This is a genomic window from Amycolatopsis sp. cmx-4-54 (assembly GCF_046548895.1).
Lineage (GTDB): Bacteria > Actinomycetota > Actinomycetes > Mycobacteriales > Pseudonocardiaceae > Amycolatopsis.
On record NZ_JAEBEJ010000019.1, the window covers coordinates 56,042 to 112,811 of the forward strand.

The 56,770-nt window shown below is 69.4% G+C and carries 50 protein-coding genes (2 of these 50 cut by a window edge); 30 read left to right on the plus strand and 20 right to left on the minus strand.

What is annotated here, in order from left to right; translation table 11 throughout:
- Positions 1-2,380, plus strand: the 3' portion of a protein-coding gene (locus tag ACLJQ7_RS39975; protein WP_410653397.1) for a helix-turn-helix transcriptional regulator. 644 nt of this gene lie to the left of the window's left edge; the window shows 2,380 of its 3,024 coding nt (coding positions 645-3,024); its start codon lies off the left edge, out of view; it ends in the stop codon at positions 2,378-2,380.
- Positions 2,381-2,670: 290 nt separating this feature from the next.
- On the opposite strand, the gene ACLJQ7_RS39980 is transcribed toward ACLJQ7_RS39975, so the two are convergent.
- From ACLJQ7_RS39980 to ACLJQ7_RS39990, 3 genes are all read right to left on the minus strand, one after another.
- Positions 2,671-4,284, minus strand: a complete 1,614-nt coding sequence (locus ACLJQ7_RS39980) for a succinic semialdehyde dehydrogenase (RefSeq protein ID WP_410653398.1) — start codon at positions 4,282-4,284, stop codon at positions 2,671-2,673.
- 116 nt (positions 4,285-4,400) lie between these two features.
- Positions 4,401-5,198, minus strand: coding sequence for a hypothetical protein (locus ACLJQ7_RS39985; protein ID WP_410653399.1), 798 nt, complete (start codon positions 5,196-5,198; stop codon positions 4,401-4,403).
- A 104-nt stretch (positions 5,199-5,302) separates the two neighbouring features.
- On the minus strand, positions 5,303-5,917 hold the full coding sequence (locus ACLJQ7_RS39990; RefSeq protein ID WP_410653400.1) for a TetR/AcrR family transcriptional regulator: 615 nt from the start codon (positions 5,915-5,917) through the stop codon (positions 5,303-5,305).
- 104 nt (positions 5,918-6,021) lie between these two features.
- Between ACLJQ7_RS39990 and ACLJQ7_RS39995 the strand changes: the two genes are divergently transcribed.
- Both ACLJQ7_RS39995 and ACLJQ7_RS40000 read left to right on the plus strand, forming a co-directional pair.
- The gene (locus tag ACLJQ7_RS39995; protein ID WP_410653455.1) at positions 6,022-7,173 is read left to right on the plus strand and encodes an acyl-CoA dehydrogenase family protein; all 1,152 of its coding nucleotides are present in this window, start codon (positions 6,022-6,024) and stop codon (positions 7,171-7,173) included.
- A 28-nt stretch (positions 7,174-7,201) separates the two neighbouring features.
- A complete protein-coding gene (locus ACLJQ7_RS40000; protein WP_410653401.1) occupies positions 7,202-8,350 on the plus strand; it encodes a CaiB/BaiF CoA transferase family protein in 1,149 nt (382 codons plus the stop codon).
- On the opposite strand, the gene ACLJQ7_RS40005 is transcribed toward ACLJQ7_RS40000, so the two are convergent.
- Positions 8,347-8,883 carry a GNAT family N-acetyltransferase gene (locus tag ACLJQ7_RS40005; protein WP_410653402.1) on the minus strand — a complete coding sequence of 179 codons (537 nt, stop codon included), beginning with the start codon at positions 8,881-8,883 and terminating at the stop codon, positions 8,347-8,349. The genes ACLJQ7_RS40000 and ACLJQ7_RS40005 overlap by 4 nt on opposite strands.
- A 64-nt stretch (positions 8,884-8,947) precedes the next feature.
- Positions 8,948-9,733, minus strand: coding sequence for a crotonase/enoyl-CoA hydratase family protein (locus ACLJQ7_RS40010; RefSeq protein ID WP_410653403.1), 786 nt, complete (start codon positions 9,731-9,733; stop codon positions 8,948-8,950).
- 133 nt (positions 9,734-9,866) lie between these two features.
- On the opposite strand from ACLJQ7_RS40010, the gene ACLJQ7_RS40015 reads away from it, so the two are divergent.
- The 5 genes from ACLJQ7_RS40015 to ACLJQ7_RS40035 all read left to right on the plus strand — a co-directional run bounded on the left by ACLJQ7_RS40015 (position 9,867) and on the right by ACLJQ7_RS40035 (position 12,873).
- The gene (locus ACLJQ7_RS40015; RefSeq protein WP_162182762.1) at positions 9,867-10,022 is read left to right on the plus strand and encodes a hypothetical protein; all 156 of its coding nucleotides are present in this window, start codon (positions 9,867-9,869) and stop codon (positions 10,020-10,022) included.
- A 349-nt stretch (positions 10,023-10,371) separates the two neighbouring features.
- Positions 10,372-10,854 carry a hypothetical protein gene (locus ACLJQ7_RS40020; protein WP_007033703.1) on the plus strand — a complete coding sequence of 161 codons (483 nt, stop codon included), beginning with the start codon at positions 10,372-10,374 and terminating at the stop codon, positions 10,852-10,854.
- A 131-nt stretch (positions 10,855-10,985) separates the two neighbouring features.
- A complete protein-coding gene (locus ACLJQ7_RS40025; RefSeq protein WP_410653404.1) occupies positions 10,986-11,870 on the plus strand; it encodes a lytic transglycosylase domain-containing protein in 885 nt (294 codons plus the stop codon).
- A 254-nt stretch (positions 11,871-12,124) separates the two neighbouring features.
- Positions 12,125-12,496: a hypothetical protein gene (locus ACLJQ7_RS40030; protein WP_410653405.1), complete on the plus strand. Its 372-nt coding sequence runs from the start codon at positions 12,125-12,127 to the stop codon at positions 12,494-12,496.
- 23 nt (positions 12,497-12,519) lie between these two features.
- Complete coding sequence (locus tag ACLJQ7_RS40035; protein WP_125675490.1) at positions 12,520-12,873, plus strand: DUF3817 domain-containing protein; 354 nt, start codon at positions 12,520-12,522, stop codon at positions 12,871-12,873.
- Here ACLJQ7_RS40035 and ACLJQ7_RS40040 read toward each other — a convergent pair.
- Positions 12,870-14,291: an MFS transporter gene (locus tag ACLJQ7_RS40040; protein WP_410653406.1), complete on the minus strand. Its 1,422-nt coding sequence runs from the start codon at positions 14,289-14,291 to the stop codon at positions 12,870-12,872. The genes ACLJQ7_RS40035 and ACLJQ7_RS40040 overlap by 4 nt on opposite strands.
- Before the next feature lie 137 nt (positions 14,292-14,428).
- Here ACLJQ7_RS40040 and ACLJQ7_RS40045 point away from each other — a divergent pair, with 137 nt between their 5' ends.
- A complete protein-coding gene (locus tag ACLJQ7_RS40045) occupies positions 14,429-14,998 on the plus strand; it encodes a TetR/AcrR family transcriptional regulator (protein WP_410653407.1) in 570 nt (189 codons plus the stop codon).
- A gap of 174 nt (positions 14,999-15,172) precedes the next feature.
- Here ACLJQ7_RS40045 and ACLJQ7_RS40050 read toward each other — a convergent pair whose 3' ends face one another.
- Complete coding sequence (locus tag ACLJQ7_RS40050; protein ID WP_410653408.1) at positions 15,173-16,747, minus strand: cation acetate symporter; 1,575 nt, start codon at positions 16,745-16,747, stop codon at positions 15,173-15,175.
- Positions 16,744-17,166, minus strand: a complete 423-nt coding sequence (locus ACLJQ7_RS40055; protein ID WP_410653409.1) for a DUF485 domain-containing protein — start codon at positions 17,164-17,166, stop codon at positions 16,744-16,746. The genes ACLJQ7_RS40050 and ACLJQ7_RS40055 overlap by 4 nt, the downstream gene beginning before the upstream one ends.
- Before the next feature lie 979 nt (positions 17,167-18,145).
- Between ACLJQ7_RS40055 and ACLJQ7_RS40060 the strand changes: the two genes are divergently transcribed.
- The 4 genes from ACLJQ7_RS40060 to ACLJQ7_RS40075 are packed head-to-tail and all read left to right on the plus strand — an operon-like array spanning position 18,146 to position 23,372.
- Complete coding sequence (locus tag ACLJQ7_RS40060) at positions 18,146-21,577, plus strand: nitrate- and nitrite sensing domain-containing protein (RefSeq protein ID WP_410653410.1); 3,432 nt, start codon at positions 18,146-18,148, stop codon at positions 21,575-21,577.
- Positions 21,574-22,026, plus strand: a complete 453-nt coding sequence (locus tag ACLJQ7_RS40065; RefSeq protein WP_005166055.1) for a roadblock/LC7 domain-containing protein — start codon at positions 21,574-21,576, stop codon at positions 22,024-22,026. The genes ACLJQ7_RS40060 and ACLJQ7_RS40065 overlap by 4 nt, the downstream gene beginning before the upstream one ends.
- A 7-nt stretch (positions 22,027-22,033) precedes the next feature.
- On the plus strand, positions 22,034-22,780 hold the full coding sequence (locus ACLJQ7_RS40070) for a DUF742 domain-containing protein (RefSeq protein WP_410653411.1): 747 nt from the start codon (positions 22,034-22,036) through the stop codon (positions 22,778-22,780).
- Between the two features lie 28 nt (positions 22,781-22,808).
- Entirely contained in the window at positions 22,809-23,372 is a 564-nt protein-coding gene (locus tag ACLJQ7_RS40075) for a GTP-binding protein (RefSeq protein WP_125785469.1), read from the plus strand.
- A gap of 41 nt (positions 23,373-23,413) precedes the next feature.
- Here the strand turns inward: ACLJQ7_RS40075 and ACLJQ7_RS40080 are convergent, their stop codons facing one another.
- From ACLJQ7_RS40080 to ACLJQ7_RS40090, 3 genes are all read right to left on the minus strand, one after another.
- Positions 23,414-23,971: a dihydrofolate reductase family protein gene (locus tag ACLJQ7_RS40080; protein WP_410653412.1), complete on the minus strand. Its 558-nt coding sequence runs from the start codon at positions 23,969-23,971 to the stop codon at positions 23,414-23,416.
- A gap of 144 nt (positions 23,972-24,115) precedes the next feature.
- Complete coding sequence (locus tag ACLJQ7_RS40085; protein ID WP_410653413.1) at positions 24,116-24,769, minus strand: DUF899 domain-containing protein; 654 nt, start codon at positions 24,767-24,769, stop codon at positions 24,116-24,118.
- Positions 24,762-25,100, minus strand: coding sequence for an ArsR/SmtB family transcription factor (locus tag ACLJQ7_RS40090; protein ID WP_410653414.1), 339 nt, complete (start codon positions 25,098-25,100; stop codon positions 24,762-24,764). Before ACLJQ7_RS40090 ends, ACLJQ7_RS40085 begins: the two co-directional genes overlap by 8 nt.
- Positions 25,101-25,235: 135 nt before the next feature.
- Here ACLJQ7_RS40090 and icmF point away from each other — a divergent pair, with 135 nt between their 5' ends.
- From icmF to ACLJQ7_RS40105, 3 genes are read left to right on the plus strand one after another with little or no spacing between them, the layout of a single operon-like run.
- Positions 25,236-28,472, plus strand: a complete 3,237-nt coding sequence (gene icmF, locus ACLJQ7_RS40095; protein WP_410653415.1) for a fused isobutyryl-CoA mutase/GTPase IcmF — start codon at positions 25,236-25,238, stop codon at positions 28,470-28,472.
- Positions 28,473-28,514: 42 nt separating this feature from the next.
- Complete coding sequence (locus ACLJQ7_RS40100) at positions 28,515-29,360, plus strand: LLM class F420-dependent oxidoreductase (RefSeq protein WP_410653416.1); 846 nt, start codon at positions 28,515-28,517, stop codon at positions 29,358-29,360.
- Positions 29,357-30,346: a TIGR03557 family F420-dependent LLM class oxidoreductase gene (locus tag ACLJQ7_RS40105; protein WP_007033688.1), complete on the plus strand. Its 990-nt coding sequence runs from the start codon at positions 29,357-29,359 to the stop codon at positions 30,344-30,346. Before ACLJQ7_RS40100 ends, ACLJQ7_RS40105 begins: the two co-directional genes overlap by 4 nt.
- 307 nt (positions 30,347-30,653) lie before the next feature.
- Here the strand turns inward: ACLJQ7_RS40105 and kstR are convergent, their stop codons facing one another.
- Positions 30,654-31,301, minus strand: coding sequence for a cholesterol catabolism transcriptional regulator KstR (gene kstR, locus ACLJQ7_RS40110; protein ID WP_038523880.1), 648 nt, complete (start codon positions 31,299-31,301; stop codon positions 30,654-30,656).
- A gap of 145 nt (positions 31,302-31,446) precedes the next feature.
- Between kstR and ACLJQ7_RS40115 the strand changes: the two genes are divergently transcribed.
- The 3 genes from ACLJQ7_RS40115 (at position 31,447) to ACLJQ7_RS40125 (ending at position 37,596) form a co-directional block, all read left to right on the plus strand.
- Complete coding sequence (locus ACLJQ7_RS40115; protein ID WP_410653417.1) at positions 31,447-33,522, plus strand: acyl-CoA dehydrogenase family protein; 2,076 nt, start codon at positions 31,447-31,449, stop codon at positions 33,520-33,522.
- 115 nt (positions 33,523-33,637) lie between these two features.
- Positions 33,638-36,412 (plus strand): DEAD/DEAH box helicase, encoded by a 2,775-nt coding sequence (locus tag ACLJQ7_RS40120; protein WP_410653418.1) that lies wholly within the window; start codon positions 33,638-33,640, stop codon positions 36,410-36,412.
- Positions 36,412-37,596: an SWIM zinc finger family protein gene (locus ACLJQ7_RS40125; RefSeq protein ID WP_410653419.1), complete on the plus strand. Its 1,185-nt coding sequence runs from the start codon at positions 36,412-36,414 to the stop codon at positions 37,594-37,596. The genes ACLJQ7_RS40120 and ACLJQ7_RS40125 overlap by 1 nt, the downstream gene beginning before the upstream one ends.
- A 201-nt stretch (positions 37,597-37,797) precedes the next feature.
- Here ACLJQ7_RS40125 and ACLJQ7_RS40130 read toward each other — a convergent pair whose 3' ends face one another.
- Positions 37,798-39,045, minus strand: coding sequence for an alpha/beta hydrolase fold domain-containing protein (locus tag ACLJQ7_RS40130; protein WP_410653420.1), 1,248 nt, complete (start codon positions 39,043-39,045; stop codon positions 37,798-37,800).
- Between the two features lie 66 nt (positions 39,046-39,111).
- Here ACLJQ7_RS40130 and ACLJQ7_RS40135 point away from each other — a divergent pair, with 66 nt between their 5' ends.
- The 7 genes from ACLJQ7_RS40135 to ACLJQ7_RS40165 all read left to right on the plus strand — a co-directional run bounded on the left by ACLJQ7_RS40135 (position 39,112) and on the right by ACLJQ7_RS40165 (position 45,956).
- Positions 39,112-40,503, plus strand: coding sequence for a WS/DGAT/MGAT family O-acyltransferase (locus ACLJQ7_RS40135; protein WP_410653421.1), 1,392 nt, complete (start codon positions 39,112-39,114; stop codon positions 40,501-40,503).
- Positions 40,504-40,591: 88 nt separating this feature from the next.
- Entirely contained in the window at positions 40,592-41,656 is a 1,065-nt protein-coding gene (locus ACLJQ7_RS40140; RefSeq protein ID WP_410653422.1) for an acyl-CoA dehydrogenase family protein, read from the plus strand.
- Between the two features lie 3 nt (positions 41,657-41,659).
- The gene (locus ACLJQ7_RS40145) at positions 41,660-42,841 is read left to right on the plus strand and encodes an acyl-CoA dehydrogenase family protein (RefSeq protein WP_410653423.1); all 1,182 of its coding nucleotides are present in this window, start codon (positions 41,660-41,662) and stop codon (positions 42,839-42,841) included.
- Positions 42,838-43,752, plus strand: a complete 915-nt coding sequence (locus ACLJQ7_RS40150) for a bifunctional MaoC family dehydratase N-terminal/OB-fold nucleic acid binding domain-containing protein (protein ID WP_410653424.1) — start codon at positions 42,838-42,840, stop codon at positions 43,750-43,752. The genes ACLJQ7_RS40145 and ACLJQ7_RS40150 overlap by 4 nt, the downstream gene beginning before the upstream one ends.
- Positions 43,749-44,144, plus strand: a complete 396-nt coding sequence (locus ACLJQ7_RS40155; protein ID WP_410653425.1) for a MaoC family dehydratase — start codon at positions 43,749-43,751, stop codon at positions 44,142-44,144. The genes ACLJQ7_RS40150 and ACLJQ7_RS40155 overlap by 4 nt, the downstream gene beginning before the upstream one ends.
- Positions 44,144-45,313: a lipid-transfer protein gene (locus tag ACLJQ7_RS40160; protein WP_410653426.1), complete on the plus strand. Its 1,170-nt coding sequence runs from the start codon at positions 44,144-44,146 to the stop codon at positions 45,311-45,313. Before ACLJQ7_RS40155 ends, ACLJQ7_RS40160 begins: the two co-directional genes overlap by 1 nt.
- Positions 45,314-45,386: 73 nt before the next feature.
- Positions 45,387-45,956, plus strand: coding sequence for a DUF5134 domain-containing protein (locus tag ACLJQ7_RS40165; RefSeq protein WP_410653427.1), 570 nt, complete (start codon positions 45,387-45,389; stop codon positions 45,954-45,956).
- An 89-nt stretch (positions 45,957-46,045) separates the two neighbouring features.
- Here ACLJQ7_RS40165 and ACLJQ7_RS40170 read toward each other — a convergent pair whose 3' ends face one another.
- From ACLJQ7_RS40170 to kstD, 7 genes are all read right to left on the minus strand, one after another.
- Entirely contained in the window at positions 46,046-46,504 is a 459-nt protein-coding gene (locus tag ACLJQ7_RS40170; protein WP_410653456.1) for a riboflavin kinase, read from the minus strand.
- Between the two features lie 102 nt (positions 46,505-46,606).
- A complete protein-coding gene (locus tag ACLJQ7_RS40175; RefSeq protein WP_410653457.1) occupies positions 46,607-47,356 on the minus strand; it encodes a class I SAM-dependent methyltransferase in 750 nt (249 codons plus the stop codon).
- 52 nt (positions 47,357-47,408) lie between these two features.
- Complete coding sequence (locus ACLJQ7_RS40180; protein WP_410653428.1) at positions 47,409-48,272, minus strand: MaoC/PaaZ C-terminal domain-containing protein; 864 nt, start codon at positions 48,270-48,272, stop codon at positions 47,409-47,411.
- A gap of 9 nt (positions 48,273-48,281) precedes the next feature.
- Complete coding sequence (locus ACLJQ7_RS40185) at positions 48,282-49,307, minus strand: 2Fe-2S iron-sulfur cluster-binding protein (RefSeq protein WP_410653429.1); 1,026 nt, start codon at positions 49,305-49,307, stop codon at positions 48,282-48,284.
- The gene (locus tag ACLJQ7_RS40190) at positions 49,304-49,564 is read right to left on the minus strand and encodes a hypothetical protein (RefSeq protein ID WP_410653430.1); all 261 of its coding nucleotides are present in this window, start codon (positions 49,562-49,564) and stop codon (positions 49,304-49,306) included. The genes ACLJQ7_RS40185 and ACLJQ7_RS40190 overlap by 4 nt, the downstream gene beginning before the upstream one ends.
- Positions 49,561-50,700 (minus strand): Rieske 2Fe-2S domain-containing protein, encoded by a 1,140-nt coding sequence (locus tag ACLJQ7_RS40195; RefSeq protein ID WP_410653431.1) that lies wholly within the window; start codon positions 50,698-50,700, stop codon positions 49,561-49,563. The genes ACLJQ7_RS40190 and ACLJQ7_RS40195 overlap by 4 nt, the downstream gene beginning before the upstream one ends.
- A gap of 184 nt (positions 50,701-50,884) precedes the next feature.
- The gene (gene kstD, locus ACLJQ7_RS40200; protein WP_410653432.1) at positions 50,885-52,546 is read right to left on the minus strand and encodes a 3-oxosteroid 1-dehydrogenase; all 1,662 of its coding nucleotides are present in this window, start codon (positions 52,544-52,546) and stop codon (positions 50,885-50,887) included.
- A gap of 99 nt (positions 52,547-52,645) precedes the next feature.
- Between kstD and ACLJQ7_RS40205 the strand changes: the two genes are divergently transcribed.
- The 4 genes in view from ACLJQ7_RS40205 to hsaC are tightly spaced (at most 43 nt apart) and all read left to right on the plus strand, a layout consistent with a single transcriptional unit that may run on beyond the window.
- The gene (locus ACLJQ7_RS40205) at positions 52,646-54,244 is read left to right on the plus strand and encodes an FAD-binding protein (protein WP_410653433.1); all 1,599 of its coding nucleotides are present in this window, start codon (positions 52,646-52,648) and stop codon (positions 54,242-54,244) included.
- 43 nt (positions 54,245-54,287) lie between these two features.
- Entirely contained in the window at positions 54,288-55,463 is a 1,176-nt protein-coding gene (gene hsaA, locus ACLJQ7_RS40210; RefSeq protein WP_410653434.1) for a 3-hydroxy-9,10-secoandrosta-1,3,5(10)-triene-9,17-dione monooxygenase oxygenase subunit, read from the plus strand.
- The gene (hsaD, locus tag ACLJQ7_RS40215) at positions 55,463-56,311 is read left to right on the plus strand and encodes a 4,5:9,10-diseco-3-hydroxy-5,9,17-trioxoandrosta-1(10),2-diene-4-oate hydrolase (RefSeq protein ID WP_410653435.1); all 849 of its coding nucleotides are present in this window, start codon (positions 55,463-55,465) and stop codon (positions 56,309-56,311) included. The genes hsaA and hsaD overlap by 1 nt, the downstream gene beginning before the upstream one ends.
- Positions 56,311-56,770: the 5' portion of an iron-dependent extradiol dioxygenase HsaC gene (gene hsaC / locus ACLJQ7_RS40220; protein ID WP_410653436.1), read on the plus strand. 458 nt of this gene lie beyond the right edge of the window; only the first 460 of its 918 coding nucleotides appear in the window; its start codon is at positions 56,311-56,313; its stop codon lies off the right edge, out of view. Before hsaD ends, hsaC begins: the two co-directional genes overlap by 1 nt.

Consider the following 56,770-nt stretch of genomic DNA (forward strand, 5'->3'; position numbering starts at 1 on the left):
GCTCCGGGCGCTGTTGTCCGAGGTGGTGCGGCTGGGCGCGGTCGAACGCGTCGAGGTCAAGCCGTTCGGCGCCGAGGACGCGCGCGCGTTCGTCGAGGCGCTGGCCGACGAGCCGATCGGCCAGGACCTGATCGCCGACATCGTCTCCCGGTCCGAGGGCAATCCGTTCTTCGTCGAGGAGCTGCTCGCGTCCGCGAAGGACTGCCGCGACCTCCCCGCCGGGCTGGCCGAAGTGCTCCTCGCCAGGGTGGAGCAGCTTTCCCAGATCACGCGCCGGGTGCTGCGGGTGGTCTCGGTCGCGAAGGACGCGGTGGCGCACGCCGCGCTCGCCGAGATCTCCGGAGTGGACGAACTCGAACTCGACGAGGCGCTGCGCGAGGCCGTGCAACACCACGTACTGGTGATCGAGAACGGGTTCTACACCTTCCGTCACGCGCTGCTGCAGGAAGCGGTCTACGGCGACCTGCTGCCGGGGGAGCGGGTGCGCATGCACGCGGCGTACGCGGCACGCATCCGCAACCGGTCGCAGGGCCGCGGCCAGGACGCGCGGCTCGCGCACCACAGCATGGAGAGCAAGGACTTCGTCACCGCGCTGGCCGCGTTGCTGCGCGCGATGGACGAGGCGGAGAAGCTGGGCGCGCCCGGTTCCGCGCTGCGGCACGTCGAGCAGGCACTGTCCATTTGGGACGCCGTGCCCGCGGCGGACCGGCCGTCGGACGTCGACGAGCTCCGCCTCCTGCACGAGGCGTCGTATTTCGCGAGCACGTCGGGGGAGCCGGAGCGCGCGGTCGCCTATTCGCGGTCCGCGACCGAGGCACTCGGCCCGGACACCGGCAACGAGCGGGCCGCCAAGGTCTGGCGACGGCACGCCGAGGCGCTGCTTTCGGTCGACGGCACGCTGGACGAGGTCCTCGAGGCGATCGACAAGGCCTGGAAGCTGGTCGAACACACCGAGGCGAGTTCCGCGCGCGCCTGGGTGCTCGCCACCCGCGCCGGGATCCTGCGGCTGATCGACAGGCACGACGAGGCGCTGCAGTGTGCGCTGGCCGCGGTGGCCGACGCCAGGGCCGTCGGTGCGGGCGGGGCGGAGGCGGCGGCGCTGGTCTCGCTGGGGACGCTGGCCGATTCGGCGGGCGACGTCGAGGAAGCGCGGGAGCGCCTGCGTGAGGCCGAGCGGAAGGCCAGGGATTCCGGCGCGCTCAACGGCGAGCTACGGGCTCTGCACTTCCTCGGGCTGAGCTACGACGACAGGGCCGAGATCCATTCCGCGCTGAAGTACTACGCCAAGGGCATCAAGCGGGCCAAGGAGACCGGCCTGACCTGGAGCTCGTTCGGCATCGAGCTGCGGACCAAACACCTCACGCTGCGGTACGTCAGCGGGGATTGGCCGGAAGACGACGACGCCGGCCGCGCGGGCCGCGGTGTTTCGAGTGTCGTCGCCGGGCGGTTCCTGGGGATCTGGGCACAGTTCGTCGTCGGGAGGGGCCGGTTCGCCGACGCGGACAAAATCCTCCCCAGCCTCCGTCAGCACTGGAGCGCGGACTACTCGATCGCGCTCGCGTCGGGCGACGCCGCGATCCAGCTCGCGTCGTGGCGGGGCGATCACGCCGGGGCGGTGCGTCAGGCGCGTGAGCTGATCGACTGGCTCGAAGAGGTCGAGCCCGCGGTGCTCGGCGGGATCCGGATCAGCGTGCACGGCCTCACGGCGGCCGTCGCCCAGGTCGCCGAAGCACGGATTCGCGGTGATCTGGCGACGGCCGAGGCCGCGGTGGAATCGGGCGAGAAGCTGCTCGCGCACGGCCGCCACTGCGCCGAACACGGCATCCCGCGTTCGGTGTCGCTGGGTCCGGAGGCGCTGGCGTGGCTCGCCCGGCTGGAGGCCCTCGGCGCCTGCCTGCGCGGCGCGGGAGACCCGGCGTCGTGGGCGAAGGCGGTCGAGGCCTTCGGGTACGGCGCGGTGTACGAGCAGGCCATGTGCCGGCTCCAGCACGCGAAATCGCTGCTGGCGTCCGATGGCGACGCCGCGCTCGCCGCGTCGGAGCTGCTGGCCGCGCACGCGGTGGCCGATCGGCTGGGCGCCTGCCCGCTGCGCGAAGCCGTCCGGGAGCTCAGCCACCGGGCGCGTGTCGAGCTGCCCGGGGAGGCCGTGGCTCCGCGTCGCGACGTCGTCGATCCGCTCACCGACCGCGAGCGCGACGTGCTGGAGCGCGTCGCGCTGGGCCGGACCAACCGGCAGGTCGGGGAAGAGCTGTACATCAGCGAGAAGACGGTGAGCGTCCACCTTTCGCGCGTGATGGCGAAACTCGGCGCGAGCCGCCGGGCCGAAGCGGTCGCGATCGCCTACGACCGAGGTCTCCTGGCCGCCCCCACCTCTTCCTAGCCGCGTTTAGTCCTCTGAATGTGGCGGCATGGGTCGCAGGTCCGTGAAGGCCTCCTTGCCTACCCTGAAGGTAGGGAAGGAGGCCTTCACGGACTTACGCGACCGCCCTCCGTGGCCCCACCAACACCACCAGCCCCACAAGTCACAGCGGCGGCGCGTGAAGGACCCCTTCCCTCGGCTCAGCCGAGGAAACTCGACCTTCACACCTTCCCCAAGTACATGAAGCCCCCTTACTTGCGCCTGGCGCAAGTAAGGGGCCTTCATGTACTGCGGCGGCGGTGGCGAGGCGGTCAGCGGCGCGGGAGGCGGCGGAGCACCTTGAGACCGGCGCTCAGTCCTCGCGCCCAGAGCTTCGGCGGGATTCCGCGGCCGGGGCGCAGCGGCATCCCGCGCTGCACCGCGATCGCCTGGGCCTCGGTGTACTTGAGCAGGCCCTCGGAGCCGTTGCGCCGCCCGACGCCGGACTCCTTCATCCCGCCCATCGGCAGCCCGACGGTCCCGAAGGTCGCCGCGAAACCTTCGTTGACGTTGACGGTCCCGGCCCTCAGCCGCGCCGCGACCTCCCAGCCCGCCCGGCCGTTGCGCGACCACACGCTCGCGTTCAGCCCGAACTTCGTGTCGTTGGCGCGCTCGATCGCGTCGGTGACGTCGGTGTAGCCGTAGATCGACACGACCGGCCCGAAGGTCTCCTCGGCGAACAGCTTCACGTCTTCGGTGACGTCGGTGAGCACGGTCGGCTCGTAGAACAGCGGGCCGAGGTCGGGCCGGGCCTTGCCGCCGGTGAGCACCTTCGCGCCCTTGGACCGGGCGTCCTCGACGTGCGCCGACACCGTCGCCAGCTGGGCTTCGGAGGTGAGGGATCCCATCTGCGCCTGGTAGTCCAGGGCGCCGCCGAGCCGCAGCGCGGCGGTCTTGGCGACGAAGGCGCGAGTGAACTCCTCGCGGATCGACTCGTGGACGTAGATGCGCTCGACCGAGACGCACAGCTGCCCGGCCGAGGAGAAGCACGCGGTCACCGCGCCGGTCGCGGTCTTGGTGATGTCCGCGTCAGGCAGCACGATCATCGGGTTCTTGCCGCCGAGTTCGAGTGAGTAGCTCGTCAGGCGCTCGGCCACCTTCGCAGCGAGACCCTTGCCCGTGGGCGTGGATCCGGTGAAGCAGAGATAGTCCGACTCCTCGACGAGCGCGTCGCCGATCCGCGAGCCGCGGCCGAGCACGATCTGCCAGATACCGGCGGGCAGCCCGGCCTCCTCGGCGACTTCCTGCAGCCACAGCGCCGAGAGCGCGGTCTGGTTGTCCGGCTTCTGCACGACGGCGTTCCCCGCCGCGAGCGCGGGCAGGACGTCCATCGCGGTCAGCGCGAGGGGGTAGTTCCACGGCGAGATGATCCCGACGACCCCCTTGGGGTGCCGGATCTCGCCGACCTTCGTCAGCACCGGGATCAGCCCGGCGGCGCGGCGCGGTGACAGGAACTTCGCGCTGTGCTTGCCGTAGTAGGCGGCCACGAGCGCTGTCGCACTGACCTCGTCGAAGGCGTCCATCCGTGCCTTGCCCGCCTCGATCTGCACGAGGTCGAGCGCCTCTTCCTGCCGCTTCAGCACCAGGTCGTGCAGGCGGATCAGGATGCGCTGGCGGTCTTCGACCGGCCGCTCGGCCCACGCGCGCTGAGCCTCCCTCGCCTCGTCGAACACGGCGCGGACGTCGGCGTCGGTGGCTTGGGGCAGCGTCGCGATCGGCTGCCCGGTGAAGGGCGCGCACATCTTGACGGGCGCGGAATCGGCACCGCCCACGACCCGGCGCACGAGCCGTTCCGCCCTCGCCATGGCGGGGGCGCCGGGAACGCCGCCGATGGTGGAGGGTCCTTCGGTGTGCTGGCCCGCACTCGCCGGTGTCGTGCTCGTCATGCCGTCTCCGTTCCATGCCGCGCGGAGCCGGAAGGCGCCACGCAGAGCCCAGGTGTTACCGACGAGTACAGCATACCGCCGGTATGGAGACTGTCCAGTGCTGATATGAATCAGTTTCATGTATTGCCGGGTTGTGGCGGGTTGTCCGGCGACGGGCGCAGGATGTCCTGCTGCTGCAACGCCGATCCCGCGGGCGGCGTCGGGGGTGACGGCGGCTCGTAGGCCTGCGGATACTGCTGCTGAGGGATGCCGGGAACGTAAGGGGCGTAGGTGACCGGGTAAGGGGCCTGTGGGAGCGGCGCCGGTTCACGCCGGTTGGCCACGACCGCCAGCCCGATCGTGAGCAACGCCACGAGACCGCCGGCGAGCAGGATCCAGAATCCGCTCCCCGTCCCATAACGCGAGACGAACCGCCCGGTGTCCTGACCGAAGCTCAGGCTCGCCGAGATGTCCATGCCGAGCATCCAGACACCGATCGCGGTCCCCGCGCCGCCCGCGATCAGCAGTGTCCTCGACGTCGTCGCGGCGGGCGAGCCCGAATTACGCTGGTACGCGGCGAAACCCACCGCGGCCCCGGCGAACAGGGTCAGCGCGGCGGCCGACAGCGGAATGCCGTAGCGGGCGACATGCGTCTTGTCGTAGAACTCTTTTTCCTCAGCCGAAGGTTCGATGTCGAAGGTTCGGGTCCAGCCGGTCTCGGCGAATTTCGACACCGTCTTGCCGTCGGAGACCTGCTCGTACGTCGACTGCGGCAGAAAAGTCGCGATGAGGACCAGAAGGCCGGCGAACACCCCCATCATCGCGGCGAAGAGCCGGGGGAGGCGCACGTCGGACGGCGGCCGGGGGGCGGTGGCGGGCGGTATTGCGCCGAACGGGCCAGTCGGTTGGTACGGCTGCTGCTGCGGCGCGTTCATGATCGACTCCTCCGCTGGTTCTGTTGTCCAGCAAGGAATTCCACCATGGATCGGCCGACGGGATAAGTGCCGGTTGTGCTCTGGTCGAGTGCCTTTCGTGCGTGCTAAGCGGAGGTGTCTTCGTACAGCATCACCGCGACGCGCTTCCATTCGTCGAGCAACTGCCGCCGCCGCTTCGGGTCGCCACCGAGTTCCGCGTCCAGCGCCAGCCCGCGCGTGAGGTTCACGGTCAGCCAGAAGAGGATCTCCGCGCGTTCCTTCGGCAGGTCACCGGCGACCGCGGTGATGTGCTCCAGCGTCGAACGGCCCAGCGCCCTGTCGACCGGGCGGATCGCTTCGCGGAGTTCGGGATCGGTGCGCGCCGCGACCCACAGTTCCGTGGCGGCCGTGGACAGCGTGCCCGAGTAGCCCTCCCACAGCAGGTCGATCGCCGCCGCGACACCCGAGGCGCCGCCGGGGAGCGCGGTGATAGACGTCGCGAGGCGCCCGCGCAACTTCTCCGTCAGATGCTCGACGGCGGCCGCCATGAGTTCGGCCTTCGCGGAGAAGTGATGCTGCACGGCGCCCTTCGAGACCCCGGCGCGGGCGCAGATCTCCTGGACCGAGGTGCGCGCGTAACCGAGGTCGACCAGGCAGTCGATGGTCGCGTCGAGCAGCGCGGTGCGGGTCTGCTCGCGCCGCTCGGCCTGGGTGCGGTGGGTCCTGCCGAGCACACTCATCGGATCCGGCCCCCTTTACGTGCAGCTCGGTACGGATGTACATTCCGCATGGAACTTACATCCTAAGCGTCATGTTTTCCAGGTCCGATCAGGAGGCGTTGGCCGTGCCCTTGCAGATCCAGAAGAGTTCGTGGAGCACGACGGAGCTCGAAGACCTCCGGGACCTCGCCCGGACCTTCTGCCAGAAGGAACTCGTGCCGAACCAGGAACGCTGGGCGGCCGAGAAGAAGGTCGACCGCGAGCTGTGGACGAAGGCGGGCGAGGTCGGCCTGCTGGCCCTGTCCATCCCGGAGGAGTACGGCGGTGGCGGCGGCACGTTCGCCCACGAGGCCGTGCTCTACGAAGAGCAGGCCCGCTCCGGTGACAGCGCATGGGGTGTCACCGTCCACAATGGAATCGTCGCGCACTACATCCTCGAGTACGCGAACGAAGAGCAGAAGAAGGCGTGGCTGCCGAAGTTCGCCTCCGGCGAGATGGTCGGCGCGGTCGCGATGACCGAACCCGGCACCGGCTCGGACCTGCAGAACATCAAGACCCGCGCGGTCCGCGACGGCGACCACTACGTGATCAACGGCGCGAAGACGTTCATCACCAACGGTTTCCACTCCGACCTCGTCGTGGTCGCGGTGAAGACCGACCCGGAGGCCGGCGCGCAGGGTGTCTCGCTGATCGCCGTCGAGACCGACACGCCCGGCTTCAGCCGCGGCCGCGTCCTCGACAAGATCGGGCTCAAGGGGCAGGACACCGCGGAGCTGAACTTCGACGACGTCCGCGTCCCCGTCGCCAACCTCCTCGGCGCCCAGGAAGGTCTCGGCTTCATCCAGCTGATGCAGCAGCTTCCGCAGGAACGGCTGATCATCGCCGTCACCGCGGTCGCCGGGATGGAGGCCGCGATCGACCAGACCATCGCCTACACCAAGGACCGTCAGGCGTTCGGCCGCCCGGTCTACAACTTCCAGAACACGAAGTTCAAGCTCGCCGAGGCCGCGACCGAGGCCGCGGTGTCCCGCGCGTTCCTCGACCAGTGCATCGAGCGGCACCTGCGCAAGGAACTCGACGTGCAGGGCGCGGCGATGGCGAAGCTGTGGACCACCGAACGGGTCAACAAGGTCGTCGACGACTGCCTGCAGCTCTTCGGCGGCTACGGCTACATGACCGAGTACCCGATCGCGCGCGCGTGGGCCGACATCCGGATCTCCCGTATCTTCGGCGGCACCAGCGAGATCATGAAGGAGATCATCTCCCGCACGCTGTAGAGAAACCGTTGGCGTAGGAAGGAAAGACGTGGCGAAAAAGGCCGGCCCGCTCAGCGGGCTCAAGGTCGTCGAACTGGCCGGGCTCGCCCCGGCGCCGTTCGCCTGCACGATCCTCGCCGATCTCGGCGCGGAGGTCGTCCGGATCGACCGGGCGACACCGGGCAACGACGTCATCGGTTTCCCGAACGATCCGCTCGCGCGCGGCAGGCGGTCGATCGGGATCAACACCAAGACCCCCGAAGGGGTCGAACTGGTGCTGAGACTCGCCGACGACGCCGACGTGCTCATCGAGGGTTTCCGTCCCGGTGTCGCCGAGCGGATGGGCATCGGACCGGAACAGGTCCACGCCCGCAATCCTCGGCTGGTCTACGGCCGGATGACCGGCTACGGCCAGGACGGCCCGCTCGCGACCGTCGCCGGGCACGACATCAACTACATCGGCATCTCCGGCGCGCTCGAACCCATCGGGCACGCCGGGCAGCGGCCGGTGGTGCCGCTCAACCTCGTCGGTGACTTCGGTGGCGGCGGCCTGCTGCTCGCGATGGGCGTGCTGGCGGCGCTGTTCGAACGCCAGACGTCCGGTAAGGGACAGGTGGTCGACGCGTCCATGGTGGACGGTGCGGCGCTGCTGACCACCAGCCTGCACGGGCTGCTGGATTCCGGGCTGTGGCCCGGTGGGCGCGGTGAGAACATGCTCGACGGCGGCGCGCCGTTCTACGACACCTACGAGACCGCCGACGGCAAATACGTCGCCATCGGCGCGATCGAGATGCGGTTCTGGGGCGACCTGGTGAAGGTGCTCGGTCTCGACCCCGAGGAGATCCCGGTCCACGTCGACAAGAACGAATGGCCGAAGCTGCGCAAGATCGTCGCCGAAGCCGTCGCGAAGCACACCCGCGACGAGCTGGTCGCGAAGGCCGAAGGCACCGACGCGTGCCTGACGGCGGTGCTCTCCCCGAAGGAGGCGCCGTCGCATCCGCACAACGTCGCGCGCAAGACGTTCGTCGACGTCGGCGGCATGCTGCAGCCCGCGCCGGCGCCGCGTTTCGACCGCACGCCGGCCGAAACGCCGGAACCGCCGCGGCCCAAGGGTGGCGACACCGCCGAGGTCCTCGCCGAACTCGGCGTGGACACCGACGGGATCGAACGGCTCCGGGCCGCGGGCACGATCGCCTAGAGGTGTTCCGGGTCGGGGCCCAGGTCCGATCGCACCACCGAATAGAGGATGTGGTCGCGCCAGGTCCCGTCCCGGAACCCGTAGCCGCGCAGCACACCCTCCCGGGTGAAGCCCGCCTTCGCCAGGGAGCGCTGTTCGGCGACGTTGCCCGCCTCCGTCGACGCCTCGACCCGGTTCATCTGCGTATGCGCGAAGAGATAGCGGACCAGCAGCCGCTGGGCCTCGGTCCCGTAGCCGTGGCCGCGTGCCTCGGGGATGAGCACGAGCCCGGCGTTCCAGCAGTACGACGTCGAGCCCGTCCTGGTCTTGTGCCAGGAGACGAAACCGAGCCGCTGCCCGTCGAGCTCGATCATCAGCATCCCGTTGTCCGCCGCGAGCATGCCGGTCTCGGTCCAGCGGCGGCGCAGGAAGTGCGGGTCGTGCCAGCCGTGCCATTCGAACGAGCCCGCGGCCCGCGGATCGTTCGTCAGTGCTTCCAGCATCGGCAGGTCGTCTTCGTACACCGGTCTGAGCGCGACTCCGGTTTCTGTCATTCTCAGAGGCTAGGCAAGGAAGCGAAGCTTCTCTGTTGAGGGTGGTGGCGGGGGCATGGATGACCTAGGACGGATCGTCCTCGAAACTGCCGTGACGCCCCGCGCCGCCACTGAACCGGCCGGCGCCTTCGACGGCCTCTTCGGCGAGCCCGCCGTCGATCAGCGCGTTCGAGAACTCGGCACGCAGCGCCTCCTCTTCGGTGAGCCCGTACTGGCCGTACGCGGACCTGCGATCCGCGCGCAGACACGCCTGGGGGAACGCGGCCAGTTCGCGCGCCAGCGCTTGCGCGGCCGCCAGTGCCTCGCCGTCCGGCACGACCCGGTTCGCAAGCCCGATCGCGAGCGCCTCGGCGGCGTCGACCGGCCTGCCGGTGAGAATCAGGTCCATCGCCCGCGAATGCCCGATCAGCCGGGGGAGGCGCACCGTGCCGCCGTCGATCAGCGGCACCCCCCACCGGCGGCAGAACACCCCGAACACGGCCGTGCTGTCGGCGACCCGGAGATCGCACCACAGCGCCAGTTCCAGGCCGCCCGCGACGGCGTGCCCGCGGACCGCGGCGACCACCGGCTTCGACAGCGCCATCCGCGTCGGGCCCATCGGCCCGTCACCCGCCGGGCTGAGCGAGTTCGAGCGGCCGGTGCCGACGGCCTTCAGATCGGCTCCGGCGCAGAAGGCGTCACCCGAACCGGTGAGGACGGCGACCGCGGCCTCTTCGTCGGAGTCGAACGCGCGGAACGCGTCCGCCAGTGCGTTCGCGGTCGGCCCGTCCACGGCGTTGCGCGACCCGGGGCGGTTCAGCGTGATCGTCGTCACCGGCCCGTCCCGGTGGACGAGGACGTTTTCGCTCATCGATCGCTCCCTCGAGGAAATCCGGGTGGGCAACAGGGCCCGACTCTCCTTAAAGTGGTGACAAAGTCCGCAGTGCGCGCGGAGTCATCGTCTGGACACTACGGTGTGATGGGATGGAGCCATGTCGCCCGGCTTGAAGAAATTCGTTGTGATCGCCGTCGTCGCGCTCGTGCTCTTCTTTCTGATCAGCAGGCCGACGCAATCCGCCGACGCCGTCCACACCGCGCTCGGCTGGCTCCGGTCCGGTGCCGAAGCCATCGTGACGTTCGTCCGGAGCCTGTTCTCCTGATTCCTCGCGACGATCACCGGCGCCCCTGGTGGCGCCGGTGATCACCGTGCGCAGCCACCAGCGGTTATCACGCAGAGTCACCCGCCGCGGATTTCGGTCGAATGACTCGACCATCCGGGTGGATTGCCCCCGAAAACCCGCTGGTCGACGAATTCGTGCCCTGGAAGCTCTGGCGGAAAAGACCTCCGCGCCCCTACGGTGCTCACATTGCGTGATCGGTTGGTCCTCCAGGCGCCGGAGCGGCCTCCTGGGCGAGGAGTTTCCGCAGGTGCAAGCCCCAGGGCAGCGGAACTTTCAGCCGGGCAAGTAAGTCAGGACTTGTCAGTCGGGGAATCATGAGGAGGCAGGGATGACCGGAGATCCCGGAGTCGATGCGTTGATCCGGCAGTGGGCCGCCGAGCGCGAGCAGACCCCCGAGGAGCAGGAGGCCGACCGCATCGCGTCGGCGTGGCTGGCCGATGTGCCGCGACAGGCTCCCGGAATCCCCGGCCAGCGTCAGCAGTCCGGTCAGGCGCGCTGGGCGCCGGTCGAGGCCGCCGACCCCGGCTACCTCGACGCGATGCGCCGTCGTCTCCCGGAGGTCCCGCAGGACCTGCTCGTCGCTGCCGCCGGCTGGTGGCAGATGGTCGGCGGCGTCGCGGAGGCCGAAGCCTGGTGGGACGCCGGCATCAGCCCGCTCGACCAGCGCGCGCTCGACTACCGCGCGGCCGGGCTCGCCCCGTCCGACCTGAGCCGCCGTCTCGGCCCGATGACCGTTTTGCAGCACCTCCGCCGCGGCAGCGCCCCGGCCTGGTGCGTGGCGCGGCTGGCGAGGCAGCAGAAGTCCGCTTGATGAGAACTTCTCGCACGCGCGGGTGAACCGGCGTGGCAAGGGCGATTTCGGCGACCGCGTAACGCTAACCTGCGCGGGCTCGTTGTTCGAGCATCGGTCGTGATCGCCGCCCACGCTGGAGGACTCGCTTCGTGCGCACCACCCCGGAAAACGACGAGCTCGTCGCCGACCCGGCCACGCCCGCACCGCCACGCCGCGGGGCGGGCGCCGCCGTACTCGGCAGGCTGGTGATCGTGCTGGCCGTGCTCGGCCTCGCCGGTGGCGGAATCTGGCTGGTGACCAAGGCGTCCGCCCCGGTCGCGAGCCCCACGACGATGGAGATCCCCGCCCTGCAGGTCAAGGCGGCGGACGTCAAACCCGGCTCGGTCGCCCCGGTCAACGCCACCCTCGCGGGTGGTGCCACCCAGCAGACCTCGCCACAGCAGGCGCAACCTAAGCCGGGCAAAGATCCGCTGGCTGCCTGGACCGAGCGGGCGGCGCGGGCCACCGGCATCCCGGCCAGGGCGCTGCTCGCCTACGGCAACGCCGAACTGGCGATGCGCCAGATGCAGCCGAACTGCAAGATCTCGTGGGCGACCCTGGCGGGCATCGGCCGGATCGAGTCGAACCACGGCCAGTACGGCGGCGCCGTCCTCGGCCAGGACGGACGGCCGTCGAAGCCGATCATCGGCGTCCCGCTCGACGGATCGCCCGGCGTGAAGGCGATCGGTGACACCGACGGCGGCCAGTTCGACGGCGACACGGCCGTCGACCGCGCGGTCGGCCCCATGCAGTTCATCCCCAGCACCTGGCGCCGGTACGCCGCCGACGGCAACCGCGACGGCGTCGGCGACCCGCAGCAGATCGACGACGCCACGCTGGCGGCGGCGCGGTACCTGTGCGTGAACAACCGGGACATGGCGGCCGCCTCGGGGTGGTGGCAGGGGATCCTGTCGTACAACAACTCGACCGAGTACGCGCAGAAGGTCTTCGGGCTGGCGGATGACTACGCGAAGGCCGTGGCCGCCGCCTCGTGACCCCGCACGTGCGGTAAGGCAGCCGCGGCGCCGCACTCACGTGATCGAAGGCGTAACTCGCGTGCTTGAAGGCGTAACTCGCGTGCTCGAGCGCCGCACACGCGAGTTACGTCTTTGGTCCCGCGAGTTACGCCTGCGGGCCGGTGAACAGGCCGGTCACGGCCGGGTGGAACGCGCCGGATCGGACCGGGACCAAGGTCCCGAGCGCCCAGGTCGGCGACGATTCGCCGCACACCCAGTGCTAGCGTCGATGTGTGTCCGCTTCGCCCGTCATCCTGCGCCGTCTCGGCATCGCCGGCGTCTGCCTGGTGAGCCTGGCGCTGTGCTGCGGGCTCGCGTGGTGGCAGTGGGAGCGGTTCTCCTCGGCGAGCGGGACGTTCCAGAACCTCGGCTACGTCCTGCAGTGGCCGCTGTTCGGGCTGTTCCCCGCCTTCATGTTCTGGCGGATCCGCAAGCTCCGCCGTCAAGCCGCCGAGGCCGACACCCAGGAAACAGTGGCCGAGGCCGCTGTCCCCGAGGTGCCCGCGCCCCGGAGGCGGCCTGCCCCGGCGCCGCCGCCCCCCGAGGACGACGAGCTCGCCGCGTACAACAAGTACCTTCGCGAACTCAACGCCCGCGACAAGTAGTTCCCAGAGAGGTTCGAGACCCTATGACCACCCGAACTGACGACGCCGCCCCGGCCCGCCCGGTCTCGTTGGGCGGACCGCTGATCCGGTTCCGCGTCGCGGCGTACGCCACCGGTGTGGCCCTGCTCGGGCTGGTCGTCGAGATGCTGCTGCAGTACGTCTTCCGCGTGGAACTTCCCCAGTTCGTGAAGATGATCCCCATGGTCCACGGTGGGCTCTACCTGGTCTATCTGCTGCTCGCGGTCGACCTGGCGATCAAGGCCCGTTGGTCGATGAAGGGCACTCTTCTCGTGCTGATCGCCGGCTGCATCCCGTTCTTCTCGTTCGTGATGGAGCGCAAGGTCACGCACAAGGTCCAGGCGGGCGTCAAGCTCTAGGCGCGGCGCCGGAAGGTCAGCGCCACCAGGAAGGACACCGCCGTCACGACGGCCGCGGCGGTGAAGGCCGCGGTCATCCCGGTGACAGTGGTCTCCGCCGGGCTTCCCGACGGGGTCCGCGTCGCCGAGCCGAACACGGTGATCAGGATCGCCAGCCCCAGTGTCGCCCCGGCCTGCTGCAACGTCTGCAGCGCGCCGCCGGCGGCGCCCGCGTCGTCGGTGGGCACGGTCGCCATGATGATCACGCTGAGCGGGGAGAACGCCAGCCCCGCGCCCACGCCCATCAGCACCATCGGCCCGAGCAGATGCGCGAAGTAGCCGCTTTCCGTGGTGAGCGTGGTCAGCCAGACGACTCCGCCGGTCATCAGCGCGGTCCCGGTCAGCGCGAGCGGTTTCGGTCCGAAGCGGGGCAGCAGCTTCGGGATCAGCCTGCTCAGCAGGAACATGCAGACCGCCATCGGCAGGAACGCGAAGCCCGTCTCCAGCGCGGCGAAACCGGCGATGTCCTGCAGGAACTGGGTCAGAAAGAAAAACATGGACATCATCGCCATCGGCCCGAGGAAGAAGTTGACGTAGGCCGCGGCGCGGTCGCGTTCGGCGAACAGGCGCAGCGGGATCAGCGGTTCGCGCACCCTCGTCTCGATCGTGAGGAACGCGGCCAGCAGCGTCAGCCCGGCGGCGAGGGTGCCGAGGGTGATCGTGTCGCCCCAGCCGTGCGAAGCGGCGTGGGTGAAGGCGAACACGAGCGAGCCGACGCCGAGGGTGCCGGTGAACGCGCCGGGAAGGTCCAGCCGGGCGCGCCGTCGTGGAGGATCGGCGACGTACCGGGAAGTGAGCAGCACGATCGCGAGCCCGAACGGGACGTTGATGTACAGCGCCGCGCGCCAGGAGATCCATTCGGTCAGTAGCCCGCCGAGCAGCAGGCCGATCGCGAAACCGCTGCTTGACATAGCCGAGAACAACGCCAGCGCCCGCACTCGTGCCTTGGCCTCGGTGAACGTGCCGGTGATCAGCGCCAGGGTGCTCGGCCCGGCGAGCGCTGCGCCGACGCCCTGCGCGACCCGGGCGGCGATCAGCAGTTCCGCCGAACCGGCGAGGCCGCCGAGCAGGGAGGCGGCGGTGAACACGGCCGTGCCGACGACGAACATCCGACGGCGGCCGAACAGGTCGCCCGCCCGGCCGCCGAGGAGCAGCAGGCCGCCGAAGACCAGGCTGTACGCCGTCATCACCCAGGACAGGCCAGTATCGGTGAAGCCGAGTTCGGACTGGATGCGGGGAAGCGCGACGTTCATCACCGTCGCGTCGAGGATGAGCATGAGCTGGCAGGTCAGGATGAGGGGAAGGACCAGCCGATGCGGAGGTGGCGGGGCCCCGGCCGTTTCCGGCCTTGGCTCGGCACGCAGGGTTCGCTCGGTCAAGGAATACTCCGAAGATGTAACGAGATGAAGCGGAGAGACTCTCCACTTGAGGTCGTGAGCGATGATATGGAGACAGTCTCCGCTTATGCAAGTGAATTCGGAGAACGTCTCCGTTTTCGTCGCTCGAGGAGGTGCAGATGGTCACGGCCGATCCGGCCCGCCCCATGCGCGCGGACGCGCGGCGCAACTACGAGCGCATCGTGGCCGTGGCGAAGGAGGCGTTCACCGCCGACGGCGTGGACGTGCCCGCCGACGACATCGCCAAACGCGCCGGTGTCGGCGCGGGCACGTTGTACCGGCACTTCCCGACGCGAGACAAACTGATCGAGGCCGTCTACCGCGACGAGATCGACGGGCTGGCGCAGCAGGCGTACGACCTGCTCGACGAACTACCGCCGGGTAAGGCGCTCGAGACTTGGCTGGCCACGCACGTCATCTACGTGGTCGAGAAGCACGGGCTCGCGATGACGCTGAAGGCGTCCGTCGACGCCGGTTCCGAAGTCTTCGCCTGGTGCCAGGCACGCCTGCGGGCGGCGGCCGACACGATCGTGAAGGCGGCTCAGGACGAGGGTGTGCTCCGGCCCGACGTCGAGGGCGTCGACATCCTGCGGCTCGGCCACGGGCTGGGTTCGGCCGCGAGCAAGGCCTCGGAGGAAGACACGAAGCGGCTCCTCACGATCGTGCTGGACGGCCTCCGGACGCCATGAACGGCCCGTTCATGGCGCGCGTCAGGAGGGGCAGCGCGTTCGCCGGCCGGGCTGGATCGAGGCCCGCGCCCCGGCCGGCCAGCGACCGACGTCCGCGTTGCGAAAGCCACTTTCGCAACCTTCAACGTTGCGAAAGTGGCTTTCGCAACGTGCCCCGGCCGCGAGACCCGCCGGTCAGGAGCCGATCCCGGTGAGGGACCGCACCTCCATCTCCGCGTGCTTGACCGGATCGGCCTTCGAGCGGCCGACGAAGGTGCCCACGAACCCGCACAGGAACGAGAACGGGATCGACACCAGGCCCGGGTTCTTCAGCGGGAACCAGTGGAAGTCGACGCCGGTGATGATCGAGTCCGCGGCCCCGGACATCACCGGCGAGAAGAACACGAGCACCAGGCTCGCGATCAGGCCGCCGTAGATGCCCCACAGTGTGCCGGTGGTGTTGAAGCGTTTCCAGAACAGCGAGTACAGCAGCGTCGAGAGGTTCGCCGACGCCGCGACGGCGAACGCCAGCGCCACCAGGAACGCGATGTTCTGCCCGTTCGCCAGGATGCCGCCCACGATCGCGAACGCACCGACGGCGACCGCGGTCAGCCGGGCGACCCGGACCTCCGAGGCCGGTTCCGCCTTGCCGTTCTTGAAGATGTTGGCGTAGACGTCGTGCGCGAAGGAGGCGGAAGCGGTGATCGTCAGCCCGGCGACGACGGCGAGAATGGTCGCGAAGGCCACCGCCGAGACGACGCCGAGCAGGACGGTGCCGCCGATGTTCAGCGCGAGCAGCGGCGCCGCCGAGTTCTCCCCGCCGGGCGCGTTCTTGATCGCCTCCGGGCCGACCAGCGCGGCCGCGCCGAAGCCGATGACCAGCGTGCAGAGATAGAAGAGGGTCATGCAGGCGGTCGCCCAGACCACCGAGCGCCGCGCCTCGCGCGAGTTCGGCACCGTGTAGAAGCGCATCAGCACGTGCGGGAGCGCCGCGGCGCCGAGGACCAGCGCCAGGGCCAGCGAGACGAAGTCGAGCTTCGTGACCTCGCTCTTGCCGTACGAACCGCCCGGCTGCAGCAGTTCGTCGCCGAGCGGGCTCTTGTCGGCGGCGGCCGCGAGCAGGTTCGAGAAGCTGAAACCGAACTTGCCGAACAGGAAGACGGTGATCAGCGCACCGGTCAGCAGCAGGATGGTCGCCTTGATGATCTGCACCCATGTGGTGCCCTTCATCCCGCCGACCAGCACGTACAGCACCATGACGACGCCGACGACGCCGATCACCAGCGCCTGGCCGATGCCGCCGTGGATGTCCAGCAGCAGCGCCACCAGCCCGCCGGCGCCCGCCATCTGCGCGAGCATGTAGAAGAAGGAGATCACCAGGGTCGACGTCGCGGCGGCGGCGCGGACCGGGCGCTGCTTCATCCGGAAGCTCAGCACGTCGCCCATGGTGAAACGGCCGGTGTTGCGCAGCAGTTCGGCGATCAGCAGCAGGTCGACCATCCACGCGACGAGGAACCCGATCGAGTACAGGAAGCCGTCGTAGCCGTGGATCGCGATCGCCCCGGCGATACCGAGGAACGACGCCGCCGAGAGGAAGTCACCCGAAAGCGCGATGCCGTTCTGCCGCCCGGTGAAGGCGCTTCCGGCCGCGTAGTAGTCCGAAGTGGAGGAGTTGCGCGTGCTGACGCGGTACACCACGTACAGGGTGATCGCGACGAAGAGCGCGAACACCGCGATGTTCAGCACCGGGTCGTTGTCGGGGATGCTCATCGCTCGCCTGCCTCGACGGCGGCTCGCAGCGCCTCGACCTTGGGGTCGAGCCGTTTGTTCGCGAACTTCAGGTAGGCGATCGTGATCAGGATCGTGCTGGCGAACTGGCCGAGGCCCAGCAGTATGCCGACGTTGACCTCGCCCCACACCTTCCGGCTCATGAAGTCGTGCGCGTAGGCCGCCAGCAGCACGAACGTCATGTACCAGGTGAAGAACAGCAGGCTCATCGGGAACACGAACCGGCGGAAGGTCTTGCGCAGCGCGACGAACTCCTTGCCGTGCTGGATCCGGTCGAAGTCCGGGCCGGTGGCGCGCGGTGGCGGGGGAGCGGGCCGGCGCTCGCGGACGAACAGCGCGGGCATCTGCCCGGTGTCCTCCAGGGCGTTGCTCGCCGCGTAAGGACGCGCGACGTCGGGCATGGGTTCCTCCGGGGGGCTTGCATCCGTGGCGCGGTACGGGGAGCGCACATACTAACTACGGCTTCACCCGGTCTGAATAGGCGACCCCGGTTCCGCGAAGGCGTGAACCGGTATTCGGTTTTACCTCGTATTAGTGTTTCGGGAAATCGTTTCGGCCGGAATGAACCGGCTTTATCACTCGTCATAGTGAGCGGAGTTGTCACGCGCGGTCGTCGCCCGAACGGCCCACTGCGGCAAACGACGGACGATGACCACGCTCTGTCCCTCGTTTTGGTGACAGATCGTAGTTTCGCTACCCGGGCGCGCCGGGTTCCGATACCGTGCCCGCCGTCCCGGACCGGGGAAGATCCCCCGATTCGCCGGGTGCCTCGAAAGAAATCACCATGTCGGGCGACATCGGACCGGCGTGGAGGGCAAGGCCACAACATCGGGCACATATTTGGGCTTGACCCACCCGTTGGGGGCACGGAAAGTAGTTCGACCGGGCGACGTGGCTACCGTACGTAGGCTGATCGGGTGATTGGACACCCTGTGTATCCGCGCAACCCGTAACCGGAATTCCCTCGTTTGTGACGCGCAGGCGGTTTTCCGGGCCCGTGGATCGTTCGGACGCACACTTTTCGCTGGTCAGCCCCCGTGCACTGAACAGAATTGACGGCACCTGGATTGGTGTACGATTCTTTGGCCCGGCTGACCCGCTGTGATCGATTGGCAAAGAAAAGTTGATCTCGACGACCATGCACTTCGCAGGTTGCGACCTGCACGTGCAGGTGCAAGAACTCCCGAGGCGGACCGGGGTACCCAGGGACACTCGGGACACCCGGATCGCCGGCCGGGGTCCCTCACGTCGCGATCGATCACGCGGGCAGGCCGGGGCCGAGTTCCCCGCAGGCAGGTACCTCGCGGGAACGGACGCCTCAGACCGTGCCAGGACGCCGGACAGGGAGTCACCTACGTGACCGTTGCAGGAGAAGGCCAAGTGCCTGTCGGGGAGCTGCTGGGACGCACTCCCCGGCGATCTCGGTGGGCCACCGGCTGGCGCACGCTCGTGCGCTGGCGGGACTGGAGCCTGCCGGTGAAGCTGTCGGCCGTGACGCTGGTGCCGATCCTCATCGCGCTCGCACTGGGCATCGCCACCATCGCGGGCCAGGTCAGCCGGTCCGACGGCTACCAGCGGCTGGACCGGCTCGTCGCACTGAGCGGGCAGATCCGCACCCTCGCCGACGGCCTCGGCCGCGAACGCACCCAGTCCGCCGCGGGGCTGACCGCCGGCACCGTCGGCGGGACCCTCGATCTCGCTTCGGCCCGCGCCGACGTCGACACCGCCATCCCTCTCTACGGCGCCGCCGCGTCCCGGGCCGTGGAGAACGAGCCGTCGCTCCGTCAGGCGCGTGAAGCGGCCGCCGCCCAGCTCGACCGGCTGCCCGACATCCGCCAGCGGGCCTCCTCCGGGCAGCTCGACCCCGTCCAGGCGATCGGTGAGTACACCGACGTCACCACCGCGCTGCTCGCCCTCGACACCGCGCTGGCGGCGGGTGCGGGCCAGGACGTCCTCGGCGGTACCCCCACAGCGCTGCACGACCTCGCCGTGATGAAGGAACAGCTGTCGCTGAGCCAGGCTCTGGTCTCCTTCGGCATCGCCCGGTCGAGCCTCGCGCCGAGCGAGCTCGACCAGCTGCGCACCGCCGAACTCCGGCTGGCCGACCGCTTCACCGACTTCCGTGCCGCCGCTTCGGAACAGCAGCGCCGGGAGTTCAGCGCCGCGGTCACCGACCAAGCGATGGAAAACCGCGACAGGCTCGCGAAAACCGCCCTCGGCGAACAGGGAACCCCGTCCGCGCAGGCCTTCCGCTCGTTGTCCGCGCAGGGCTGGACCGACGCCTCGACCGCGGTGATCGGCAAGGTCGGCGAGGTCGCGAACAAATTCGGCGCCGAGACGAGCGCGGTGTCGGCCGAACTGGTCGACGACGCCAGCAGCGGCGCGGGCCTGCTCGCGGTGCTGCTGTTCGGCGCGATGGTGCTCGCCGTCGCGGTCGTCTTCCTCATCACGCGCCAGCTGCTGCGCTCGCTGAAGGTGTTGCGCGCCAGCGCCCTCGACGTCGCCGAGAAGCAGCTGCCGGACGCGGTCCGCAACATCCAGGAGGGGCGTTCGCAGGGCACCGACGTGCGGCCCGTCCCGGTCGGCGGCGACGACGAGATCGGCGAGGTCGCCAGGGCCTTCGACAAGGTGCACCACCAGGCGCTGCGCCTGGCCACCGAGCAGGCCTCGATGCGGACCGGCTACAGCAACGTGTTCGTCAACCTCTCCCGCCGCAGCCAGAGCCTCGTGCAACGGCAGCTGCAGCTGATCGAGCGGCTGGAGCGCGACGAAGAGGACGCGGACCAGCTCGCCACGCTGTTCCAGCTCGACCACCTCGCCACCCGCATGCGCCGCAACAACGAGAACCTGATGGTCCTCTCCGGCGCCGAGCCTGGCAGGCGTTCCGGGCAGCCGGTCTCCGCCACCGACGTCGTGCGCGCGGCGGTCTCCGAGATCGAGCAGTACCAGCGGGTCACCGTGCAGAACCCGCCGCCGGTACGGCTGGTCGGGTACGCGGCCAACGATCTGATGCGCCTGATCGCCGAACTGCTGGACAACGCCACGGCCTTCTCCGCCCCGGAAACCCAGGTGACGGTCGCGACGAGGCTCGTCGAAGACGGCTCGTTCGGCATCGACATCCTCGACAAGGGCATCGGCATGAACGAGGCCGAGGTCGCCGAGGCCAACGCCCGGCTCACCGAGGCGCCCAACGTCGACCTCACCACTTCGCGCCGGATGGGCCTGTTCGTGGTCGGGCGGCTGGCCAGCAGGCACCGCATCGGTGTCTCGCTGCACGGCGGCAAGGACATCGTCGGCGTGCGCGCCACCGTCTCGGTCCCGGCGGATCTCGTGATGGTCCCGCCCGGGGGAGACCCCGGCCCCGCCACCGGCCCGATCACCCAGCGCCTCGCGCCGCTGCCGCCGCAGCAGCCGGGCGGCCTGCCCCGCCGCCGGCGGCCCGCGAACGGCTCGCGCCCCGCGATGCCGAACGTTCCCTCGCAGGGCGGGGAGCGGTGGCCGTCGGCGAACGATCTGGCGGGCCACACCAAACCCGCGGTCAACGGGCACGGGCCCCAGGGGCGGCCGCCGTCTGATCTGGAGATTTCGGGAACGGCGCTGTTCAGCCCGATCCCCCCGGACGAGACGACCCCGCCGCCCGCGCCGGAACCCCGCCGTCCCCAACCGGAACCCGCCGCCGAACCCGAGCCGGTCGCCGAGGAAGCGGAGAAGCCCGCCCCGGCGGAAGACGAGTTGCCCAGCGGCAAGGAACTGTTCGAGGCCAAGAACACCACCGCCGAGACCACCGGGACCACACTGAGTGAATGGTGGAGTCAGGCGGCCACGCCGCCGGCCCCGCCGGCGCCCACCGCGTCCGAGACGACGCCGATCTTCGACGAGATGCTGTCGGCGTGGTTCCGCTCGCCCGCGCCCGCTCCGGAAAAGCCCGCGGCCGAACCCGCGGCCAAGAAGGAGAAGCCGGGGGCGAAGGAACCCGAAGAGAAGAAGACGGCCGAGCCGGTTCCGACCGCCGAGCAGGAGGCCCGTACCTGGGACTTCGCCAGCGACAAGGCCTTCCGCACGGTGCAGGAGGTCTCCCAGAACGCCCCGTCGACGTTCACCGAGGCCGGGTTGCCGCGTCGCCGCAAGGGCGAGCAGCTCCTGCCGGGCAGCGCGGCGTCGTCGGTCCCGGCCGCCGAACCGGCCGCCAAGTCGGAGCTGCCGGTCCGCGACCCGGCGAACGTGCGCGGCAGGCTGAGCAGCTTCCAGCAGGGTGTCAAACGAGGACGCAAGGAGGCGGCGGACAAGGCCACGCCTGCCACCGCCCAGCCCGTCACCACACAGCCCGTCACCGCCCAGCCGCAGGCGAAGCCCGAGAATGGCGCGGCCACCGAGCAGGCAGCGGCGCCCGAGCCGTCGAAGGCTCCCGAGCCCGCGAAGGCGCCTGAGACGGCCGAGCGCCCGGCGGCCCCGCCCGCCGCGCTGCCGAGCAGGAAACCGCAGGCAGCGAGCCCGGAACCGGAACCGGTCGCCGCCGCCGAGCAGACGGACGCCTGGAACTTCGGCTCCGACGAAGGCTGGAAAGCCGCCCAAGCGGTGTCCCAGTCCGTGCCCTCGCGAATGACTTCGGCAGGATTACCCCGGCGCCGCCGCGGGGAGCAACTGCTCCCGGGCAGCGCGGGACCGCCCGCCGGGGCGGTCACCCCCCGACCACAGCGAGACGCGCACGACGTGCGCGGTCGCCTGAGCAGTTTCCAGCAGGGCATCCAGCGCGGACGGCACCACACAGCCCAGGCGACCGAAGCCAACCACGAAACCCTGGAGGGTGAATGACCTCGCCGAACCCGGCCCAGCCCCAGCAGAACCAGTTCGGGTGGCTGGTGAACGACTTCGCCGAGCGGGTACCCGGAGTGGCGCACGCGGTGGTGGTGTCGGCGGACGGCCTCCTGCTCACCGCGTCCAGCAGGCTCCCGCTGGACCGGGCCGACCAGCTGGCCGCCGTCGCGTCCGGCCTGGTCAGCCTGACCCAGGGCGCCGCGCGGTGCTTCGAGGCGGGCGCTGTCAACGAGACCGTCGTCGAGATGGAACTCGGCATCATGGTGCTGATGTCCATCAGCGACGGTTCCTGCCTGGCCATCCTCGCCGCCCCGAACTGCGACATCGGACAGGTCGCCTACGAGATGACGATGCTCGTCGATCGCGTCGGCCAGATCCTCACCCCGGAACTTCGCGCGCAATTGCAGGGCGCCGGTGGGTCGCTGATCGGTGAACCGGTGGGATGATGTCCCGATGAGCACCGGGTCCGGATCCCTCGGCGAACCGCCGGGGACGGGTGAACACCAGCCTCCGCACGCGGGGGCTGCCCATGCTGCCGGTTCACGGGACGACGGCACCTTCGCCGACGTCCTGAACGGCTTCACCCTGGATTCGGGACGTGGTCGTCGGAAGCGCAAGAAGAACAAGCACCCTCAGGATTCCCAGGCGGGCGGAGCACCCGCCGCCGGGGGATCGGCAGTCCCGCAGCCGACCGATCAAGGAGACCGCGTGACCTCACTTGCTTCTCCGCCCGACAGCGGCGCAGGCGCCGTCGGGCCGAGACCAGGTGGTCTTTTCGACCCGGGCCCACCCAGTGGCGAGTTCATCATGCCCGCCGTCTTCGAGCAGGCGCCGTCACCGCTCGAAGAGACGGCGATCGTCCGTCCCTATGCCCTCACCGGGGGACGGACCAAGGCGAACTACGCTCTCGAGCTGGAGACCCTCATCTCCACCAAGGACCACGTCGTCGCGGGTAGCCTCCCCGCGGTCGCCGCGGACCAGATCGAGTGCGTTTCGATCATCGAGGAGTGCCGCACCCCGCGTTCGGTCGCCGAGATCGCGGCGACCCTGCGCGTGCCGCTGGGTGTGGCACGCGTGCTGATCAGCGACGCGGCGGACGCGGGACTGGTCAGCGTGCACAAGACGATTTCGGGCAATGACGGCGCCGAGGCACATCTGGTGTTGATGGAAAGGGTTTTGAGTGGACTCCGTCGGCTTTAAGGCACCGCGGGAAACCGCGCCCCCGACCATGACATCCGCGAAGATCGTCGTGGCGGGTGGCTTCGGTGCGGGTAAGACGACCTTCGTCGGTTCGGTGTCGGAGATCGTCCCGCTCACCACCGAGGCGATGATGACGGACGCCAGTCGGGGGATCGACAACCTCGACCAGACGCCCAACAAATCGACCACCACGGTCGCGATGGACTTCGGCCGGGTCTCCCTGGACGCGGACCTGATCCTCTACCTGTTCGGCACGCCCGGGCAGCAGCGGTTCTGGTTCATGTGGGACGACCTCGTCCGCGGCGCGATCGGCGCCGTGGTGCTGGCCGACACGCGACGGCTGGCCGACTCGTTCGCGCCGATCGACTTCTTCGAGGACCGGGGCCTGCCCTATATCGTCGGGGTGAACACCTTCGACGGCGTCCTCGAGCACGACATCAACGACGTGCGGGAAGCGCTGTCGATCGACCCCAACATCCCGATCGTCCGCTGCGACGCCCGGGAACGGGAGTCGACGAAGCAGACGCTGATCACGCTGGTCGAGTACGCGATGCGGCAGTGGATCGCCTTGCGCGCGAGCAACGCGAGGTGAACCTGATGGCGGCAGCGTAGGGGCTGCCGCCCGGGTTCACCTCACTTCGCTTCGTAGGTCAGCAGTACCGCGCGCCCGTCCATCGTCCGGGTGCCGGTCAGCCGCAGGTCCGTGCGCACTCCGCCCGCGAACACCTGCTTGCCGCCGCCGAGCACCACCGGGTGCACGACGACGTGGAACTCGTCGATCAGACCGTGGTCGGCGACCGCGGTGGCCAGTTCGGCCCCGCCCATCAGCAGCAGATCCTTTCCGGGCCTGCCCTTGAGTTCGGCCACGCGTTCGGCGAGGTCGCCGCCGATCACCTCGGTGTTCCAGTCCGCCTCTTCCAGCGTCCGGGAGAAGACGATCTTCGGCGTCTTCCGCCAGACCGGCGCGTACGCGAGATCGTGCGGGTGATCCGAGATCTCTTCCGCCCGCGGCCAGTAAGACGACATCATGTCCCAGACCCGCCGTCCGTAGACGAGGGTGTCGGCGCGGTCGGTGAGTTCCTGCGAGTGGGCGGACAGTTCCGGGCCCATCGTGGTCCAGTCGAACTCGCCGTTCGGGCCTTCGATGCGGCCGTCGAGCGAGGTGTGGACGGCGTAGACGAGCTTGCGCATGGCTTGATCCCTCCGGTGTTGCGCCCGCCTTCCGGGCGCCGGACACCGAGGGGTCGGAGCGGCCGTGGGGTTCTCGACATGCCCTCCCGCATTAGTCCTCTGGATGCGCCCAGGCGCATCCAGAGGACTTAAATGCCTGGCGGGTCAGTACTCGTCGTGCCGCTTCCACCAGTGCCCGGGGCCGTCGGTCCCGCGGCCTGACTCCTCCCAGTCCTCCTGCCGCCCGAACGGGGTCAGGTCCAGGTATCGCAGCGTCCCCACCAGCTGGTCCCCGCCGCGACCGGTGGTGAAGTACGTCCGGAACACCTCGTCGCCGTCGCGCAGGAAGACGCTGACGCCGAACCCGCCGTCGATGCCGCAGTCCGGGTTGAAGTCACCGACGGTCGAGACCCACGGGACGGTCCAGCCCATCCGCTCCTTGTACCGCTCGATTTCGGGCAGTGTCGCCGGCGCGACCACGTACAGCGTGGTGTCACGGGCGTGCAGGTGGGCGAGGTGACCGATGTTGTCCACGAGCATCGAGCAGCCGGGACAGCCCGCCTTCTGTCCGGGCGCGAGCATGAAGTGGTAGACGATCAGCTGACGCCGCCCCTCGAACAGGTCGAGGAGGGTGACGCGGCCCTGGGGCCCGTCGAATTCGTAGGTGCTGTCGAAGCGGACCATCGGCAGCCGCCGTCGTTCGGCGGCGATCGCGTCCGCGGCCCGGGTGAGCTCCTTTTCCTTGGCCAGCAACGTGTCTCGGGCGATCTGCCATTCGCCCGCCGAGACGACTTCCGGCAGGGTGACGGTCTCAGTCATTTCGTTCGCCTTTCCTCAGTTCCGCGAGGTGCTCTTCCATGCGGTCGAAACCGCCTTCCCAGAAGCGCCGGTATCGCTCGACCCATTCGGAGACGTCGCCGAGCGGGGCGGCCTCCAGCCGGCAGGGCCGCCATTGCGCGGTCCGGCTCCGGCTGATCAAGCCCGCGCGCTCGAGGACCTTGAGATGTTTCGAGATGGCTTGGAGGCTGACCGGAAAGGGTTCGGCCAGCTCGTTGACGCTGGCCTCGCCGGTGGCCAGCCGGGCGAGGATCGCCCGCCGGGTGGGGTCCGCCAATGTGGCGAACGTGGCGCTGAGCTGATCAGTGGTCATCGCTGCTCAATCAATCGGTTGTTTAACCCTCAGGTTGAATATACTGGTGCGAGTCGATCTGTCAAGGAGGAGTGAGAGCGCCATCACGCGAGTGGATGGGTTTAAAACAGTAGGAAGTCCAAGTATTTTGGAGGGATGAGCAGCGACCTGCACCGGCCCGTGAACCCCGTTCGTTTCGTGACGGCGTCGAGCCTCTTCGACGGGCACGACGCGTCCATCAACATCATGCGGCGCATCCTGCAGTCGCAGGGCGCGGAGGTGGTGCACCTCGGGCACAACCGGTCGGTCGACGAGGTCGCCACCGCGGCCATCGCCGAGGACGTCCAGGGCGTGGCCATCAGCGCCTACCAGGGCGGGCACGTCGAGTACTTCAGCTACCTGGTCGAGCTGCTCAACGAACGCGGCGCGGGGCATATCAAGGTGTTCGGCGGGGGCGGCGGGGTCATCGTCCGCGAGGAGATCGACCTGCTGCACTCGCGAGGCGTGGCGCGGATCTTCTCGCCGGAAGACGGCTACGAGATGGGCCTCCCCGGCATGATCAACCTGATGATCAAGGCCTGCGACACGGACCTGTCCGCGCAGTCGCCCGGATCGCTGGACAAACTCCTTTCGGGTGACATCCCGGCGCTGTCCCGCGTCATCACGCAGCTTCAGCGCGAGGCGCTGCCGCAGGACGCGCTCCACAAGATCACCGAGGCCGCCAAGTCGCGGACGGTGCCGGTCCTCGGCATCACCGGAACGGGTGGTTCCGGCAAGTCGTCGCTCACCGACGAACTGATCCGCCGGTTCCGGCTGGACCAGGAGGACAAGCTCCGCATCGCCGTGCTCGCCGTCGACCCGTCGCGCCGCAAGGGCGGGGGAGCGCTGCTCGGCGACCGCATCCGGATGAACTGCCTCGACGGCAGCCCGGTCTACTTCCGTTCGCTCGCCACGCGGACCACCAGCGGCGAGATCCCCACCGGGCTCTCCGAGTCCATCCTCGCCTGCAAGGCCGCCGGGTTCGACCTCGTGATCGTCGAGACGCCCGGTATCGGCCAGGGTGACGCCGGCATCGTCGACTACGTGGACCAGTCGCTGTACGTCATGACGCCGGAGTTCGGCGCGGCGTCGCAGCTGGAGAAGATCGACATGCTCGACTTCGCCGACGCGGTGGCGATCAACAAGTTCGAGCGCCGCGGCGCCGAAGACGCCCGCCGTGACGTCGCCCGTCAGCTCGTGCGCAACCGCGAGGCGTTCAGCTCCTCGCCCGAGGACATGCCGGTCTACGGCACCAGCGCCGCGAAGTTCAACGATGACGGCGTCACCGCGCTCTACCAGCACCTGCGCGACACCCTCGCCGAACGCGGCCTGACCGTCGCGGCCGGTGTGCTCCCGAAGGTCGAGGGCAAGGTGTCCACCGACGCCAGCACGATCATCCCGGCCAACCGGACGCGCTACCTCGCGGAGATCTCGGAGACCGTCCGGAGTTACCACACCAAGACCGAGGAGCAGGTCGCCGCGCTGCGCAAACGCGAGCACCTCGCCGCTGCCAAGGAGGCGCTGGCCGCCGTCGACGCGAGCACCGACGCGCTCGACGGCCTGCTCGCGGCCGCCGAGTCCGATGTGGACGGTGAGTCGGCGAATCTGCTGGCCCGGTTCCAGGAACTCGCCGAGTCCTACCGCGCCGAGGAACTGGTCGTGAAGATCCGCGACAAGGAACTGCGCACCCAGCTCTGGCGTGACACGCTCTCCGGCAACCGGATCCCGCGCGTGGCGCTGCCGCGCTACACCGAATCCGGCGAGCTGCTGTCCTTCCTGCGCCGCGAGCACCTGCCCGGATACTTCCCTTACACCGCCGGGGTTTTCCCGTTCAAGCGCGAGGGAGAGGACCCGGCGCGCATGTTCGCCGGCGAGGGCGACCCGTTCCGGACCAACAAGCGGTTCAAGCTCCTTTCAGCAGACTCCGATGCGAAGCGCCTTTCGACCGCCTTCGACTCGGTGACGCTGTACGGGCACGACCCGCACACCCGCCCGGACATCTACGGAAAGGTCGGCACCTCGGGTGTCTCCATCGCGACGCTGGAGGACATGGAGGTGCTCTACGACGGCTTCGATCTGACTTCGCCGAGCACCTCGGTGTCGATGACGATCAACGGTCCGGCGCCGACCATCCTCGCGTTCTTCCTCAACACCGCGATCGACCAGCGGATGGAGGCGTTCAAGGCCGAGCACGGCCGCGAGCCGTCCGGCACCGAGGCCGCCGAACTGCGCGAATGGGCGCTGCGCAACGTCCGCGGCACCGTGCAGGCGGACATCCTCAAGGAGGACCAGGGGCAGAACACCTGCATCTTCTCCACCGAGTTCAGCCTGCGCATGATGGCCGACATCCAGGAATGGTTCATCGAGCACGGCGTCCGGAACTTCTACTCGGTGTCGATCTCCGGCTATCACATCGCCGAAGCCGGGGCGAACCCGATCTCGCAGCTGGCGTTCACCCTGTCGAACGGTTTCACCTACGTCGAGAGCTACCTCGCCCGCGGGATGGACATCGACGACTTCGCGCCCAACCTGTCGTTCTTCTTCTCCAACGGCATGGACGCCGAGTACTCGGTGCTGGGCCGGGTCGCGCGGCGGATCTGGGCGGTCGCGATGCGGGAACGCTACGGCGCCAACGAACGCTCGCAGAAGCTCAAGTATCACGTGCAGACCTCCGGCCGGTCGCTGCACGCGCAGGAGATGAGCTTCAACGACATCCGCACCACGCTGCAGGCGCTGTGCGCGCTGTACGACAACGCGAACTCCTTGCACACCAACGCTTTCGACGAGGCGATCACCACGCCGTCGGAGAGCTCCGTGCGGCGCGCGATGGCCATCCAGATGATCATCAACAAGGAATGGGGCCTGTCGAAGAACGAGAACCCGTTGCAGGGCTCGTTCATCATCGACGAGCTGACCGAGCTGGTCGAAGAGGCCGTGCTGCTGGAGTTCGACCGGATTTCCGAACGCGGCGGCGTCCTGGGCGCGATGGAGACCGGCTACCAGCGCGGCAAGATCCAGGACGAGTCGATCCTCTACGAACGCCAAAAGCACGACGGCACCCTGCCGATCGTCGGGGTCAACACCTTCCGCAACCCGAACGGCGGCGAGAACGACGTCGAGGTCGAGCTCGCGCGGGCGACCGAGGACGAGAAGCGTTCGCAGCTGGAGCGGCTCGAGGATTTCCAGCGCCGGCACCAGGCCGAGGCGCAGGTCGCGCTCAAGACGCTGCGCGAGGCCGCGACCCGGGGCGGCAACCTGTTCGGTGTCTTGATGGACGCGGCGCGGGTGTGCTCGCTCGGCCAGATCACCGAGGCGTTCTTCGAGGTGGGCGGGCAGTACCGCCGCAACGTCTAGCGGGCGGGAATATCGCGGGGCGTGTCCGGGTAGTTGCTGGACATGGAGATCGGAATCGCCACCTTCATCACCGATGAAGGCATCAGGCCGGACGTCCTCGCCGCAGCCGCCGAAGAGCGCGGGTTCGGCTCGCTCCACATCGCCGAGCATTCGCATATCCCGGTCAGCCGGGAAACGCCGTATCCGGGCGGTGGCGACCTGCCGCGGATCTACTACCGGACCCTGGACCCGTTCGTCGCGCTGACCGCGGCGGCCGGGGCCACGTCGAAGCTGAAGCTGGGGACGGGCGTCGCGTTGCTGCAGCAACGCGACGTCATCCACACGGCGAAAGAGGTCGCTTCGCTCGACCTGGTTTCGCGGGGCCGCTTCGTCTTCGGTGTCGGCGTCGGGTGGAACCGGGAGGAAATGCGCAATCACGGCACGGATCCGCGCACCCGCGGCGCGCTCGTCGACGAGCAGCTCGCGGCACTGAAGGAGATCTGGACGAAGGACGAGGCCGAATTCCACGGCGAGCACGTCGACTTCGATCCGATCTTCGCGTGGCCGAAGCCGGTGCAGAAGCCGCATCCGCCCATCTACATCGGCGGCGCGGGACAGAAGGCGATGGAGCGGATCGCCAAGTACGGCGACGGCTGGCTGCCGCACGCCCACACCCCGCCGGAGGAGCTTCGCCGGGCGCGACAGTGGCTCGCGGACCAGGGTCGAAGCGACATCAGGTTCTCGGCCTTCGGTGCCACTCCGGAAGAGGACGCGTTGGGCAGGCTGGCCGAGGGCGGCGTCGACGAGGCGACGCTCTTCCTGCCGACCGAGCCCGAAGCGGCGACACTGGAACGACTCGACCAGTTCGCGAAGGTCACCGAGAGCTTTCGAAAGGGGCAGCAGGCGTGACTGAGGTTCAAATCGGCTTGGCCGCGGCACTGGAGCAGTTCTCGCCGCGTGAGTCGATCCGGCTGGCGGCGCTGGCCGAACAGCACGGATTCTCCGGCCAGATGGCCGCCGACCACTTCCAGCCGTGGGTCCCTCAACAGGGTGAAGCGTCGTTCGTGTGGAGCGTGCTCGCGTCGTTGGCGGAGAACACCACCGGCGACCTCGGGCCGGGGGTGACCTGCCCGTCGTTCCGGCTGCATCCGTCGATGGTCGCGCAGGCCGCGGCGACGCTGGAGGCGACCTACCCGGGCCGGACCTGGCTCGGCATCGGCTCCGGCGAAGCGCTCAACGAGCACATCATCGGCGGCTACTGGCCCGAGGCCCCCGAGCGCGTGCGGCGGATGTTCGAGGCGCTCGAGGTCATCCGGAAGCTGTTCACCGGCAAGGACGTCAAGCACAGCGGCGAATTCTTCAAGCTGCACACCACCCGGCTGTGGACACTGCCCGACGAGCCGCCGCCGATCTACATCGCGTCGGCGGGCCCGTACACCTCACGCAAGACCGGTGAGCTCGCGGACGGGCTGATCACGCCGGGCGCGTCAATCGAGAAGCTGGCGGGGATCCTCGACAACTTCGGCACCGGCGCGCGGAAAGCCGGCAAGGACCCGGACTCGATGCCGAAGCTGCTGCAGGTGCACCTGTCGTGGGCCGAGGACGACGAGACGGCGTGGGCCAACGCGCTCGACCAGTGGCCCAACGGGGGCATGAAGTTCCCGAAGGCCGACATCCGCTCGCCGTTCGACTTCGCGCAGATGGCGAAACTGGTGCGGCGTGAGGACTTCGAGGGCCGCATGGTCGTCTCGTCCGATCCGGACGTGCACCGCGCGGCGCTGCAGAAGTACGTCGACGCCGGGTTCAACCGGATCTACATCCACAACGTGGGCCGGAACCAGGACGAGTTCATCGAGACCTTCGGGCGGGACGTGCTGCCGAAGCTGACCGCCTGACCCGCCCCAGCGCGTGCTATGAAAGGTCCTTTCCTTGCAGAATTTGCAAGGAAAGGACCTTTCATAGCACGAGAGCGGGGTTGGTCGGGGCCTTTATGCTCCTGGGCGAGGTAATGGCGCCGGTGCCGAAGCCCTCAGGTGCCCACTCCGGAAGCCGCAGCTGCCGGGGCGGGTTGCGAAAGCCACTTTCGCAACCTTCAACGTTGCGAAAGTGGCTTTCGCAACGTCTTAGCCTGGCAGCACGGCGCGGGGCCGAGCTCGTGACTGGCGATTCGGATCGGAACCCGAATCGCCACTCACGAGGACGTCAGACGTTCTTGTCCAGCAGCAGGTGCACCGACAGTTCCAGCCGGTTCGCGACGTCGGCCGCCGACGCGCGCCGCGTCACCCAGGCGACCAGGTTCGCCATCCAGACGTCGGCGATGACGTGGAAGATGTCGCGGTCGGCCTCGGTCGGGTCCTCGATGCCCATGGCCTTGGCGAACATGTTCTCCATCAGCCGCCCCACCTGTTCGACCTCGGCGGCGGCGGTCGTGTCGGCGAACATGAACGCGCGGACCATGGCCTCGGTGAGGTGCGGGTCTCGCTGCATCAGCCGGGTGTTGCGGCCGAGGACGAACATCAGCCGCTCGCTCGGGGTGTCGCCGGGGATGGCCGCGCGGTCGAGTTTCTCCTGCGCGCGTTCGAATTCCCTGGCCAGCCCGGAAACCAGCAGGTGGATCTTCGAGGGGAAGTAGCGATACAACGTGCCGAGCGCGACGTCCGCCTTCTCGGCGACCGCCCGCATCTGGACGGCGTCGTAGCCGCCTTTCGCGGCGAGGGTGAGGGTCGCGTCGATGATGCGGCGCCGCCGGTCGCGTTGTGCCGCGGAGCCGAGTTCCTCGCCGCCCAGCGCGGAGAGACCATTGCCGCTGCGCGCTTTCGCGCTCGTGGGTGCCTTGGCCTTCCCTGGCATCGCCACGTCCCCCTTCGTCGGAACTTGTTCCACTTTCCTCACGTAGCGTACCTAAGCGGACGAACTGTTCAAGACGTGACCCACTGGGCAAGAAACTGTAACACGTTCTACACTCGCGGGTAGGTCCGGCGAGGAGGTCTCACCCGTGTCGATCGCGCTCACCGAAGAACAGGCGGCCCTGGCCGCGTCGATCCGGGCGTGGGCGGCTGCCGCCCGTCCCGTCGACGCCGTCCGAAGTGGCCGGATCACCGAGCCGCCACCAGGGCTGGCTGAACTCGGCCTGTTCGGCGTGGCGATTCCCGAAGACGTCGGCGGGGCCGGCGGGACACTGACCGATCTGGCCGCCGGGCTCGCCGAAGCGGCCGAAGCGCTCGTGCCCGGCCCGATCCTCGGGACCGCCTTGGGCGGCGCGTTGCTCGCGACGGTTCCCCAGGCCGCCAAGGAGATCCTGCCCGATATCGCGGACGGGACGGAACGGCTGGCGGTGGTGCTCGGCGGCGGCTTCCGTATCGCGGATTCGGTGGTCGACGGCAAATCGGGCCCGGCGCTCGACGTTCACCCGTCGGCGTGGACGCTGGTCTCCGACGGCGACGTCTCCGCGCTCATTCCACCCGGAGCGTCCGGAGTGGACATCGAGCCGGGCGAGCCGTTCGACGTCTCACGGCCGGTCGGCCGAATCCGGTGCGCGAAGGTGCGGGCCGAGGCGGTTTTCGAGGCACTGCCAGTGGATTCCTACGCCGCCACACTCGGCGCCGCGGAAGCCGCGGGGATCGCACGATGGTGTCTTCGGACCGCCGTCGAGTACGCGAAGGTGCGGGAACAGTTCGGCCATCCGATCGGGTCGTTCCAGGCGATCAAGCATCTGTGCGCGGAAATGCTGTGCCGGGCCGAAGCGACCGACGCGCTCGCGTGGGACGCGGCGAGAGCGGCCGAGGACCCGGCGCAGCACGCTCTCGCATCGGCGACCGCGGCGGCCTACGCGCTCGACGCGGCCGTGGCCAACGCGAAGGACTGCATTCAGGTCCTCGGCGGTATCGGCTTCACCTGGGAGCATGACGCGCACTTCTATCTGCGGCGCGCCGTGGCGCTGCGGCAGTGGCTGGGCGGTTCCGCCCGCTGGCGTCGTCGTGCCGCCGAACTCGCGCTGCGCGGCGACCGCCGGACATTGAGCGTCGACGTCGGCGAAGACACCGGACTCCGTGACCTGGCAGGCGAAATCGCCGCCTTGCCCGAACCCGCGCGGCGCGGCGCGCTGGCCGATTCGGGACTGCTGGCCCCGCATTGGCCCGCGCCGTACGGCAGGGGCGCCGGCGCGGCCGAGCAACTGCGGATCGACGCCGCCCTCGCCGACGCGGACATCCGCCGTCCCGACCTGGTGATCGGCGCCTGGGCGATCCCGACCCTGCTGGAACACGGCTCGGAGGCGCAGCGCGAACGGTTCGCCGTGCCCACGTTGCGCGGCGAGATCACCTGGTGCCAGTTGTTCAGCGAACCCGAGGCCGGCTCCGATCTCGCGTCGCTTCGCACGACGGCCCGGCGCGCCGACGGCGGGTGGCTGCTGAACGGCCAGAAGGTGTGGACCTCGCTCGCGCGCGAAGCCGATTGGGCGATCTGCCTGGCGCGCACCGATCCGGACGCCCCGAAACACAAGGGGATCACCTACTTCCTCGTCGACATGACCGCGGACGGGATCAGCACGCGCCCGCTGCGCGAGATCACCGGTGACGCCGTCTTCAACGAGGTGTTCCTCGACGACGTCTTCGTCCCGGACGAGATGGTGGTCGGGGAGGTCGACGGCGGCTGGCGGCTGGCGCGGACGACGCTGGCCAACGAGCGCGTGGCCCTCGGGAGCGGGTCCGCGGTGGGGGAGGGCGTCGAGAAACTGCTCGCCACCCTGGGCGAGGACGCCGATCGGGAGCGGCTCGGCGCGCTGATCGCCGACGGCAGCGCGTGTTCGATGCTGGACCTGCGGGCGACACTGCGGCGGCTCGACGGCCAGGATCCCGGCGCCGAGTCGAGTGTGCGCAAACTGCTGGGCGTGCGGCATCGGCAGGCGGTGGCGGAGTTCGCGCTGGAGTCGCTCGGTGAGCGCGCCCTCGTGGACGGTGACCCCGCGCAGCACGAGTTCCTGCTGACGCGGTGCCTCAGCATCGCGGGCGGGACGACGCAGGTGCTGCTGTCGCTGACGGCCGAGCGGTTGCTGGGGCTGCCTCGGTCCTGAAAGTCCCGGTCACGCCCTTTTCGCGTGCCATGAAAGGTCCTTTCCTCGCAAATTTTGCCAGGAAAGGACCTTTCATGGCACCGGCGGCCGAGGGATGTCGGTCCCGTGCTCTAACGTGCGGGTCGTGGAGTTCGGCACAGGAACCCAGGCCATCTTCGTCCCCTCGGATCCCCCGCGGGACGGTGTACTGGCGCTCTGGGGAGACGGCGTAGCGGGTGACACCGCGATCGAACTCGTGCTTCCGGCGGGCAAGGACAACAAGGTCTTCCGGCGCACGAAGGTCGACGCGGCACTCGTCCCGTTGTCACGCGCGATTCCGCGGTTGCTCACCGCGGACGGTGAACTGAGCCCGGCCATCGCCGCGTGGTCGGCCGCCGCCGAAGCCGGGGTGAACCTCATCGCCCGCGGCAGGCTGCTGCCCGCGGCCTCACCCGGTGGGGTGGATTCGTGGCGGGTCGGGCCGCTCGACGTCGCCGACGAGGAGATGCTGCGCGGGCTCGCCGCCGCGCTGCCTCCCGAGGCGCACGCGCTGCCGTTGTCCGGGCTGAAGCGGATCCGGCTGCATTCGCCGGAGTCGCTGATCCGCGCGCTCTGGGACGCCACGGCGGACGTGCTGGTCCGCACGCCCGCCGCGAGTGTCGCGGCGGGCGGTCCGGCGTTCGCCGCGGCCGAGCCGACGCTGGTCGGGCCGGACGGTGCCGCGTGGCTGGCGGAGCTGAGCGCCCGGCAGGCCCAGGGCGCGCATCTCGTCCTGCGTATGGAGGTGCACGAGCCCGAAGACCCCGAGGGAGAGCCCACGTTCGCCGCCGTTCTCGCCGTGCGGAGCGCCGCCGATCCGAGCCTGATCGTCGAGGCGGCGACGCTGTGGGACGCGCCCGAAGCGGTGCTGGAACGGATGGGCGAGCAGGTCGAGACGCAGTTGCTTCTCGGCCTCCGCCGGGGCGCCAGGGCATGGGCGCCGCTCGGCCGCATGCTCCGGTCCGCCGCGCCGACCGGGCTGGTGCTGGAGTACGACGAGGTCGTCGACCTGTTGACCCACGGGGACGCGGCGCTGGGCGGCGCCGGCATCGAGGTGCAGTGGCCGAAGGACCTCTTCGCGGGCGAGCTCAAGGCGAAGGCGAGCGCGACGCAGGTCCCGGGCAGCGTCACCGGGCCGGAGTTCACGCTCAAGAGCCTGCTGCAGTTCCGCTGGCGGCTGAGCCTCGGCGACGAAGACCTCACCGACGCCGAGGTCACGGCGCTCGCGGAGGCGAAGCGGCCGCTGGTGCGGCTGCGAGGAAAATGGGTCAAGGTCGATGCGCGCCTGCTGGCCAAGGTGCGTGCCCACCGCGCGAAGAAGCTGTCCGGAGCCGAGGCGCTGGCAGCGGCGCTCACCGGCGAATTGGAGCTGGACGGCGAAAAGGTCGCGTTCACCGCGCCGTCGGCGGTGACGGGGCTGCTCCAGCGAATCCGGGAAAGCGCCGCGGAACCGATCGAGCAGCCCGCGGATCTGAAGGCCACCCTGCGGCCGTATCAGAAGGCGGGCCTGGCTTGGCTCGCGACGATGACCGGGCTCGGTCTCGGCGCCTGCCTCGCCGACGACATGGGGCTCGGCAAGACGATCCAGCTCATCTCCCTGCACCTGCATCGCCGTCCGCTCGGCGAGGGGCCCACGCTCGTCCTGTGCCCGACGTCGTTGCTCGGCAACTGGGAACGTGAATTCGCCCGGTTCGCGCCGGACATCCCGGTACGCCGGTTCCACGGCGGCGGGCGGCATCTCGACGAGGTCGCGCCGGACGAGGTCGTGCTCGCCACGTACGGCGTCCTCCGCCGGGATCGCGGGACACTGTCCGAAGTGGACTGGGGGATGATCGCCGCCGACGAGGCACAGCACGTCAAGAATCCGCTTTCGGTCACCGCCAAGGAACTGCGGAAGATCCCGGCCGCCGCGAAGGTCGCGCTGACCGGGACGCCGATGGAGAACCGGCTCACCGAACTTTGGTCCATCGTGGACTGGACGACGCCGGGACTGCTCGGCTCGCTGGAAGGTTTCCGCCGCAAGGTCGCCCGCCCGATCGAACGCGACCGTGACGTCGCCGCCACCGAGCGTCTCGCCACGACCGTGCGCCCGTTCCTGTTGCGTCGCAAGAAGACCGACCCGGACATCGCCCCCGAACTGCCGCGCAAGACCGAGACGGACCGGTTCGTCCCGCTCACCGCCGAGCAGACGACGCTGTACGAGGCCGTGGTCCGCGAGAATCTCGCGATGATCCGCGAGCTGGACGGGGTGGCACGGCGCGGGCAGGTGCTCAAACTGCTCACCGAGCTCAAGCAGATCTGCAACCACCCGGCGCAGTACCTCAAGGAACCCGGCGTGCTGCACGGCCGGTCCGGCAAGCTGGCCGCGTTCGAGGAACTGCTCGACGTCATCCTCGACGAGGGCGACAGCGTGCTCGTGTTCAGCCAGTACGTCCAGCTGTGCCGCCTGCTGGAGAAACGCCTGGCCGAACGCGGGCTGCCGACGATGCTGCTGTCCGGGTCGAGCACGCCCAAGGTCCGGGAGGACATGGTCGCCCGGTTCCAGGCGGGCGAGGTGCCGGTGTTCCTGCTCTCGCTCAAGGCGGGCGGGGTCGGGCTCAACCTGACCAAGGCCACCCATGTGATCCACTACGACCGCTGGTGGAACCCGGCGGTCGAGGACCAGGCCACCGACCGCGCGTACCGGATCGGGCAGGACCGGCCGGTCCAGGTGCACCGGCTGATCGCCGAGGGCACGCTCGAGGAGCGCATCGCCAAGGTGCTGGAAACCAAACGCGGGCTGGCGGACGCGGTCATCGGCGCGGGCGAGAACTGGATCACCGAACTGTCCGACGACGAACTCGCCGACCTCGTCCGGCTCGGGGAGCCCTGATGCCCGGCGTGACACGACGGAAACGGCGCACCTTCGGCAACACGTGGTGGGGCGCGGCATGGGTCGAGGCCCTGGAGGAACGCGCCAAACTCGATCCGAACCGGTTGCCGCGCGGGCGGACGTACGCGCGCAAGGGCACGGTCAGCAAGCTCGCGGTCGGCGAGGGCGAGGTGACGGCCTGGGTTCAGGGAAGCCGGGCGGTGCCGTACCGGGTGACCATCCACATGCGGGCGTTCACCGGACCGCAGTGGGAGAGCCTGCTCGGCATGGTCGGCTCTCGGCTCGGGCACGTCGCCGCCCTCCTCGACGGCGAACTGCCCGGTGAGCTGGCCGAGGACGCCCGAGCCGCCGGCGCGGATCTGCTGCCGGGTCCCGGAGATCTGCGCCCGAAATGCTCCTGTCCCGACAGCGCGAACCCGTGCAAGCATGTCGCCGCGGTGTACTACCTGGTCGCGGACGAGGTCGACGCCGATCCGTTCGTCCTGTTCCTGCTGCGCGGCAGGCCGAGGGAGGCCGTGCTCGCGGAACTGAGGTCCCGCCGCGCCCCCGCGAGCGCGCCGGGCAAACGGGTACGTGCCCCCGCCGCGCCCGGGGTGGACCCGAAACGCGCGTACACCCGGCGGATCGCCGCGCTCCCGCCGCGCCCGGCCGTCCCGGGCACGGTCGGGCCGCCCGCGGTCCTCGACCTCGACCCGCCGCACCGCACCGGCTGGAGCGGCGAGATGTTCGTCGAACTGGCGGCCGACGCCGCCGCGAGGGCCTGGGAGCTGCTGGTCATGGGCCCCGAACGCGAGGTGGAGCCGTCGTTCGAGGAAGACCTGGCACGCCGCGCGGCGGCGAGCGACCCGGATGTGGTCGCCGAACTCGCCGAGGCGGCCGGGGTCGCGGTGCGGGAGCTGGCTCTCTGGGCACAGGCCTGGCGTGAGGCGGGCCGGGGCGGGATGGCGGTGGTCCGGGAGGCCTGGCGGCCCGCGCAGGCGCCGCTTGCCCAGGCCAAGGCGGACCTCGCCGAATCGGGGCTGCCGGGGACGCCGAAGACCTGGCGGAACCGGATCACCCAGGGCGACCTGCAACTGCGCTACGGCCGGGACGAACGGTGGTACCGCTTCGTGCGAGACGGCGAGGGCTGGCGGGTCGATGGCCCGTCTTCCGCTCGCCCGACGGACGTGATCTACCCTCCCTGATCCTCGGGCCCGGCCGGCAATGACGGCTGGTGTCCCGAAAGTGGCTTTCGCGACGCCCGGCGGCGAGCGTTGGGGCAACCCGGACCCACGCTGGGCCGCGCCGGTCCCGCCCCAAGCCGCAGGTTGCGAAAGCCACTTTCGCAACCTTCAACGTTGCGAAAGTGGCTTTCGCAACCTCGCACCGCGGCCGGACAACGCCACTCACGGGGTGGTGGAGTGCCGCCGCCAGGTGCGGTAGCTCCACTCCAGGAACCGTTCCACCCCGCGGACGACGTGGGCGCTGCGGATCGAGGGGAAGACGTCGAAGGCGTGCTGCGCGCCGGAGATCTCCGCGTACGCGACCTCACGCCGGGATTTGTCCCGCAGGCGCCGCACGAATTCGCGGGCCTCGCCCACCGGCACCAGCAAGTCGTGGACGCCGTGGATGACGAAGAATGGAGGCGCCTCCTCGGTGATCCGGTCCAGCGGCGACGCCGCGATGTAGTCGTCGAGGAACTGCACCGGATCCCGGTCCGCCTCGAAGACGTGCCGGGCGATCAGCGTTTTCAGCCGGGCCTGGCTGGAGCGCCGTCCGCTGGTCGCGGCGAAGTCGTACACGCCGTAGTGCGGGGCGCACGCCTGGATGCTGGTGTCGGCTTCGGTGAAGCCGGGCTGCAGTGCCGGGTCGTTCGCGGTCAGGGCCAGCAGCGCGGCGAGATGCCCACCCGCGGAACCGCCGGTGACGGCGACGAACGACGGGTCGCCGCCGTAGGACTCGGCGTTGTCCCGGATCCAGGCCAGCGCGCGTTTCACCGCGACGATATGCGCGGGCCAGCGGGCGGCGGGGGACAGCGGATAGTTGATCGCGATACAGATCCAGCCGCGTTTGGCCATGTGCAGCATCAACGGCAGGCCCTGCTGGTCCTTGTTGCCGATCACCCAGGCGCCACCGTGCACCTGCAGCAGGATCGGCGCGCCGGTGACCGGTTCGCGCGGGGCGTAGATATCGAGCAGGAACCGCTTCCCGCCGGGCGCGTAGGCAATGTTGCGGGTCCGGCGGACGTCGGGGTCACGCATGCGGAACGGCATGGCCAGCTGGCCCCACGGGGTCGCGAGGTCGGTCGGGCTCGGCGGGTGCTCGAGTTCGTCGGTGTAGGCCTTGCCGATGCCTTCGGTGAGCGCCGTCTCGATCTCGTCTCGGGCCCGCTGGGACTGCGCGATCAGGGTGCCGAGCCCGGCCGCGGACGCCGCCGCGAGGGCGAGCCCTGCCTTGCTCGATCCGCCCCGGTGCCGGGCGACATGTGCCGCCGCGTCGGCCGCGGTCAGCGCGAGCAGATGCGGCGCGAGCTCCCCGGTGAGCCAGCCCGCGAAGAACGCCGGAATCGCTGTACGCGCACCTCGTGGCGGCTTCAGCGCGTTCGCGGTGAGCGCGAGCTGGAGTGCCTGACGGACGACGAAACTCGGGTGCATGGGCACCGATCCTACCGCCGGGTGACCGCCTAGAACGGGTTGCAAAATTCACTTAAGGTGCTACTTATGCAGAGATTGAGCGGTCTGGACGCGAGTTTCCTCTACCTGGAGACGCCGGCCCAGGTCCTGCACATATGCGGGCTGCTCACGTTGGACGGTTCGACGATGCCCGGTGGCTACGATTTCGACCGCTTCAAGGAGAAACTGGCCGAGCGGGTCGAGCTGATCCCGGCGTTCCGGCGCAAACTGCACAATCCACTCTGGAATCTCGCGCATCCGGTCTGGGTCGAGGACGAGGACTTCGACCTCGAAGCCCATGTTCACCGGATCGGCGTACCCGCTCCCGGTGACCGGCGGGAACTGGCCGAGCTCGCCGCCCACATCGCGGGACAACGGCTGGACCGCACGCAGCCGCTCTGGCAGTTGTACGTCATCGAAGGCCTGGCCGGCGGCGGGATCGCGGTCCTGCTGAAGATGCACCACGCCAGCGTCGACGGGGTCGGCGGCGCCAGCCTGATCAGCTACCTCGCCGGGCTCGAGCCGGACGCCCCGCCGCCGGAGATCGCGAAGGACGAACGGGACAACGCGGGTGTTCCCGGCAGGCGCGCGCTGTTCGGCGCGGGGCTGACGTCGTTCGCGAAACGACCGGTCGAACTGGTGAAGCTGCTGCCCGACCTGTTCGAACTCGTGCCGAGGTGGCTGGGGAAAGCGTTGCAGGGCAAGGGAATGCCGGTCCCGTTCACCGCGCCGCGCACGTCGTTCAACGGGACGATCACCGCGCACCGCAGTGTCGCCTACGCCTCCCTCGCCCTCGACGACGTCAAGCAGGTCAAGGACGCCTTCGGGGTGACCGTCAACGACGTCGTCCTCGCCGTGGTTTCCGGCGCGCTGCGGCAGTTCCTGCGAGACCGAGGCGAGCTGCCGGAGGATCCGCTGGTGGCGACGGTGCCGGTGTCGGTGCACGGCCGGACCGAACGCGAGCACGGCAGCAACAAGGTCTCGGCGTTCTTCGCGTCGCTGCCGACCCATCTCGACGATCCCGCCGCGCGGCTGTTCATGCTCGCGGAATCCAACCGGCTGTCCAAGGACCACCACCACACCATCGACGCGGACATGCTCCAGGACTGGGCGCAGTTCTCGGCGGCGACCATGTTCGGCCTCGCGGTGCGCGCGTATTCCGCGCTGCGCCTGGCCGAACGGCATCCGGTGGTGCACAACCTGGTGGTCTCCAACGTGCCCGGGCCGCCGATGCCGCTGTACCTGCTGGGCTGTCAGGTCACCGGGCTCTACCCGCTCGGCCCGGTGTTCCACGGCGCTGGGCTCAACGTCACCGTGCTGTCCAACGCGGGCAGGGTCGACGTCGGCCTGCTCGGCGCGCGGGAACTCACCGGCGACCTGTGGCCGCTCGCCGACCACTTTCCCGACGCGCTCGCGGAACTGCTCAAAGCCACCTCCTAGATCCTCACCCCTTGCCGTCGCGGCTCCTTCCGGTTAAGACTAGAACAGGTTTCAATATTGTGCCCGTTCGCCCCGGTGAGGAGCCAGTGTGGACTTCCAGTTCGACGAGACGCAGACCGAGGTCACCGCGCTGGCCGCACGCGTCCTCGGCAAGGAGCGCGAGCCCGCGGACACGTGGCGCGCGCTGGCCGACGCCGGTCTGCTGGCGCTGGCGCTGCCCGCCGAGCTCGGCGGTGACGGCCTGGGCGTCGCCGAAGTCGCCTTGGTGCTGACCGAACTCGGGCGCGTCGCCTCGCCGACGCCCGCGCTGGCGTCGCTGGCGTTCGGAGTCCTGCCGGTGACCGCGCTCGGTGGCCCCGATCAGCGCTCGGCGTTGCTCCCGCCGGTCGCCGCGGGCGAAGCCGTGCTCACCGCCGCGCTGCACGAGCCTTCCGCGCCGTTCACCACCCGGCCCGCGACCGTCGCGGAGTCGGCGGGCGACTGGCGCCTGAGTGGCGTCAAGATCGGGGTGCCGTTCGCGGCGGAGGCGACCCGGATCCTGACGCCCGCCTCGCTGCCCGGCGGCACCGGCGTCTTCCTGGTCGATCCCCGCGCGGACGGCGTGACGCTGACGCAGACGGGAACCTCTTCCGGCACGCCGGACTACACGATGACGCTCGATTCGGTGACCATCACCGACGCCGATCTCCTCAACGGGCACGGCCCCGGCGAGTCGATCGCGACACTGCACCGGTTCGCGCTCGCGGGCGCCGTGGCGTTCGGCGACGGGCTGCTCGCCGGCGCGCTCGCGCTGACCACTAAACACGTCGGCGAACGTGAGCAGTTCGGGCGTCCGCTGGCGGCGTTCCAGGCGGTGGCGCAACAGATCGCGGACGTCTACGTCGCCTCGCGGACGGTCCAGGTGGCCGCGCGGTCGGCGGTCTGGCGGCTCGCGGCGGGGCTCGACGCCGAGGCGGAGCTCGACATCGCGGCGTACTGGCTGGCGGAGGAGGCGCCGACGGCGCTGGCCGTCTGCCATCACCTGCACGGCGGGATCGGCGTGGACGAAACGTATCCGCTGCACCGGTTCTCGTCGGCGGTCAAGGATCTGGGACGAACGCTCGGCGGCGCCTCTCATCGGCTGGCCGGACTGGGCGAACTGGTGGCGGGGTGACCGATGCTGATCGAACTGACCGCGGCGCAACACCAACTGCGCTCCGAACTGCGCAAGTACTTCGCCGGGCTCGTGAGTGCCGACGAGCGGCGCGCGATGCTGCGGGAGCGGCACGGCCCGGTGTATCGCGAGATCGTGCGGCGGATGGGCCGCGACGGCTGGCTCGGCGTCGGCTGGCCGGAACAGTACGGTGGCCGGGGGTTCGGTGAGATCGAGCAGCACCTCTTCGTCGACGAGGCCGCCCGCGCCGACGTCCAGCTGCCGTCGGTGACCTTGCAGACCGTCGGGCCCACCTTGCAGGCGTACGGCACCGAGGAGCAGAAATCCCTGTTCCTGCCCAAGATCCTCGCCGGTGAGGTGCATTTCGCCATCGGTTACACCGAGCCCGACGCGGGAACGGACCTCGCCGCGCTGCGCACGACAGCGGTGCGCGAGGGGGACGAGTACGTCGTCAACGGCCAGAAGATCTTCACCACCGGCGGGCACGACGCCGACTACATCTGGCTGGCCGTGCGCACCGCGCCAGACGCGCCGAAGGCGCTGAAACATAAGGGAATCTCGATCCTCATCATGGACACGCGCGATCCTGGCTATTCGTGGACGCCGATCATCACCTGCGACGGCGCCCACCACGTGAACGCCACCTACTACTCGGACGTCCGCGTGCCCGCGAACATGCTGGTGGGCAAGGAGAACGAGGGCTGGCGGCTGATCACCACGCAGCTGAACCACGAACGCGTCATGCTCGGCCCCGCCGGGCGGATCGGCGGTCTCCACGACCGCGTCCGCGACTGGGCGGCATCGAGGAAGGCGCCGGACGGCATGCCCTTGCTTCAGCTGCCCGACGTCCGCGCCGTGCTCGCGGAAACCCTGGCGACCGCCCGGGTCAACGAACTGCTGAACTGGCAGGTCGCGGCGTCGTCGGCGACCGGACCGGTGGCGGTGGCCGACGCGTCGGCCACCAAGATCGTCGGCTCCGAGCGCATCCAGCGGCTGACCAGGAAACTGGAGGAGATCGTGGCGCGACACGGCGATCAGGCCGATGCCGAAACCGCGGAACTGGCGCGGTGGCTGGACGTGGTGGCCAAACGCAATCTGGTGCTGACCTTCGGCGGCGGAGTCAACGAAATCCAGCGCGAGCTGATCGCCACCGCCGGTCTCGGCCTGCCGAGGGTGCCGCGATGAGCATCCAGGAAGCCGCCGAAAGCATCGCCGCGCGCGGGGAATCCGCGCCGAGGGCCGCGCGCGACGCGGTCAACCAGGCGATGGTGAACAACTGGGTCGAAGCCATCGGCGACCGCAATCCGGTGTACGTGGACGAAGAGTTCGCCGCCAAGAGTGTCCACAAGGGACTCGTCGCGCCGCCCGCGATGGCGCAGGTGTGGACGATGGGCGGGCTGCACTGGACGAGGGCGTCGGACGATCCGCTCGGCGCGATGATGGAGGTGCTCGACGAAGCCGGGTTCACCTCGGTCGTCGCGACGAACTCCGAGCAGAACTACTTCCGCTACCTCCGGCACGGCGAGCGGGTCGAAGCGACCGCGAAACTCGAGAGCGTCGTCGGGCCGAAGCGCACCGCGCTGGGTGAAGGCTGGTTCGTGACGACGAAGACCACCTGGTACGTCGGCGACGAGGCCGTCGCGGACATGGTGTTCCGGGTGCTGAAGTTCCGTCCGCCGGGCGCCGAGCCCGCCAAGGCGGCCGCCCCGGTACTGCGGCCGGTGATCAGCAAGGACACCGAGTTCTTCTGGTCGGGGCTGCGTGACGGGGAACTGCGGATCCAGCGGTGGGGCGAGACCCTGCGGCATCCGCCCGGCCCGATGCCGCCGGACGGTGACTTCGACGCGAAGCCGGACTACGTCGTCGCGTGCGGACGGGGCACGGTCTACAGCTACGTGGTGCATCACCATCCGAAGGTGCCCGGCAAGGATCTGCCGTTCGTGGTCGCGCTCGTCGAACTGGAGGAGGGCGTCCGGGTGATGGGCGAGCTGCTCGACGCCGATCCCGAGGCCGTCCACATCGGTCTTCCGGTGCAGGCGGCCTTCGTGAAGGTCGACGAGGAACTGACGTTGCCCGCTTGGAGGGTCGCGCGATGAAGGACTGTTCGGTCGGCACCGAGCTGCCGCCACTGAAGATCGAGGCCACCCCGACGTTCGTGGTGAGCACCGCATTGGCGACCCGTGATTTCCAGGACGTCCACCACGACCGCGACGCCGCCGTTCAGCGCGGCTCGAAGGACATCTTCCTCAACATCCTCACCGACACCGGCCTGGTGCAGCGGTTCGTCACCGACTGGGCGGGACCGGAAGCGTTCGTGCGGTCGATCAAGATCCGGCTCGGCGTGCCCTGCTACGCCTACGACACGCTGACCTTCACCGGACGGGTCACGGAACGGGACGGCGACGACGTGGTGGTCGCGGTGTCCGGTGTGGACAGTCTCGGTGAGCACGTGGTGGGCACCGTGGCGCTGACGCTGGGAGGCGAGTGATGACCCTGTCCGGACGGGCGGCCATCGCCGGGATCGGTGCCACGGAGTTCTCCAAGGATTCCGGGCGCAGCGAGCTGCGGCTGGCGGCGGAAGCGGTATCGAGCGCGTTGAAGGACGCGGGACTCACTCCGTCCGATGTGGACGGTCTGGTGTCGTTCACCATGGACGGCAACAGCGAGATCGCCGTCGCGCGGGAACTGGGCATCCCCGAACTCGAGTTCTTCAGCCGGATCCACTACGGCGGCGGGGCCGCGGCCGCGACCGTGCAGCAGGCCGCGATGGCCGTCGCGACCGGGGTCGCGGACGTCGTCGTCGCGTACCGGGCGTTCAACGAACGGTCCGGGATGCGGTTCGGTCAGGTGTCCTCGGCCGCGGCGGGGCAGGTGAACTCCTCCGGCGTCGACAACGCGTTCCACTACCCGATGGGGATCGCGACCCCGGCCGCGACCGTCGCCATGCTCGCCCGGCGCTACATGCACGAGTACGGCGCGACCAGCGAGGACTTCGGCCGGGTGGCCGTCGTCGACCGTGCTCGCGCGGCGACCAACCCCAAGGCCTGGTTTTACGGCAAGCCGATCACACTCGAAGAGCATCAGGCTTCCCGCTGGGTCGCCGAGCCGTTGCATCTGCTGGACTGCTGTCAGGAGAGCGACGGCGGGGTCGCCCTGGTGGTCGTCAGCGCCGAGCGGGCGCGTGACCTGCCGCACCGGCCCGCCGTGATCGCGGCGGCCGCGCAGGGGAGCGGGCCGGACCAGTACGTGATGACCAGCTACTACCGAGACGATCTCCCGGCACTGCCCGAAATGGGCGTCGTGGGACGGCAGCTGTGGCAGCAGTCCGGGCTGGGGCCCGGCGACATGGACCTCGCCGTGCTGTACGACCACTTCACCCCTTATGTCCTGATGCAGCTGGAAGAACTCGGCTTCTGCGGAAAGGGCGAGGCCAAGGACTTCATCGGCGGCGGGACACTGGAACTCGACGGGAAACTCCCGCTCAACCCGCACGGCGGGCAGCTGGGGGAGGCCTACATCCACGGGATGAACGGGATCGCCGAAGGTGTCCGGCAGCTCCGGGGTGACGCCGTCAACCAGGTCGACGGTGCTTCGCGGGTGCTGGTGACCGCCGGCACCGGTGTCCCCACGAGCGGACTGGTGCTGACGGCGGGCTGAGATCACCTCAATGCCCGATGGTGTACTAGAGCGGTACCTGCCACGGTGAAAGGGTTACCGGCCGGGAGGTGCCATGTCTGGACCAATCGTCGTCGCGTGGGCCCTGACCGCGGTGTTCGCCGCGCTGGTCCTGCCCTGCGTGCTGAGACTCGTCCGGTTGGACTACGGCAGGCAGGGCGCGGCGGTCCGCAACGGCGACCTGGCCGAACTGCTGCTCGTCGTCGCCATGGTCGCGATGCTGTCCCCGGTCGGCGGCCCGATCCCGGCGGCGGGCTGGCAGGCGGTGCTGGCGCTGACCGCGGGCTGGTTCGCCGTCTCGTGGTGGAAGGGGCGGCGGTCCGGGCACGCCTCGTGCGGGCACCACGCCGTCTCCGCCACCGCGATGCTGTTCATGGTGACGTTCATGCCGCACAGTGACGTCACGCACGGTCCGTGGCTGGTGATGTCCGGGCCCGGCGGCACTTCGGCCTTGTGGCTATCGCTGGTCTTCGGTGCCGTGGCGGCGTATTTCGCGGCGGACGCCGTGCGCGCGGGAGTACTCGCGGCGCGGGGCGCCGGGGAGTCCGGTCAGCTGTCGCGGCAGGTGTGCCGGGTGGTCATGGGGCTGGGGATGGGCTACATGCTGCTGGGCGCGGCCGTCTGACGTCCCTGAGTGTGTTGCGAAAGCCACTTTCGCAACACTCGACGTTGCGAAAGTGGCTTTCGCAACGTCGCCGGGGACGAGTGACTCGCTTACGAGGCGGGGATGCGGCGCACGACCCCGGCCTCGGCGGTGCCCGCGTCCGGCAGGCCCTCGGCCGGGTTGTCCGCGGCCCACTTCGCGGCGTTGGCGATGTCCTTGTTCAGCGCGACGATCAGCGCCTCCGACGACGGGTACGCCTCCTGCTCGCGCAGGTGGTGGCCCAGCCAGACGGTCAGCACCTCGCCGTAGAGGTCACCGCCGAAGTCCAGCAGATGCGCCTCGACGAGCCGGTAGCCGTCCGCGCCGTAGTAGGTCGGCCGCCTGCCGACCGAGACCGCCGCCGCGATCCGGGTGCCGTCGGCGCGTTCGGCCCAGCCCGCCCACACTCCGTCGCCGACTTGGCCGTCTTGGTCGCGCAGCGCGATGTTCGCGGTCGGGAAGCCCAGCTCCCTGCCCCGCTGATCGCCCTTCTCCACCTGGCCACGGACCACGAAGTACTCCGCCGTCATGCCGCTCCCGTCCCCTGCCGTCACGAAAGCCATGAATACCATGCCTCGCCGTCCGGGGTCGACCGCCGTTCACGCCGCGGGAGACGTCCACTGTGTACTGAATCACGTGGTGACGAGGCGGTACCCGAGGTCGAGTTCCGTCCGGCCGAGCAGACCGACGTGATGCCGGTGCCAGTGCCCGTCCGCGAGATCGGCGCGCAGCCGCTCGACCGCCGTCGCGACGACGTTCCGGTCCAGCAGCGCCACCCCGGACATCCCCGCGCGCACGCGCTCGGACAGGTAGGCCTCGGGCCTGCGCCAATACGCGCCGAGGAACCCGTCGACGCAGTCCGACGGCACCGGCAGCGGAGTCACCGAAGGCGTCCGCCCGGCCGCGGTGAGTTCCTCGACGACCCGGTCGAGACAGGCCAGCCTGCTTTCGTGTTCGGCGATCTCGGGCAGGTAGTCCCGCACCAGCCAGAACCGCGCGAACACCGCCTGATCCCAGGTCACGATCACCTGGCGGCGGGACACGCGCCGCAGTTCGGCCAGCCCGGCGGTCACGTCCGTCCAGTGGTGCACGGTCAGCACCGCCAAGGCGGCATCGAAGGCGCCGTCGGGGAAGGGCAGTCCTTCCGCGCACGCCTGCACGGCCGGGGCCGCGGTGGACGGACGCTGCGCGATCATCCGCCACGACGGCTCGACGGCCACCACGGCGCGGTCTTCCGGCTCGTAGGAACCGGCTCCGGCCCCGACGTTGACCACCGAGCGCGCGTCGCCGAGAGCGGCGGTGACGGCGGCCGCGATGCGGGGATCCGGGCGTCTCGATCGCGTGTAGTCCCGGCCGAGTTCCGCATACGGGTCCGAGATCAAGGGGCGCACCTGCCCGAGTCTAGCCAGAGCCGCTACCTGCGGGGACGATGATTCAGTCTGTCGTGGTCAAGAAAGTGTCGGAAAGGACCGGTGCCTCGTCCCGGTCCGGTGCCGTGGTGGTGATGACCAGCCCGGCGGGCTCGCGCCAGACGCGGGTCCGCAGCGGTTCGCCGGGGAAGACGACGCCGGCGAACTTGGCCGAGAACGACGCGACGCGGGCGGTGTCGCCGTCGAGGAATTCGTCGGTGACGGCCTTCGCGATGACGCCGTAGGTGCACAGCCCGTGCAGGATCGGCTTGTCGAACCCGGCCGCCGCGGCGAACGCGGGATCGGCGTGCAGGGGGTTGCGGTCCCCGCAGAGCCGGTAGAGCAGCGCCTGCTGCGGCAACGTCGGCGTGTCGATGACCGCGTCCGGCTCCCGCGACGGCAGTTCGAGGCGGTCGGACGGGCCGCGTTCACCGCCGAATCCCCCTTCGCCACGGGCGAAGAGGCTCGACCGCAACGTCCACAGTGGAGTTCCGTCCGAATCGGTGGCGACCGTCTCGTTCACGATCACGGCCGCCTTGCCCTTGTCGAAGACGTCGACGATCCGGGTGCGCGCCACGGCCTTCCCCGACACCGGGATGGGCCGGTGCGCGATCACCTCCTGCTTGCCGTGCAGCACTTTCCCGAGGTCGACCTCGACACCGGGGAACGAGACAGCGGGCGGCTCGAACACGCGCAGGTTCGCCGCCACGGTGGCGAACGTCGGCAGGACCTGGAGGCCGTCCTCGTAGGTGTAGCGCAGTTCGCGTGGGCTCGTCGGATCCGCGCCCGCGCCCAGCGCCAGGTGGTAGAGCTGCACGTCCGACGCGGTCCAGGCGAAGCTCACCTCGCCGAGGTCGGCGCCGATGGCGACCGAGGGATCGATGGGCACGGGGAACTCCTACTCGTAGGTGACGGTGACCTCGTCGGTCAGCGGCAGGGACTGGCACGCCAGCACGATGCCTTCGGCGATGTCGTCGCCGTCGAGGACCTCGTTGTTCAGCATCTTCACCTCGCCGGAGGCGACTCGGCAGGCGCACGCGCTGCACTGGCCCTCGCGGCACGAGTACGGCGCGTCGAAACCCTTTTCCAGCAACAGGTCCAGCAGTTTCGTCCGGCGCGGCCAGTCGAGCTTCTTCGTCTCCCCGTCGAGGGTGACTTCGACCGACGCCGGCGTCTCGGCCTCTTCGACGGCTACGGGCTCGGCCACCTCGAACGGGTTCCCGCCGAGGGAAAGGAAGCGCTCCAGGTGGATCCGCTTGCGCGGCAGCTCGAGGTCCTTGAGCACGGTGCGCGCGGCGTCCATGAACGGTCCCGGGCCGCAGATGAACGCCTCGTACGCGGTGTACGGCGCCACCAGGGCACGCAGATGCGCTTCCGTCGGCAGTCCTTGCAGGCTCTCCAGCCAGTGCACGACGACCAGCCGGTCCTGGTGCCGGGCGGCGAGATCCGCCAGCTCCCGGGCGAAGATCACCGACCGCTCGTCGCGATTGGCGTACAGCAGTACTGCCTTGCCGGTGCCGTGCTCCAGCGCGGACTTGAGGATCGACATCACCGGCGTGATACCGCTGCCGCCCGCGAGCAGCAGGAAGTCCTCGTCGAGCGACGCGGGACTGAACACCCCGGCCGGCGGCAGGACCTGGACCTCTTGACCGGCCTGGAGGTTGTCGCACAGCCAGTTCGACCCGTAGCCGTCGGCGGTGCGTTTGACGGTGACCTGCACCCGGTCCTCGTGCGGCGCGCTGGAGAGCGAGTAGCAGCGGGCCACCGAGCCGGTCCGTTCGCTCGGCACGCGGACGGTGAGGAACTGCCCTGGGGCGTAAGCGAAAACGGACAAGTGCTCGGCCGGGATCTCGAACACGATCGACCGCGCGTCGGCCGTCTCGGTGATCACTTCGGCCACGGTCACGGTGACGGGACCACTCATTCGGGCACCTCCAGCAGGCCGTCCTTCAACGCGGCGTCGATGCTGTCGCTGAGCTTGCCACAGGTGTCGAGCAACGCCGTCTGCGCGCCGGAAGCCTTCTGCTCGGCGAACACCGGGCAGCTCCGGGACGCGTCGGTCGTCCACTGGATACTGGTGTGCTGCACGCTGTTCTTCTTGACCAGCACACAGGTCCCGCACGCGCGGCAGCTCAGCGGCTGAAGCCCGGCGGTGAGGAACTCGACGGTCTCGGGCTTCACACCCCGGCCTCTTCCGCCTGCTGCCGCGCCAGGTTCTGGGCCACCTCCGCCGCCCAGACCTCGTTGGCGCGGCTGGTGTCCACTTCGAACTCGAAGCGCTGTGTCATGTCCTCGGTGACGTCGGCGGCGTCCACATAGAACTGGTCGTACCAGCGGCGCAGCTGGTAGACCGGCCCATCTTCCTCGCACAGCAACGGGTTGTCGATCCGGGTCTTGTTGCGCCAGATCTCCACGTCCTGCAGGAAGCCGACGCCGATGCCCTTGGCGAACTTCCCGGCGATCTTGTCCGCGTGCTCGTCGGAGACACCCTCGAACTTCTTCACGCTCACGCCCCACTGCAGCACGAACGAGTTCTCGGTGACCGGGTAGTGGCAGTTGATCAGCACGTTCTCGATCTCGAAACCCTGGTACGTGTTGAGCAGCTTGTTGATCATGTACGACGGCCCGAAGTACGACGCCTCCGACCGCAGCAGGTTCTCCTCGCCGCCGTAGTTCGACGCCATTCCCTTGTCCGGACGGCCCTTCGTGTTCAGGTACTGCGTGGCGATATGCCCCTCGAACACGTTCTTGAAGTAGGTCGGGAAGGCGTAGTGGATGTAGAAGAAGTGCGCCATGTCGACCATGTTGTCGATGATCTCACGGCAGTTGGAGCCCTCGATGAGCACCGAGTCCCAGGTCCAGTTGCTCCACTCGCCGGTGAACACGCCCTCGATCCGCGGGATGACGACGTTCTCGGGCGGCGGGTTGCCCTCCGGGTCGTGCCAGACGAACAGCTGCTTGTTCTCCTCCAGCACGGTCCACGACTTCGTCCGCGCCCGCAGCGGAACCCTTTTCGCGTAGGGGATCGAGACGCATTTGCCGTTGCCGTTCCAGCGCCAGTCGTGGAACGGGCAGGCGATCTCGTCGCCCTTGACCTCGCCCTGGGTGAGGTCGCCGCCCATGTGACGGCAGTACCCGTCGAGCACGTTCAGCTTGCCGGACGAATCGGCGAAGACCACCAGTTTCGTCCCGAACGCGGTGATGGCGTGCGGCTTCCCGTCGCGGAACGGCTCGGCCAGGCCGAGACAGTGCCAACCGCGCGCGAACCGCGAAGGGGGCGCGCCCGCGTCGATCTGCCGTACGGATTCCGTCGTCATCGGCTGCCTCCCGCTGGTATTTTCAGGTGGTGAACCCGCGGCCGCGATCGACGTCGCCACGGCGCTGGTCGGCTGAACATGTCACTTTGCGCTCGCCGGGCGCCGTGGCACCGCGATAGCGGGGCCGTCGGCAGGGGCGGGTTCACGCGTATGGTCACCTTTGTCCGATACATTTCAGCTCCGCCTACTGGCGACTGCCGTGATCTTGCTGCGCGAGATGCTCGGCCGCAAGATAGCCGAACACCATCGCCGGGCCGATCGTCGCGCCGGGGCCGGCGTAGGTGCGGCCCATCACCGCCGCGCTCGTGTTGCCCGCCGCGTAAAGTCCGTCGATCACCGACCCGTCCTCGCGCAGGACACGCGCGTGCGGGTCGATCCGCAAACCGCCCTTCGTGCCCAGGTCGCCGGGTACGATCTTCACCGCGTAGTACGGCGCGACGTCCAGTGGGCCCAGACTCGGGTTGGGCTTGTTCCGCGGGTCGCCGTAGTAGTGGTCGTACGCGCTGCGCCCGCGGTGGAAGTCCTCGTCCACGCCGCTCCTGGCGAAGCCGTTGAACCGCTGGACAGTGGCCTCCAGCGCGTCGGCCGGGACCTCGATCCGCTCGGCGAGCTTCGCGATCGTGCTCGCTTTGACCGCGATGCCCGCTTTGAACCAGCGTCCGGGCAGCGGCTGGCGCGGGCCGAGGCCGGTGAACATGTACCGGTTGCGGTTGCGCTGATCGAACACCAGCCAGGTCGGGATGTTCTCGCCAGGGCCGTCCCCTTCGCCGTACATCGCGTGCACGGCCTCGACGTACGGCGCCGATTCGTTGACGAAGCGTTCGCCGCGTGCGTTGACCATGAGGCAGCCCGGCCGCGACCGCTCGGCGAGCGCGAACCACGGGCCGCCGGTCAGCGGAATGGACGGGCCCCACCAGGCGTCGTCCATCAGGTCGACGGCCGCGCCGAGGTTGAGCCCGGCGTCGATGGCGTCGCCGGTGTTGGCCTCGGCTCCGACGGTCCACTCCGTACCGATGGGCGCGCGCTGGTACTTGACTCGCATCTCTTTGTTGCGCTCGAACCCGCCCGCGCCGAGGACGACGCCGAGCCGCGCGCGGATCGTCTTCTCCTCGCCCTCGTGGCGGACGACGACGCCGGTCACGCGGTCGCCTTCGCTCTCCAGGTCCACCAGCGGAGTGTTCAGCCAGACGGGGACATCCGCCCGCCGCAGTCCCTCGCGCAGACCGGCCGCAAGCGCTTGCCCCATGGACAGAAGCCGCTGACGGCGGATCCGGCCCGTGAGCCAGCGTCCGCCGAGGCTCAGCACACGGAGGATGCCGCGCGGATGCCGGGCGAGCAGGCTCAGCCACCGGTAGTCCGCCTGGGTGATCGGGGCGCCGAGCGGGGGAGCGCTGTACGGCGGCTCCAGGTTCGCCAGCTCCGGACCGAGCAGGTTGCCGTCGAGCGCGGCCGGTTCGACCGACCGTCCGCCGGCGCGCCCGCCGGGGGCCTCCGGATGGTAGTCCGAGTAACCGCGGACCCAGCGGAAGCGCAGCGGTGTCTTGTCGCACACGAAGGACAGGACCTCGGGGCCGCGGTCGAGGAAGGCCGACCGGAGTTCGGCGGGGACGACGTCACCGACGATCGCTTCGAGGTATTCGCGCGCCCGCTCCGGGGGCTCGGAGATCCCGGCCGCCCGCAGTGCGTGGTTGCCGGGGATCCAGACGCCGCCGCCGGAGCGCGCCGTCGAACCGCCGAAATGGGCGGCCTTCTCCACGACCAGGACCTCGAATCCCCGGTGGGCTGCGGACAGTGCGGCGGTCATCCCGGCGGCACCACTGCCGACCACGATCACGTCGTACTCCATACGCCCCTCACCTGAAACACGTTGTAGGAAGCATGTAGCAGCATCCGCGCTGCTCCAGTCACCATAGACGAGAACGTGTTCTAGTTCTAGGGTGGGGTCATGGACTCCCTCGTCGCGGATGTGGTGATCGTGGGTTTCGGTGCGGCCGGTGCCTGTGCGGCGATCGAGGCCGCCGACGCCGGTGCCCGGGTGCTCGTGCTGGACCGGTTCTCCGGCGGTGGCGCGAGCGCGGTCAGTGGTGGTGTCGTCTACGCCGGGGGCGGGACGGCGCAGCAGCGGGACGCGGGCGTCGACGACAGTGTCGACGCGATGTACGACTACCTGCGGCTCGAGGTCGGCGACGTCGTCTCGGAGGAGACGCTGCGGCGTTTCTGTGCGGGCAGTACGGAGATGATCTCCTGGCTGGAAGGCAACGGTGTGCCCTTCGAGGGCAGTCTGTGCCCGTACAAGACGTCGTACCCGAGCGACAAGCACTATCTGTACTACTCCGGAAGCGAGGCGGCGGGCGGCTTTCGTGACGCCGCCAAACCCGCGCCGCGCGGACATCGCGTCAAAGGGCCCGGCACCTCGGGGAAACTGCTGATGAAACGACTCATGGAGGCCGTCCGCAGCCGTGGGATCCAGGTGCTGACGCAGACCGCGGCGCGGAATCTGATCGTGGACGCCGACGGGACCGTGACCGGCGTCGTCGTGTCCACCCTGCGGGAAGCGCCCGCCCGTGTCCGGGCTGCGCACCAGCGGCTGTCGGCATATGCCGCGAAACCGGGGATTTACGTGCCGTCGCTGCGGAAGGCGCTGCATCGGCGAGCGGAGCGGATCGAGCGCCGGTACGGCCGTGAGCTGCGGATCTCCGCCTCGCGTGGAGTGGTTCTCGCGGCGGGCGGGTTCATCGCGAACCGCGAGATGGTGCGCGAGCACGCGCCCGCGTATCGCGGCGGGCTGGCGCTCGGGACGTCGGCCGACGACGGATCCGGCATCCGGATGGGGGTCGAGGCGGGCGGGGCCACCGCCGAACTGGGGCGGATCTCGGCCTGGCGGTTCATCACCCCGCCGTCGGCGTTTCTCGGCGGCCTCCTCGTGGACGAGACGGGTGGCCGCATCATCGACGAATCCCGGTACGGGGCGGCCGTCGGCGAACGCATGATCACCGACCACGAAGGACGTGGCTGGCTGCTGGTCGACGACGCCATCGTCCAGGAGGTCCGGCGGGACGCGCGCGGGCAAAGTCAATGGTTCCAAGGACTTCAGGTGCGGTACCTGCTGCGACAGCGCGTTGTCGCCGATTCGCTCGACGAGGTCGCGCGCAAGGCGGGCATCGATCCCGGCGGGCTGGCCGCCAGTGTCGAGGCGGCGCGGTCCGGCGCGGATCCGACGGGCAAACCCGCGGAGTTCGCGCGGCCGCTGGATCGGGCGCCGTACTCGCTGATCGACGTCTCGATCAAGCCGAACTTGGGCTATCCGTGCCCGATGTTGACGCTGGGGGGCCTGGTCGTGGACGAGGAGACCGGCGCGGTGCGTTCCGCCGCCGGCGCCCCGATCCGCGGTCTGTACGCGGCGGGCCGGACCGCGGTGGGAATCTGTTCTAGGTCTTACGTGAGTGGTCTGTCGCTGGCCGACTGCGTGTTTTCCGGGCGGCGTGCCGGACTGCACAGTGCGCTCGACCGGGGATCGGTCGACAAAAACGAGAACGTGTTCTAGTCTTGGACTCGGTTCACCGAGTACGGCGAGAGAGGGAACGCATATGAGCGAGCACGCCGCGCAGGACGTGATCGCGGGGATCCGGGAGCTGCTCCCGGTCCTGCGGGAGCGGGCGCAGGAGGCGGAGGACGCCAGGCGCGTTCCCGAGGAGTCCGTCAAATCCCTGCAGGAGACCGGGTTCTTCAAGCTGCTGCAGCCGAAGACGTTCGGTGGCCTCGAAGCCGACCCGGTGAGTTTCTACACCGCGGTCAAACTCGTCGCGAGCGCGTGCGGGTCCACGGGCTGGGTCGCCTCCATCCTCGGCGTCCACCCGTGGCACCTCGGCCTGTTCGAGGCGCAGGCGCAGCAGGACGTCTGGGGTGACGACAGCGACGTCCGGATCTCCTCGTCGTACGCGCCGATGGGCAAGGCGGACGTCGTCGACGGCGGCTACCGGCTCAGCGGGCGCTGGAGCTTCTCGTCCGGTTGCGACCACGCGACCTGGGTGCTGCTGGGCGGGCCGGTGTTCTCCGGCGGCAAGCCGGTCGACTTCTGCACCTACCTGGTGCCGATCTCCGACTACACGATCGAGGACGTCTGGGACACCGTGGGCCTGCGCGGCACCGGCTCCAACGACATCATCGTGAACGACGTCTTCGTGCCGAAGCATCGCGCGCTCAGCTTCATCGCGACGTCGAAGTGCAAGACGCCCGGACAGGAGATCAACCCCGGGCCGCTGTACAAACTTCCGTACGGTTCGGTGCATCCGAGCACGATCACCGCGCCGATCATCGGGATGGCGCAAGGCGCCTACGACGCGCACGTCGAGTACCAGGGTAAGCGCGTCCGCGCCGCGTACGCCGGTGAACAGTCCAAAGAGGACCCGTTCGCCAAGGTGCGGATCGCCGAGGCGGCGAGCGAGATCGACGCGGCCTGGCTCCAGCTGACGCACAACATCGACGAGCTCTACCAGCTGGCGTGCAAGGGGGAGAAGCTGCCGTTCCCCACGCGGCTGCGGGTGCGCCGGGACCAGGTCCGCGGTACCGAACGCGCGATCTTCGCGATCGACCGGCTTTTCGAGAACTCCGGCGGCCGGGCGTTGAAAACCGGCACTCCCATTCAACGGTTCTGGCGCGACGCCCACGCCGGCCGGGTGCACGCGGCGAACGACGCCGAGCGCGCCTACGTCATGTTCGGAACCGGCGCCTTCGGGCTGCCCGTCGAGAATGCGATGGTCTGATGACCGAAGGCAAGTACGTCACCGTCCAAGATGGACTCAAGCTGCATTACCACGAGGCGGGCGCGGAGCACCAGGAGACGGTGATCCTGCTGCACGGCGGAGGTCCCGGTGCGTCGGCGTGGAGCAACTTCGGTCGCAATCTGCCGGTGTTCGGCAAGAGCTACCGGACACTGGCGATCGACCAGCCCGGGTTCGGCCGGTCGGACAAACCGACCGAGCACCCACAGTACTTCCGCCACAGCGCGGACGCCGTGGTCGGGCTCATGGACGAACTCGGCATCGAGCGGGCGCATTTCGTCGGGAACTCGCTCGGCGGCGGGGCTTCCGTGCGGCTCGCGCTCAACCATCCGAAGCGCGCCGGACGTCTCGTCCTGATGGGACCGGGCGGGCTGAGCGTGAACCTGTTCGCGCCGGATCCCACGGAAGGCATCAAGAACCTCGGCCGGTTCAGCGCTCCGCCGGGCCCGAGCCGCGAGAAACTCGAAGCCTTCCTGCGGATCATGGTGCACGACCAGTCGCTGATCACCGACGAACTGATCGACGAGCGGTTCGCCGCCGCGAGCGCGCCGGAGTCCCTGGCGGCGATGAAGGCGATGGGCAAGTCGTTCGCCCGGCCCGACACCTATGAAGAGGGCATGCTGTGGCGTGAGGCGCATCGCCTGCGTCAGCGGGTGCTGCTCATCTGGGGCCGGGAAGACCGGGTCAATCCGCTCGACGGCGCGCTGCTCGCGCTCAAGACGATCCCGCGTGCCCAGCTGCACGTGTTCGGCGGCTGCGGGCACTGGGCGCAGCTGGAGAAGTTCGACGAGTTCAACCGGCTGGCACTCGACTTCCTGGGAGCCTCCTGATGGGTATCCGATCGCTCGCCTACCTCCGCATCGAAGCCACCGACATGGCCGCGTGGCGCGAATACGGGCTGAAGGTCCTCGGCATGGTCGAGGGCTCCGGCACGCATCCGGAAGCGCTCTACCTGCGCATGGACGATTTCCCGGCGCGGCTCGTGATCTTCCCCGGTGAGCACGACCGGCTCGCCGTGGCGGGCTGGGAGGTCGCCAATGCCGGCGAACTCGACGAGATCCGGGCTTCGCTCGACGCGCACTCGGTGCCGTACAAGGAAGGTACTCCGGATCAGCTGGCCGATCGCCGGGTCGACGGCCTGGTGTCCTTTGAGGACCCATCGGGCAACACGCTCGAAGTGTTCCACGGTGTCGCGTTGCAACACCGGCGCGTGGTAAGCCCGTACGGGCACAAGTTCGTCACCGGTGAGCAGGGACTCGGGCACGTCGTACTGTCCACACACGACGATG

Coding starts and splice junctions, on each gene's coding strand:
- ACLJQ7_RS40005 (WP_410653402.1), bottom strand. CDS start 8,883: ATGACAGAAACCGGAGTCGCGCTCAGACCGGTGTACGAAGACGACCTG.
- ACLJQ7_RS40195 (WP_410653431.1), bottom strand. CDS start 50,700: ATGACGACGGAATCCGTACGGCAGATCGACGCGGGCGCGCCCCCTTCG.
- kstR (WP_038523880.1), bottom strand. CDS start 31,301: ATGCCAGGGAAGGCCAAGGCACCCACGAGCGCGAAAGCGCGCAGCGGC.
- ACLJQ7_RS40075 (WP_125785469.1), top strand. CDS start 22,809: ATGACATCCGCGAAGATCGTCGTGGCGGGTGGCTTCGGTGCGGGTAAG.
- ACLJQ7_RS39980 (WP_410653398.1), bottom strand. CDS start 4,284: ATGACGAGCACGACACCGGCGAGTGCGGGCCAGCACACCGAAGGACCC.
- ACLJQ7_RS40100 (WP_410653416.1), top strand. CDS start 28,515: ATGGAGATCGGAATCGCCACCTTCATCACCGATGAAGGCATCAGGCCG.
- ACLJQ7_RS40010 (WP_410653403.1), bottom strand. CDS start 9,733: ATGAGCGAAAACGTCCTCGTCCACCGGGACGGGCCGGTGACGACGATC.
- ACLJQ7_RS40165 (WP_410653427.1), top strand. CDS start 45,387: ATGTCTGGACCAATCGTCGTCGCGTGGGCCCTGACCGCGGTGTTCGCC.
- ACLJQ7_RS40205 (WP_410653433.1), top strand. CDS start 52,646: ATGGACTCCCTCGTCGCGGATGTGGTGATCGTGGGTTTCGGTGCGGCC.
- ACLJQ7_RS40185 (WP_410653429.1), bottom strand. CDS start 49,307: ATGAGTGGTCCCGTCACCGTGACCGTGGCCGAAGTGATCACCGAGACG.
- ACLJQ7_RS39985 (WP_410653399.1), bottom strand. CDS start 5,198: ATGAACGCGCCGCAGCAGCAGCCGTACCAACCGACTGGCCCGTTCGGC.
- ACLJQ7_RS40050 (WP_410653408.1), bottom strand. CDS start 16,747: ATGAGCATCCCCGACAACGACCCGGTGCTGAACATCGCGGTGTTCGCG.
- ACLJQ7_RS40070 (WP_410653411.1), top strand. CDS start 22,034: ATGAGCACCGGGTCCGGATCCCTCGGCGAACCGCCGGGGACGGGTGAA.
- ACLJQ7_RS40035 (WP_125675490.1), top strand. CDS start 12,520: ATGACCACCCGAACTGACGACGCCGCCCCGGCCCGCCCGGTCTCGTTG.
- kstD (WP_410653432.1), bottom strand. CDS start 52,546: ATGGAGTACGACGTGATCGTGGTCGGCAGTGGTGCCGCCGGGATGACC.
- ACLJQ7_RS40055 (WP_410653409.1), bottom strand. CDS start 17,166: ATGCCCGACGTCGCGCGTCCTTACGCGGCGAGCAACGCCCTGGAGGAC.
- ACLJQ7_RS40155 (WP_410653425.1), top strand. CDS start 43,749: ATGAAGGACTGTTCGGTCGGCACCGAGCTGCCGCCACTGAAGATCGAG.
- ACLJQ7_RS40130 (WP_410653420.1), bottom strand. CDS start 39,045: ATGCACCCGAGTTTCGTCGTCCGTCAGGCACTCCAGCTCGCGCTCACC.
- ACLJQ7_RS40160 (WP_410653426.1), top strand. CDS start 44,144: ATGACCCTGTCCGGACGGGCGGCCATCGCCGGGATCGGTGCCACGGAG.
- ACLJQ7_RS40065 (WP_005166055.1), top strand. CDS start 21,574: ATGACCTCGCCGAACCCGGCCCAGCCCCAGCAGAACCAGTTCGGGTGG.
- ACLJQ7_RS40085 (WP_410653413.1), bottom strand. CDS start 24,769: ATGACTGAGACCGTCACCCTGCCGGAAGTCGTCTCGGCGGGCGAATGG.
- icmF (WP_410653415.1), top strand. CDS start 25,236: ATGAGCAGCGACCTGCACCGGCCCGTGAACCCCGTTCGTTTCGTGACG.
- hsaD (WP_410653435.1), top strand. CDS start 55,463: ATGACCGAAGGCAAGTACGTCACCGTCCAAGATGGACTCAAGCTGCAT.
- ACLJQ7_RS39990 (WP_410653400.1), bottom strand. CDS start 5,917: ATGAGTGTGCTCGGCAGGACCCACCGCACCCAGGCCGAGCGGCGCGAG.
- ACLJQ7_RS40170 (WP_410653456.1), bottom strand. CDS start 46,504: ATGACGGCGGAGTACTTCGTGGTCCGTGGCCAGGTGGAGAAGGGCGAT.
- ACLJQ7_RS40020 (WP_007033703.1), top strand. CDS start 10,372: ATGACCGGAGATCCCGGAGTCGATGCGTTGATCCGGCAGTGGGCCGCC.
- ACLJQ7_RS40090 (WP_410653414.1), bottom strand. CDS start 25,100: ATGACCACTGATCAGCTCAGCGCCACGTTCGCCACATTGGCGGACCCC.
- ACLJQ7_RS40045 (WP_410653407.1), top strand. CDS start 14,429: ATGGTCACGGCCGATCCGGCCCGCCCCATGCGCGCGGACGCGCGGCGC.
- ACLJQ7_RS40125 (WP_410653419.1), top strand. CDS start 36,412: ATGCCCGGCGTGACACGACGGAAACGGCGCACCTTCGGCAACACGTGG.
- ACLJQ7_RS40145 (WP_410653423.1), top strand. CDS start 41,660: ATGCTGATCGAACTGACCGCGGCGCAACACCAACTGCGCTCCGAACTG.
- ACLJQ7_RS40150 (WP_410653424.1), top strand. CDS start 42,838: ATGAGCATCCAGGAAGCCGCCGAAAGCATCGCCGCGCGCGGGGAATCC.
- ACLJQ7_RS40135 (WP_410653421.1), top strand. CDS start 39,112: ATGCAGAGATTGAGCGGTCTGGACGCGAGTTTCCTCTACCTGGAGACG.
- hsaA (WP_410653434.1), top strand. CDS start 54,288: ATGAGCGAGCACGCCGCGCAGGACGTGATCGCGGGGATCCGGGAGCTG.
- ACLJQ7_RS40080 (WP_410653412.1), bottom strand. CDS start 23,971: ATGCGCAAGCTCGTCTACGCCGTCCACACCTCGCTCGACGGCCGCATC.